Genomic DNA, 56,260 nt, shown 5'->3' on the forward strand with positions numbered 1-56,260 from the left:
CGAGACGGCGCCATTGTGCATGGTGCTTTGCGCCGCCGCGATGGGCGAGCCAGCGGATGATCGCACGGTCGCGGCCGAGCACCTGCATGCGATAGACGCCGATATTGCCTTCGTCCTCGGGCGAGGGTTCCGCCGGCGACGTCATCACCAGCGGCCAGGTGATGAGCGGGGCCGGCTCGCCCGGCCAGCAGATCTGCACGGGCAAGGCGGTCAGATCGATCTCGTCGCCTCGGAAGACCCGCTCCTGCACCGGGGCGCGGGTGCTTTCGCGGGGACGCATCGACAGGGCCGCGCGCGCCAGCGCCAGCGCCCGCCCTGCCTCGGCCAGGCCGCGTGGCGGGCGCGGCTCGCGCAACTCGGCCAGCGCCTGGCCAAGGGCCGGAAGATGACCCGGTGCGATGCCGAGCCCCCAGGCGACGCGCTCGACCGTGCCGAAGAGGTTGGTCAGGAGCGGGATCGGCGAGATCGTCCCGTCCGGCCGCACCGGGCGCTCGAACAGCAGGGCCGGCCCGTTTCCGGCGATGACGCGACGGTGGATCTCGGTGACCTCGTGCACGACGCTGACCGGTTCGGCGATGCGGTGCAACTGGCCGGCCTTGTCGAGATGGGTGGTGAAGGCGCGCAGGTCGGCGAAGCGGGGAAGATCACGTGTCAGCAAGGGAGGGCTCCAGTCGCGGCAGCATCGCCGACCCGGACCGGACCCGTCTTTGTTCCCGCGCAAGGACCCGCCGCGGCCGGCGGGCTAGACGAAGGTCCGGAGATTATCGATGGCCCAGCCCGACACGCCGCATCTCGACACGCTTCATCTCGACGTGCTTCATGCCGACACGCTTCCGACGGATGCCGTTCCGCCGACCCTGCCGGCCCTGGTGGCGCTTGCCTTGCGGCCTCTGCCGCTTGCGCCGCTGCAACCGGCGCTGGCGCTGATGCTGCGCCGGATCGGCCAGAGCCATCCCGGGCTCCATGGCCGCCTCGGCGAGCATGCGAGCAAGCGCTTCGGCATCGATCCGACCGACCTGCCCTTCGGATTCGTGCTGGAGCCGCGGCCGCAGCGCCCCTCCGTACAGGCGGTCCGGACCTTGCCGAAGCGGCTCGATGCGCGGATCAGCGGCCCGCTCTCGGCGCTGATCGGCATGGCGGAGGGCTCGCTCGACGGGGACGCGCTGTTCTTCTCGCGCATGCTCGTGGTGGAAGGCGATGTCGAGGCTGTGCTGGCGCTGCGCAACGCCATCGACGATGCGCGGCTCGATCTCGGCGCGCTGCTGTTTGGCGGGCTCGGCCCGCTCGGCGGCCTGCTGGCCGAGATGCTGCGACGGTATCGGCAACCCGCTGCCGAGCAGCCCGTGGCCAGGCCGCCCACCGGAGCCAGACCATGGAACTGATCTGCCCGGCAGGCACGCGGGCCAGCCTGGAGGCCGCCGTCGAGGCTGGTGCCGACGCGATCTATTGCGGCTTTTGCGACGAAACCAACGCTCGCAACTTCCCCGGCCTGAATTTCACGCGCGAGGATATGCGCGCCGGCATCGCCTTCGCCCATCGCCACGGGGTCAAGGTGCTGGTGGCGATCAACACCTTCGCGCGGGCCGGTGCGCTGGCGCTCTGGGAGTCCGCCATCGACGACGCTGTCGAGGCCGGGGCCGATGCGCTGATCCTCGCCGATGTCGCGACGCTCGACTATGCCGCCCGCCGCCATCCGCAGCAGCGCCTCCATGTCTCGGTCCAGGCCGGCGCCGCGAATCCCGATGCGATCCGCTTCTATGTCGAGAGCTTCGGCGCCCAGCGCGTCGTGCTGCCGCGCGTGCTCAGCGTCCCCGAGATCGCCGCGATCATGCGCGAGACGGCCTGCGAAACGGAGGTCTTCGTCTTCGGCGGGCTGTGTGTGATGGAGGAGGGCCGCTGTTCGCTGTCCTCCTATGTTACCGGCAAATCGCCGAACATGCAGGGCGTATGCTCGCCGGCGAGCCATGTCGCCTACAAGGAGCGGCGCGGCGAGATCGTCTCGACACTCGGCGGCTTCACCATCAACCGCTTCGGCAAGGACGAGCCGGCCGGTTATCCGACTTTGTGCAAGGGGCGTTTCTCGACGCCGAAAGGCTCGGGCTACATCTTCGAGGATCCAGTCAGCCTCGACGCCGCGACCATGCTGCCGGCGCTGCGCGCTGCTGGCGTCACCGCGCTCAAGATCGAAGGGCGCCAGCGCGGGCGCGCCTATATCGCGCAGGTCGTGCGCGCCTTCCGACGCACCATCGCCGCGCTCGATGCGGGGATGCCCGCCCCGGTCGCAGGGCTGACGGCCATGAGCGAGGGGCAGGCCAGCACGGTCGGCGCCTATCGCAAGACGTGGCGCTAGTCGGGACGCAGCGGCGACCGGGTTTTGGCAGCCGCCGCACACGGCCGGATGAAGGAACAGGCGATGCAACTCACCCTCGGACCCGTCCTCTATCACTGGTCGCCCGAGCGCTGGCGCGATTTCCATTACCGGATCGCCGACGAAGCGCCGGTCGAGACCGTGGTCGTCGGCGAGGCGGTCTGCTCCAAGCGCGCGCCCTTCAAGCAGGACTATCTGCCCGGCGTGGTCGAACGGCTCGAAGCCGCCGGGAAGCGGGTGGTGCATGCCTCCCTCATCCTGGTCTCGCTCGTGCGCGAGCGCCGCCAGACCCGCGAGCTCATGGCGTCTGACGAGGTCATGGTCGAGGTCAACGACCTGACCTGCCTCGCCTCGCTGGCGAACCGGCCGCACGCGATCGGCCCCTTCGTCAACGTCTACAACGAGGCGACGGCCCGTTTCCTGGCGGCGCGGGGGGCGACGCATATTTGCCTGCCACCGGAGCTGCCGCTCTCGGCCGTCGGCGCAATCGCGGCGGCGCTGCCCGACACCGCGATCGAGGTCTTCGCCTTCGGCAAGGTGCCGCTCGCGATCTCGGCGCGCTGCTATCACGCCCGGGCCCACAAGCTCAGCAAGGACAATTGCCGCTTCGTCTGTGAGCAGGATACGGACGGCATGCCGGTAAGGACGCTCGACGACGCCGACTTCCTGTCGGTGAACGGCGTCCAGACGCTGTCGCATAGCTGCGCCAGCCTGCTGCGCGACATTCCGGCGCTGCGCCAGGCGGGCGTCGCCTCGCTGCGTCTTTCGCCGCAGGATTGCGACATGGTCGCGGTCGCGCAGCTGTTTCGCGATGCGGTCGACGGGCGGCTGGACACAGCGGAGGCGGAGCGGCGTCTCGGCATGGTCTATCCCGACATTCCCTTCGCCAACGGCTTCCTGCATGCGGCTCCCGGCCATGTCCTCGTGGGGCCCGGAGCCTGATGCGCCGGCCCAGCGGGAGGACATGATGAAGGCGGAGCGCAGCGGCGGATCGCGCCATGGCGCCGACCGCGCCAATCCGGGCACGCAGGCCAGCGAGCTGATCGGCCGGCTGCGCCAGATCCTGCTGCCGGCCGGGGTCAACTGCACATGCCGCGATACGCTCGCCGGAGCGCTCGAACGCTTCGACCTGCTCGAGCGCCGGCGCGAGGCGCGGCGGCAGCTCGCCGAGGCGCGCGATCACAAGGAGCGGATCGCGGCGCTGCTGTCGTTCCTGTCCGATCTCGACACCGTGACCGAGGTCGAGAGCGATCGTACCGTCTTCGACGAGATGGCGCTTCTCTTCGAGGAAATCGGGCGCAGTGCCGAGGCGGGGGCGGCGGCGCTGCGCGAACTGTAGCGCGGATCGCAGCCCAACCGGCGGCCATCGCGATCGGCAGATGGTTGCGCTTCCGCAAATTCCCGGCGGGCATGACCGGCTAGACTTCTCCTCGTGAAGCAAGGACGCCGTCGCTGCGATGTGAGGCGCGTCCGATCGCAAGCGAGGACCACGACGATGGCGCCCATCCCGAGATTGCGAGCCTATGAGGGCCCGGCGTTCCTGTCCTACGGCTTTCGCCCGCTGTTCCTGCTCGCGGGCCTGGCGGCCGGACTCACGATCCTGATCTGGCTGCCCTTCGTCGCCGGGATGCTTTCGCTTCCGACGGCCTTCCATCCGATCGACTGGCATGTCCACGAGATGCTGCTCGGCTATCAGGCGGCGGCGATCGGCGGATTCCTGCTGACGGCGATCCCGAACTGGACGGGGCGGCTGCCGGTTCAGGGCACGCCCGTGCTCGTGCTCGCCGTCGCCTGGCTCGCGGGGCGCGTGGCCGTGGCGGCTTCCGCTTGGATCGGCTGGCAGCTCGCCATGGTGATCGACGCATCCTTCATGACGCTGCTCGCGGCGGCGGCGACGCGTGAAATCGTCGCCGGGCGCAACTGGCGCAACCTCAAGGTTGTCGTGCTGATCGGCCTGTTGCTTGCGGCCAATCTCGCCTTCCATCTCGAAGCCGCGCTCGTCGGGAGCGCCGATCATGCACGGCGCTTTGCGATTGCCGTCGTGCTCCTGCTGGTCTCGCTCGTCGCCGGTCGGATCGTGCCCAGCTTCACGCGCAACTGGCTGGCGCCGCGCGGACCGGGCCGGCTTCCGGCTCCTTTCGGCGGCTATGACAAGGCGGTTCTGGCGGCGAGCGCGCTCGCCTTGTGCCTGTGGGTCGCCCTGCCGTCGGCCGCAGCGAGCGGGACGCTCCTGCTCGTCTGCGGGCTGCTTCATGCCGTCAGGCTCGGGCGCTGGGCCGGCGAGCGCACCTGGTGCAATCCGCTGCTGGCGGTGCTCCATGTCGGCTATCTGTTCGTGCCTGTCGGCTTCCTGCTAACGGGAGCGGCGAGTTTCGGAATGGTCGCTCCGGGTGCCGGACTGCACGCCTGGACGGCGGGCGCCTTCGGCATCATGACGCTCGCGGTGATGTCGCGCGCCAGCCTCGGGCATACGGGGCGCCCGCTCGTCGCCACGCTCGCGACGCAGATCTGTTACGGGCTGGCGGTGGTTGGCACGGTTGCGCGCGTCTGCTCGGCGCTCGGCCATGGGGCGGGCATGCTGCTGGATGTCGCCGGGCTGAGCTGGTCCCTGGCCTTCCTGGGCTTCGCAATCATCTACTGGCCGGTCCTCACCGGCGAGCGGGCCGGCACCAGGTCGGGGGCTGTGCCCAGCCAAGCCTAGAGCCGCATGATTTCAGCTGGAATCACGAAGTGGTCCCGGCGGAAATCTGAATCGGTCTCTAATTCAAGAGTGCGAGCAGGATGGGTGCGAAAGCCGTGTCCCGGCCTTTCGCATCCCGCTCCGGGCACCGCTTGGCCTCAGGCGGCGCGGCTGATGCGGACGCGCCAGATCTCGGGACCTTCCGCCTGATATTCCCACTCGAACGCATCGGGGTGGCGGATATTGAACTGGTAGAGCAGCGGCCAGGGCTCGTGATTGTTGACGAGGAGGAAACCCTCGCCCGGCTGCAACTGCTCGAAGGTGCTGAAGATCAGAGGATGGCGCTGCAGCGGCGGAATCTGGCGCGTGTCGATGGTGGTCTCGGACGTGGCGGTGTCAAGCATCGGAGTCGGTTCCCCAGTTGCCGGCCCGGGCGCCTGTGGTGGCGTTCGGTCGTCGGGCCGGGCAGCCGTCCGGCTGCGGTGATCGCTATCCTCATGGAAAGCCACCGCGTCTTACGCCGGCCGGTCAGCCTGTCTTTGCGGGCGCACAAACAGATCGTCGCGATTCCCGTCGTCGCGCGGCATGCCATCCCGATCCGGGTCTTCCTCAACGGCAAGCTCTGGTGTGTCGGCTGCCCGATCGCCTGCTTTCACATGGTCGAGGATGCCTGCCGCGAGCACGGAGTCAGCACTGTGGCGGTTCTGGCGACGCTGAGAGCGGTCGCGGCGGCGGCGCAGCGAGAGCCATGCTGATGGCCTGTGCCGGCGGCGCGGCTTCAGGCTTCCGGCGACGCCGTACCCTCCGCCAGCAGCACCAGCCTGTGCGGATCGCGCAGCGTGATCCTCTGGCGCCCGCCCTCGACCATGCCGCGGGCTTCCCAGGCGCTGAGCACCCGGCTGACGGTATGGAGCGTCGCCCCCGTCATTTCCGCGACATCCTGCCGGGAGATCGGGAAGTCGATCTGGACACCGGCCTCGACCTTGCGGCCCGATTGCTGGGCCAGGCGCAGCAGTGCATGGGCGATGCGCCGTTCGACCTGCTCCGTCGACATCTCGACCACGCGCAGATGAGCATCCTGCAGCCGCTGGCCGACCGTCTGCAGCGTGTTGACCGCAAGGGCCGGATGCCGGGCGATGAGCCGGGGCCAGGCCACTGAGGGCCAAACCAGGGCGATGCTATCGACGACTGCGACCGACGTGGCCGGGTAAGTCGTCCGGCCGATGGCCATGGCGACGCCGAACAATTCCCCGGGCGAGACGAAGCGGACGACGACCTGCTGGCCGTCCGGCGTCAGTTTGTAAACGCGCAGATGACCGTGCAGCAGGACGAAGAAGGAGTGCGCGTCCTCGTCCTGCTTGAAGACGGTTGTGCCCTTCGGATAGCGGACCGACTGCGCCTCGCGCAGAAGCTCGTCCATCTGCTCCGCCTCGAGCCCGGCAAACAGCGGGAGGTCGGCAATAAGCGATCGGTCGAGGCCGGCCATCACGCGCGCCCCGCCGCAGGATCGCTGGGAAACGGCAACATCCGCTTCGACATGCTCGCATTCTCCTGTCCGGATACGCCGCGGTGGTGGCGCCACCAGAGCTGTGGTGCCACAAGGCGCGCAGCCAGGTCGAGCCTCGACGAGGACAGGGTCCGATCGGTGCCGTCGCACCCGCCGGAAAGATAGTCCAATCCAGCGGGCCGGGTTTGCCTTAGCGGCCTAGCGTTCCGAAACGCGAGCGCCGGATCGCCCCGCCCATGACATCTTCTGCCATCGTGATGCTTCACCGCGCCTCGGCTGCGTCCGTGTCCCTGTCGGCTCCAGGGCAGGGGCTGGGGCCTGCCGATCCCTTCGCCGCCGGTCGCGAGATCGCCTGGACGGGTCCCGCGGCGGCGGCCGGACGTGTCGAGTTCGCCGGCGCGGTCGCGATCGACTCATTTCCCCACACCGAGGTCATGATCGTGCTCGCCGGCGCGCTGACGCTGTCCGTCGAGGGCGCGCCCGCGATCTCCGTCCTGCCCGAGAGCGGCGTCGTCGTTGCGCGCGGCACGCGGCTGCGGATCGAGGCGGCTGCGGGCACGCGCTGGGCCTTCCACGCCGCGACAAGCGGGACGGGGCCTGCATCAGGCGTCACTCTCCTGAGCGCGGATGCCACTCTCTCGCCGTCGGCGCCGCCGCCGGCCGAGACGCTGATCGGGCTTGCCCCGCAATGCCGCAGCTTCAACGCCTTCACCGACGAGGCCTCGACTCTGCGGGCCGGTCTCTGGGATTCGACGCCCTACGCCCGCATCTCGCGTCCGCACAAGCTGAGCGAGCTGATGCATATCCTGGACGGTTCGGTGGATCTGACGTGCGCGGACGGCACCGTCTTCACCGTCGGTCGGGGCGACACCGTGCTGGTGCCGCAAGGCGCCCCCTGCGCCTGGGACAACCGTGTTCCTGTCGCCAAATTCTATGTGGTGCAGGAGGCGCTCGGCTGATGTCCGACAGCCTGATCCGGGAAGCAGCCGTCCTGCGCGACGTCGCCGCGAGCGACGCGCCGGTCTATGCGGCGCTGGCGCGCGCCGTCGGCTGGCCCCACCGCGCCGAGGATTGCGCGATGGCGATCGGGCTCGGCCACGGGCTGGTTGCGACGATCGCCGGCGAGGTCGTCGCGGCGGGGATGTGGTGGCCCTATGGCGAGAGCCACGCGACGCTGGGCATGATCATCGTCTCGCCGGATCATCAGGGCGCGGGTCTCGGCCGTCGCCTGATGCAGGGGCTGCTGGCGCAGGTGAAGGACCGCTCGGTGATGCTGAACGCGACGGCCGCGGGCCAGCCGCTCTATGAGAAGCTGGGCTTCGTGGCCTGCGGCGGGATCTGCCAGCATCATGGCGAGGTTCTGGAGGTCGCGGCGCCCCTGCTTGCGGCCGGAGCCGCGCTGCGGCTGGCGAGCGTCGCCGACATGGCCGAACTGGAGCGCCTCGACCGGGCTGCCAGCGGCCTGCCGCGCCAGGCCCTGCTGGCCTCGCTGCTGGAGCGGGGCGAATGCGCCGTGCTCGAGCGGGGTGGTCGGGCCGTCGGCTTCAGCGTGTTGCGCCGGTTCGGGCGCGGACTGCTCGTCGGGCCGGTCGTGGCAGAGAACGACGCCGATGCACGGATTTTGATGGCGCATTGGTTGCAAGGCCGGCGAGGGCAGTTCATGCGGGTCGATATCGACGCCGGCGCGCCGCTCGCTGGCTGGCTGACGTCACAGGGGCTGAAGTCGGTCAGCGACGTCGTCACCATGGTGCGCAGGAACTGGCCAACGGTGCAGGGCGCGTTGCGGCTTCATGCGCCGGCGAGCCAGGCGCTTGGTTAAACAAGGCTTCGTCGAACAAGGCTTGGCTGAAAGACAGGGATTGCGATGGCACTGCTTTATAAATCCGATCCGGCGCGCGGCGCCGAATGGGCCAAGATTCTGGCCGAGAAGGCGCCGGACCTGTCGTTCCGGATCTGGCCCGAGATCGGCGATCCTTCCGAGATCCGCTACTTCGCCGCCTGGATGCCGCCGGACGACCTGATGACGCAGTTTCCCAATCTCGAACTGCTGATGTCGGTCGGGGCAGGTGTCGATCATCTCGATCTGTCGAAGCTGCCGCCCGACTTGCCCATCGCGCGGATGGTCGAGCCCGGTATCGTTGACGGCATGGTCGAATTCGTCTCGATGGCGGTGCTCAGCCTGCATCGCGATCTGATCGACTATGTCGCGCAGCAGCGGGCCGAGGTCTGGAAGCAGATCCGCGTCCGTCCGGCCTCGACGCGGCGCGTCGGCATCCTCGGTCTCGGCATGCTGGGCGAGGCCTCCTGCAAGATGCTGGCGCATTTCGGTTTCCAGGTCGCTGGCTGGAGCCGCTCGCGCCGCGAGATCGAGGGCGTGACCTGCTTTGCGGGCACTGAGGAACTGCCGGAGTTCCTGGCGCGCACCGACATCCTGGTCTGCCTGCTGCCACTGACCGACGAGACGCGCGGCATGCTCGGCACCGAGCTCTTCGCGCAATTGCCGAAGGGGGCGAAGCTGGTCAATACGGGGCGCGGGGGCCATCTCGATCAGGATGCGTTGCTGGCTGCTCTCGATAGCGGCCAGATCTCGGCGGCGGTGCTCGACGTCACGACGCCGGAGCCGCTGACCAGGGGGCACCCGCTCTGGAGCCATCCGCGCGTGCTGGTCACGCCCCATATCGCCAGCATGACGCAGCCGGAAACGGCGGTGGAGGTGGTGCTGGAAAACCTGCGCCGTCATCACGCCGGCGAGCCGCTGCTCGGCCTCGTCGATCGCAAGCGGGGCTATTGAGGCGGGTCGATGCGGACCGGCGGCGCCAGCCGCCGGGCAAAGCATGATCTGCTGCCGGAGCAGGCCAATAGGGCAGGGGATGTCGTGGCGGGCGGCCAAGCCCGTGCCGACGACCATACGCGGCGTTCTAACCTTCGCAGCGAGGCGGAAGCGCCGTCAGCGGAGGTCGAATCGGACCATGCATGAGCCAGCGTTGCACGAACCCATATCGGAAGGCGGCGTCGCGCTGTTGCGGGAGCGTGCGAGCAACGGCATCCGGCGCGCGCTTTGCCATATCGAGCGAAACTTCACCGACGCGATCTATCTGGAGGATCTCGCGGTGCTGGCTGGCTTGAGCGTCTGCCGCTTCGTGACGGTGTTCAGGCGGCAGGTCGGGCTGACGCCGCATCGCTTCATCTGCCATCGCCGCATTGGCTATGCGAAGCGGCTGCTGCGTGACGGCGTGCCGATGGCGCTGGCTGCGTCGGAGGCCGGCTTCTTCGACCAGAGCCATTTCTCGCGCCATTTCAAGAATATCTGCGGGGTTACACCCGGCCGCTATCTGCGCGAAGGCGATCAGGCGCCGAAACGCCGTCCCGAGCCTGCGGCCTGTCTCCAGTCCGTAGCCTGACCTTCCTCATCTCACGAAGCCGACATTCTCCAGCAGGAGCCTTAACCCATGACCGTCAATTCGCTCGAAGCCCTCGACCGCTTGCACTGGGTCCACCCGGTCGCCAACTGGGCCGGCCACGAGAACCGCGGTGTGACCATCATGAAGTCGGCCAAGGGCGCCTTCATCACCGATGCCGACGGGCATGAACTGATCGACGGTTTCGCCGGCCTTTGGTGCGTCAATGTCGGCTATGGCCATGAGAGCATCGTCGAGGCGGCGGCGGCGCAGATGCGCGAGCTGCCCTATGCCACCGGCTATTTCTCCTTCGGCAGCGAGCCGACGATCCGGCTTGCCGCCAAGCTCGCCGAGATCACGCCCGGTGACCTCAACCACATCTATTTCTCGCTGGGCGGCTCGGACGCCATCGACGGCGCGCTGCGCCTGATCCAGTTCTACTACAACGTTACCGGACGGCCGACGAAGAAGGCGATCATCTCGCTGGAGCGCGGCTATCACGGGTCGAGCTCGACGGGCGCAGGCGTCACTGCCCTGCCGGCCTTCCACGCCAATTTCGACTTTCCGAGCCATGTCCAGCACTACGTCGCGGCCCCTTACGCCTATCGCAACCCGACCGGGTCCGACGATGCGGCGGTGATCGCGGCGAGCGTCGCGTCGCTGCGCGCCAAGGTCGAGGAACTCGGTGCCGACAATGTCGCCGCCTTCTTCTGCGAACCGATCGTCGGCTCCGGCGGCGTCATCGTGCCGCCGCGCGGCTGGCTCAAGGCAATGCGCGAGACGGCCGCCGAACTCGACATCCTTTTCCTGGCTGACGAGGTCATCACGGGTTTCGGCCGCACCGGGCCGATGTTCGCCTGCGAGGGGGAGGGCGTGGTGCCCGACATGATGACGATGGCCAAGGGGCTGACCTCGGGCTATGCGCCCATGGGCGCGCTCGCGATCGGCGAGAAGGTCTATCGCGGCATCAAGGACAATGCTCCCGATGGCGGGCCGGTGGGCCATGGCCAGACCTATTCCGGACATCCGGTTTCGGCCGCCGTCGCGCTGGAGGTGCTCAGGCTCTATGACGAGGGCGGTATCCTCGCCAACGGACAGCGCGTCGGAGCCTATTTCGAAAAGAAGCTTGCGACTTTAGCCGACCACCCGCTTGTCGGCGAAGTCCGGGCACGCGGCCTGCTCGCCGGTGTCGAACTCGTCGCCGACAAGGCGAGCCGCGAGAAATTCCCGCGCAGCGTGAAGCTCGCCGACCATCTCTTCGCGCGGGGCTATGCTAATGGCGTGATCTTCCGCGCTTTTGCCGACGACATCATCGGGCTTGCGCCGCCGCTATGCTGCAGCGAGAGCGAGATCGACCTGATCGTCTCGCGGCTGCGCCTGACGCTCGACGAGATGCTCGCGCTGCCTCAGGTCCAGGCCGCGCTGGCGACAGCCAAGGCGGCGTGACGGCGGCGTGATCCTTGCTTTGCCTGGAGCGGCGAACCGTCTAGGTTCCCGCTGTCGCTGCGGCATGCCGTCATGCCGGGGGCGGCAGGCGTTGGGGTGAGGCTTTCGTCGTGACACCGGGCGTGCGGCTCGACCGCATCGACATGAAAATCCTGATCGAGCTGCAGAACAACGGCAGGGTGACCAATGTCACCCTGGCCGATGCGGTCGGCCTGTCGCCGAGCCCCTGCCTGCTCAGGGTCAAGCGGCTCGAGCAGGCGGGATTCATTTCCGGCTATGGCGCGACGATCAACCTGCAGAAACTCGGGGAGACGATCACCGTCTTCACTGAGGTCACGCTTGCCGACCACACCAAGGAGTATTTCATCCGCTTCGAGACGGCGCTGCGTCGGGTCGACGAGGTGGTGGAGTGCCATATGGTCAGCGGGGGCTACGATTATCTGATCAAGTTCGTGACGCGCGGTTTGACCCATTACCAGTCGCTGATCGAGACGCTGCTCGACCGCAACATCGGCATCTCGAAATATTTCAGCTACGTCGTGATCAAGTCGCCGATCCAGAAGCCGGGCTACCCGCTGCCGGTGCTGTTCGACGTCTGAAACCATCTGGAAACGCTGCTGCGGCGGCTGTCTGACGCGACCCTCTGCGCTTCCGGTGCTCACTTCCCGATCTCTGCTACGCTCCGCTTCTCGAAAACCACGCCAGCCGACTCTTCGCAGCGCGTTTCGAGACGGTGTCCAAAGAGCCTTCAGCCCAGCGCTTGCGTTGCGAGCCCGAAGGTCCGGGCGGTGCCCAGCGCGTCGTGATGGTGGCCGCGGATCATCGGCGTGACCGAATCGAAGATCGTCATGCCGCAGGATTCGAGGAAGCCGCCGAAGCGGCCCTGCTCCTGGGCCGTATCGACGCGCAGGAAACTGCCCTGATGAACTTCGACATGCGGGGCGACCAGCGCCACCGCCATGTCGTCATCCTCGGCCACGATCGGACCGACGACATGGCCGCGCCCGAACGGGCGGCAGAGCGCGAAGCCGACGATCTCGCCATTGCGCTCGACGACGGTCCCGACCGATGACGCCAGCAGCGCCGCGATGACGCGGTCGCGGTTGGCGCCATAGGCGCTGGCGTCGAGGCGTATGAGCGCGTCAAGATCGCCTGAGATGACGGGGCGGAGCCCGGGTATCGCGGGAGCGGGCGAGGGCAGCGCCACGGTCCGTCCCTGATGCTGGAAGATCCGGCCGACCGGCTCGAAGCCGAGCGAGCGATACAGGCGATAGCCGGCTTGGGTCGCGCTGAGGCGCAGGTCGCGGTCACCGGACTGCTCGAAAATCGCGTCCATCAGTTGCCGGCCGGCCCCCTGCGCCTGCAGGCGCGGCGAGGTGATGACCATGCCCACCGTCGCGAAGCTCTCGCCGAAGGGCCACCACATTGCAGATCCGAGCGCACGGCCGATCGTGTCGCAGGCGACGAAACCCTGGCCGACGCTCATGATCAGGCGCCAGTCCTCGGGACGATGCGGCCAGCCGACGCTGATCGACAATTGGTGCATCTGGCCGAGATCGGCGTTGCCCATCGGCCGGATGTCGATTTCGTAGCCGAGCCGGCGCTTTGCCGTTCTGTAAGCCAAGGCGTCGGGCCTCATGCGGAATGATCGCAGAGTATAGGGGCGCCGGGCCCGTTCGAGAATAGCATAATTCATACAATACATGGGCTTAGGATGGTGCAAGCTGCGCGGTCGAAGCCCTTCGGCGTTTCGCTTCCGCGCTGCCCGCGTCGAAGCGAGGCCGCCGATTGTCCCGCATCAGCCGACGCCGAGGCCGCCCCAGCGATGAAGCTCGAACCCTATTGGCTGGCCTCCGCGCCGCGCTTTTCCTCCGGCTCCTCCGCGCCGGTCGCGGGCAAGGTCGATGTCGCGATCGTCGGCGGCGGCTTCACCGGATTGTCGGCCGCGCTGGCGTTGGCGAAGGCCGGAGCGAGCGTCGCCGTGCTGGAGGCCGGGCGTGTCGTCGGCGAAGCGTCCGGTCGCAATGGCGGGCATTGCAATAACGGTCTCGCGCATGATCTCGGTGGGCTGGCCGCCAGCATCGGCATCGAGCGGGCCGGCGCGCTCTACCGGGCCTTCGATGCCGGCGTCGACACGGTCGAGGCCCTGGTCGCCAGCGAAGGCATCGATTGCGATTTCACCCGCACCGGCAAGATCAAGCTTGCCGCCAAGCCCGGCCATTTCGCCAAGCTGGAGAAGAGCGCGGAGCTGCTGCAGGCGACGGTCGAGCCCGATCTGGTCGTGGTGCGGCCCGGCGATACCCGCAGCGAGATCGGCTCGGACGGCTTCCATGGCGGGCTCGTTTTTCCGCGCAGCGCCCATATGCATATGGGCCGCTTCGGCGTCGGCCTGGCCGATGCCGCGGCGCGGGCCGGTGCCGCGATCCATGAGGATGCAGCCGTGACCGGGCTGGCGCGTCTGAACGGGCAGGCGCATCGCGTCGTCACGGCACGCGGCACGCTGGAGGCCAAACAGGTGCTGCTGGCGACAGGCGCCTCGCGGCAGGGACCTTTCGCCTGGCTGCGCCGGCGGATCGTGCCGGTCGGCAGCTTCATCATCGCGACCGAGCCGCTCTCAGTGGAGCGCGCGGCCTCGATCATGCCGACGCGGCGTACCGCGACCACGACGATGAATATCGGCAACTACTTCCGGCTGACGCCTGACAACCGGCTGATCTTCGGCGGGCGGGCCCGCTTCGCGCTGTCGAGCCCGACGTCGGATGCCAGGAGCGGCGCGATCCTGCTGGCGCGGATGCTGGAGCTGTTTCCGCAATTGGCGGGCGTGGGCATCGACTACTGCTGGGGTGGGCTGGTCGACATGACCTCGGACCGCCTGCCGCGCGCCGGCGAGCGCGACGGTGTTTTCTACGCTCTGGGCTATAGCGGCCACGGCACGCAGATGTCGGTGCATATGGGGCAGATCATGGCGCGCGTGATGGGCGGCGACGTGGGGGCAAACCCCCTGGCCGGGCTCGACTGGCCGGTGGTACCCGGCCATTTCGGCCCGCCCTGGTTCCTGCCGCTCGTGGGCCTGTACTACCGCTATCAGGATTGGCGGCACTGAGGAGATACTCTCGCCGTCATTCTCGGGCGTAGCGAAGCGAAGACCCGAGAATCTCGCGACGAGAAGGCGCCGGCCCGCGCCCGAATCTGGAAGAGATGCTCGGGTCAAGCCCGAGCATGACGCGCGGTTCTCAGGTCACCGCCTTCTTCTGCCCGCTGGTCGCCAGCAGCACGAGGATGAAGGACGCCGCCGTCAGCAGGGTCGAGATCGAGGCGATGGTCGGGTCGATCTCGTCGCGGAGCGCGGTGAACATGCGCTTGGTCAGGGTCTGGTACTGCCCGCCCGAGATAAAGAGCGCAATGATCGTCTCGTCGATCGCGGAGATGAAGGCGAAGATGCCGCCAGCGAAGACACTGGCCTTGATCTGCGGCAGCGTCACGGTGAGGAAGGCGCGGAAGCGGTTCATGCCGAGGCTGCGCGCCACCATCTCCTGCGTCTTGTCGAAGCTCTGCAACCCGGCGACGACCGAAGTGATGACATAGGGCAGGCCGAGCATGACATTGGCCAGCACGAGCCCGGTCAGCGTCTGGATCAGGCCAAGCTTGGCGTAGATGAAGAAGATGCCGATCGCGATGATGATGATCGGCACGATAAGCGGCAGCATCAGCATCATGTGCAGCGAGCGCATCAGCTTCGTCTGCGAGTTGCTGATGGCATAGGCGGCAGCCGTCCCCAGCGGGGTCGCGACGATGACGGTCAGGAGGCCGATCAGCGCGCTCATCCGCGTCGCCTGCATCCAGTTGGGATTGCCGAAGAACTCGGCATACCACCGCAAAGACAGCGCCGGCGGCGGGAAGGTCAGGAAGCGCGTCGCCGAGAACGACATCGGCACGATGATCAGCAGCGGCAGGATCAGATAGATCAGCACGAGGCCGACGAAGGCGCCAAAGAGCAGGCGGGGGAGAAGCGGCTGTTTCATTTCTGGCCCAGCATCTTGTCGAGCGGGATGATCCGGCCGACAGCCAGGAAGATCGCGAGCACCGCGACCAGCAGCACGACGCCGACGGCACTCGCCGCACCCCATTGGTTGTAAAGCTCGACGTTCCGGCTCACGACCATCGAGATCATGATGGTGCGGCCGCCGCCGAGCAGTTCCGGCGTGATGTAGAAGCCGAGCGTCAGCACGAAGACCAGCGTCAGGCCGGCGACGACACCGGGCAGCGACAGCGGCAGGAACACGCGCAGGAAGGTGTGAAGCGGACCGCCGCCGAGGCTCGCGCCGGCCAGCATCAGCTCGCGCGGGATCTTCTGCATCGTCGAATAGAGCGGCAGCACCATGAAGGGCAAAAGGATGTGGACGGTCGCGATGACCGTGCCGAGCTCGTTATGGACGAGGGCCAGCGGCTCGCTGATCAGCCCGAAGCGCTCGAGCATCTGGTTGGTGACGCCGGTGCGCTGCAGCAGCACGAGCCAAGCATAGGCTCGCACCAGCACGCTGGTCCAGAACGGCAGGATGACGAAGCTCAGGATCAGCACGTCCCAGGGCCGCTTCACATGGGCGGCGGCATAGGCGACGGGGTAGCCTAGGACGAGCGTCAGCACCGTGACCATCAAGGCGATGCGGAAGGTCAGCCCGAAGCTGCGCCAGTAGATGTCCTCGCTGAAGATGCGGCGGTAGTGCTCCAGCGTGAAGCCGTTTTCATAGACCGACTGCGTCATCAGCCAGCCGACCGGGATCACCACAAGGGCGACGATGACGATCACCGCGGGCGAAGCGAGCAGGAGCATCAGCCCCTGTTCGCGGCGCCGGTAGCGGAGGGATGGGTCGATGGCGGTCATGGGGTCTCTCTCGTCATGCTCGGGCTTGAACCGAGCATCTCCTGCAAGAGGTTCTCGGGTCCGCGCGACGCGCGACCCGAGAATGACGTCATGTGTCCTGGCTCACTTCTGCGCGAAGGAGAGCCAGCGCTTCTCGGCCGCCTCGCCGGCAGCCGAGGTCCACCAGGCATAGGACATCAGGGCCTGGACCTTGGCGTTGGCCGGCGCGCTCGGCAGCTCGCCGACGCGGGCGGCCGGAATGACGCCGGTGTCATAGGCCTTGGGGTTGGCCGGGCCGTAGTCGATATGCAGGGGCAGGTTGGCCTGATGCACCGGGTCGACCGCCTCGTTGAGGAACTTGATCGCGGTCGGCAGGTTCGGAGCGCCCTTGAGAACGCAGAGCGAGGTGCTCTGCAGGATGCCCTGGTTGTAGGTGTAGGCGACCTTGGCGCCTTCCTTCGTCAGCGCGCTGATGCGGCCGTTCCAGGCCATCACCATGTCGACCTCGCCATCGTTGAGGAGCTGGGCCGACTGGGCGCCGGATGTCCACCACACGGTGATGTGCGGCTTGATCTCCTCGAGCTTCTTGAAGGCGCGGTCCACGTCGAGCGGGTAGAGCTTGTCGGCGGGCACGCCGTCAGCCATCAGCGCGGCTTCGAGCGTCGCGAGCGGGTGGTTGCGCAGCGAACGCCGGCCCGGAAATTTCTTCACGTCCCAGAAATCGGCCCAGGTCTTGGGCGCTGCCGCCGCGTCCGGGAACTTCTTCAGGCTGTAGCCCATGACGCTGGAATAGAACTCGTAGGCGACCGAATAGTCGCTGCGATACTCAGCCGGCATCGCGGCGGCGTTGGGGATCTTGCTGAAGTCGAGCTTCTCTAGAATGCCCTGCTCGCCGCCGCGCAAGCAGAAATTGGTGGCGACGTCGACGACGTCCCAGGTCGGCTTTCCGGTGGCGACCTGCGAGCGCATGATCGGCCAGGCGTCGGGCACGCTGTCCTGGTTGATGGTGATGCCGAGCTTCTTGGCGCTCGGATCGAGGATCGCGATGGTCTGCGCCTTCTGGTAGGCGCCGCCCTGCGAGACGAACATGATCTGTTCGGCCGCCTGGGCGGAGAGCGGGCTCAGCAGAGCCAGGGACAGGCCCGCGGCGGCGCAGGCGGTCCGAATGGTCAGGCGTCGTTCTGGCATGTCCTCAATCCCCTGTTGTTGGATCGGATCTTCGAAATCTACCGTCCGATCGCGTCTAGAAACTGGTACCAGCCGGCGACCATGCGGACGGCCGGCTCTCGAAGCGGGTAAAATGGAACGCGCCGCATGCGGCTGGCATCGAGCAGGCCGACATCGGGGCGCTCGCCCCGGGCGAAGGCGTCGAGGTAGCGCCCCATCAGGCTCGACATCGCGACGCCCGCGCCATTGTAGCCCATGGCCAGCATGACCCGGTCGTCGATGCGCCCGACATGGGGCACGGAGTCGAGCGTCATCGCCACGAGGCCGGACCAGCGATAGGCGAGGGGCACATCGGCGACCTGCGGGAAGATGCCGACCATCGCCTTGTGCAGTGCGCGGAACGCGGCCGGCGAATCCGTCTTGCCGAAAGCCCCGCGTCCGCCGAAGACGATGCGGTCGTCGACCATGCGGAACCAGCGCATCATGCGCTTGGTCTCCGTGTAGGTCCGCCGCGTCGGCATCACGCTGGCAGCAAGATTGGGCGAGAGCTTTTCCGTCGCGATGATGGCGCTGCGGAACGGAATGAGCGTGCTCTGATAGGCTTTTGTCGCTGGCGTCAGGTCAGAATAGCTGTTGGTGGCGATGATCGCCTGTTTCGCCCGGACGGTGCCGCCCGGCGTCTCGACCAGCACGCCATCGCCGTCCCGGCGCAGGCGAAGCGCGGGTGTCCCGGCATGGATCGGAATGCCGCGACCGGCGACGCCTTCGGCGAGGCCATGCAGGTAGTTCAGCGGGTGGATGCCGCCAGAGCCGGCATTGAGAACGCCGCCGACGAAGCCGGCCGAGCCGGTTTCGTCGCGAACGGCATGCTCGCCCAGCACGGACATGGTGGTGTCGCCCAACTCGCTGCGAAGCCATTCGGCTTCCTTGACGGCATAGGCCAGCGTCTCGTGGTTGTGGGCTGCCTTGACCTGGCCGGAGCGGGTCAGATTGGCCGCGTCGATGCCATAGGTCGCGACCAGTTCCGAGACGATATCGGTCGCCTCCAGGGCGATATCGTACATTCTTTTCGCCATCGGCTTGCCGTGGGCGGCGGCAATGGCGGGGAAGGAGATGCGGAATTTCGCGGTGATGACGCCGCCATTGCGGCCGCTCGCGCCCCAGCCGGGGCGGTTGGCCTCCAGCACGATCGACGACAGGCCGCTCTGCGCGAGATGGTGCGCGGCGGACAGGCCGGTATAGCCGGCGCCGATGATGACGACATCGGCCTGCGTGTCGCCTTGCAGCGGCGAAAGCTCGCGCAGCGGCGCAGCCGTCGCGCCCCAGAGCGAGGGCGCTGCCTCCAGAGACTGCCAGGCAGGGGCGCTGCTCAACGGTTCAAACCCCGGCCTCGACCGCGTCGGCGAGCGCCTTCAGGGTCGGGAAATGGTAGTCCGGCTTGGTGATCTGCGGCACCGCCGGCGTGCCGCCGAAGCCCTTCTGGCCCTGGCGCCGCTCGATCCAGCAGGTGGTGTAGCCAAGCGACTTGGCGACGCCGATGTCGTGATACTGGCTCTGGGCGACATGCAGGATCTCTTCCTGCTTGTAGCCATGGGCCGATTGCCGGCCGCGGTTGAAGGCGAAGAACAGCGGGTCGGGCTTGGGATGGATCGCCTCGTCGGCGGTGACACTATCGTGGAACGGGTTGCCGAGCGTGTGCGCGTAGAAGGTGAAGGTCGAACGGTCGGCATTGGTCATCGCGACCAGCCGGAAATGCTTGCGCAACCGGGCCAGCGCCGCGACCGAATCCGGGAAGGCCGGATGCTGCAGGATGGCGTACTGGAAGGAGTCGGCGGAGGCCTCGTCGGCGGGCAGACCCAGTTCCGGGGCGAGGTGGAGGTAGACCCGCTTCATCGCTTCGCTGGAGCGGTCGTAGTTGAGCTCGCGGCCCCTCAGATAAGGCGCGAAGATCTCGTCATCGGTCAACTTGGCGGCGGCGGGGCCGCCGATGCGGCGGACCGCGTTCAGGACGCCGGTCTCGAAATCGATCAGCGTGCCGACGACGTCGAATGTGAGAACCTTGAAATCGCGGAGGGCCATGATGCGAACTTCTCTTGTGGCTGCGAGTCTGATGTGTTGGGATGATGGGCCTAACCGCCCGCCTTCGACACGACGATGGTGTCCTGCGGGTGGATGCTGATCTGGACGCGCTCGCCGATCGGCGGGACGCGACGGGCGGCCTCGAAATGGCTGGGTTGGCGCAGGCTGAGCGGCGTGCCGTCGTCGAGCGCGAGGAAAACGCGCAGGCTCTCGCCCTGGAAGACGATGTCGGTGACGCGGGCCGAGAAGCGGTTGCGCTCGGGCGCGCCCGAGCCGTCCTCGATCAGGAGCTTTTCGGTCTGTACGGCCAGCACCAACTCGCCCGTGGCGGGCAGGGGCCGGGCCGTCCTGATGACCGAGCCGGCGAGCGAGACGCTGTCCTGACTGACGCGATCGACCGGCAGCAGCGTCGCCTCGCCGATGAAGCTCGCCACGAAGGCATTGGCGGGGTGATCGTGCAGGCGCTTGGGCTTGTCGATCTGGACGAGCTTGCCGTCCTTCAAAATGGCGACGCGGTCGCTCATCGTCAGCGCCTCGCGCTGGTCGTGGGTGACGTAGATGATCGTCGCGCCGAGCCGCTTGTGGAGCTGGCGCAGTTCGATCTGCATGGTCTCGCGAAGCTGCTTGTCGAGGGCCGAGAGCGGCTCGTCCATCAAGATCAGCCGCGGCTCGAAAATCATGGCGCGGGCGAGCGCGACGCGCTGGCGCTGGCCGCCGGAGAGCTGGCCGATGCCGCGCTCCTCGTACCCGGCGAGATCGACCATCGCCAGTGCGGCGCGCACCCTCTCGGCATAGCTCGATTTCGGCAGGCGCCGTGCCCGCAGCGGGAAGGCGACGTTCTCGCCGACGCTCATATGCGGGAAGAGGGCGTAGTTTTGAAAGACGATGCCGATGTCGCGCTTGTGCGGCGGGGTGAAGGTGACGTCGCGACCGCCGAACAGGATCTGGCCGGCGGAAGGCTGAACGAAGCCGCCCAGAATCCCGAGAAGCGTCGTCTTGCCGGAGCCGGAGGGGCCAAGCAGCGAGACGAATTCCTGCGGGGCGATGTCGAGCGAGACGTCGTCCAGCGCCCGCACCGATCCGTAGATCTTGCTGGCCGACCGGATCTCGACGCGTTCGCCGCCACTTTTCGCCATTGCCTGCTCCCGTTGCGATACAGCGACACCGCGCAAGCGCGTGGGCAAAGACGGTTTCCGGACCAGCCCATAAGTCGATCTTATGTAGCTGGTGCCTCGACCGATCCGCCGCCCGGCAACGCGGACCCCTTCGTGCCCGTCGCCGCAAGCTGCATTCGACAGGGGTATCAAAGGGATTTGCGGAGCCGGCGGCAATTGCCAAATAATCAGGATATGCATAACCTGATGTAATGTCAGACCTGCGCCGCATGGTGTCTTCGAGCAACGCGCTCTTCGTCTTCGAAGCGGCGGCGCGCAGCGGCAGTTTTACACGCGCTGCCGAAGAGCTGAACGTCACGCAGCCGGCGGTGAGCCGCATGCTGTCGCGCTTCGAGGGGTACCTCGGATTGCGCCTGTTCGAGCGCAACGGAAAGGGGGCCGTGCTGACGCCTGAGGGTGAAATCCTCTATCGCAGGGTCGCGGATGGCTTCCGCAGCATCGAAGCAGGCCTGCGCGAGGTCGAGCAATTGCGCGGCGGCAAGGAGACGGTGACGATCTCGGTGTCATCGGCCTTCACCACGCATTGGCTGATGCCGCGCATGGACCGTTTCCAGCAGCGCTTTCCGAGCGTCGACCTCCGCTTCCAGATGATTGCGGGGTCGTTGCGCGGGGTGGTCGAGAATGTCGATCTCGGGATGCGCTTCGTCGCGGTCGACGAGCCTGTCCCGGCCGAGGCGCTGGTGATCCGCGAAGTCATGCTGCCGGTGTGCAGCCCGGGCTATCGTTGCGAGCCGGGGGCGGCCGAGCAGGCGGCGAGCGGCAACACCGTGATCCAGCTGACCGATTCCCCGACCGACTGGGCAAGCCAGAATACGCCCTTCGCCACCGGCCGGTCTGGACCGGACAAGGCCCTAAGCTTTTCGGACTACGCCGTCGTGGTGCAGGCGGCGTTGCTCGGGCAGGGCGTTGCCTTCGGCTGGATCACCGTGATCTCGCATGCGCTGAAGTCGGGTGCACTGGTCCCGGCGGGCGGCCGTCTCACGGTCGGCGAGCGCCTCTGCGTCCTGCTGACCCCGCGCAACCGGCCGGCGCGGCCGATCGTGCGCGACATCCGCGACTGGATGGTCGCTGAACTGCTGGCGGAAATCGCCGCGATCGACAGGCTCTATCCGGCGCTCGGGCTGAAGGCTGCTGTGGCGTGAGCGAGCCCGCTCAAACGCCGATATCGATCAGCACGGTCTTGTGCCGGAGATTGGCTTCCACCGCCTGGCGGCCGAGATCCTTGCCGATGCCAGAACTCTTGTAGCCGCCGGTCGGCAGGATGAAGTCGAGCGTGCGGTTGTAGCGGTTGATCCAGACCGTGCCGGCCTTCAAGGCGCGCATCGCCCGCAGGCCGCGGCCGAGATCGGCGGTGTAGACGCCGGCCGCGAGCCCGTATTCGGGATGATCGGCCAGCGCGAGGCCCTCCGCCTCGTCGTCGAAGGCCTGGATCGTCAGTACGGGGCCGAAGACCTCCTCGCGCACGGCAGCCGTCGCGGCCGTGACGTTGGCGAGCAGCGTCGGCTGGTAGAAGGCGCCACCATACCCCTCGATGCGCCCGCCGCCCATGAGGCATTCGGCGCCCTGCCGGCTGCTCTCGGCGAGGATGCGGTCGATGCGCCGTGCCTGCAGTTCCGAGATGATCGGCGCGTAGCCGGTGTCAGCTTTCCAGGTCGGGCCGGGCTTCACGCCACCGAGCTTCGCCTTCAGCCGATCGATGAGCTCGGCCATGACTGCGCGCTGCACGATCAGGCGTGAGCCGGCAACGCAGGCCTGGCCGGCATTGGCCAGCAGCGAACCGGCGATGCAGCCGGCGGCCTTCTCCAGATCGGCATCGGCGAAGACAAGCTGCGGGCTCTTGCCGCCGAGTTCGAGCGTCACCGGCTTGATGCCGCTTTCGGCTGCTGCCTTCATCACCGCGACGCCGGTCCGGGTCGAGCCGGTGAAGGAGAACTTGGCGATGCCGGGATGGCGCGAGAGCGCGTCGCCCGTTACCGCGCCGGTACCTTGCACGACGTTGAAGATGCCGGCGGGAATGCCGGCCTCGACCGCGAGTTCCGCCAGTCGCACGGTCGAGAAGGGCGTCAGTTCCGAGGGCTTGAGCACGATGGCGTTGCCGGCGGCGAGCGCCGGGCCGACCTTCCAGGAGGCCATGCTGAGCGGGAAATTCCAGGGCGTGATCGCGCCGACGACGCCATAGGGCTCGGACACGATCAGGCCGAGATGGTCGCTGCGGGTGGCGGCGACGTCGCCGCCGAGCTTGTCAGCCCATTCCGAGAAGAAGCGGATGCCCTCCGCGACGCTGGCGACATCGCCGGTAATGGCCTGGACGATCGGCCGGGTCGAGCCCAGCGCCTCGAGCCGGCCGAGTTCGACAGCGCGCTCCTCGATCAGCTCGGCCCAGCGGCGCATGGCGCGGGCGCGTTCGCGCGGCGGGCGGCTGGCCCATCCGCTGCGCGCGACGGCCTGCGTCGCATTCGTCACGGCGCGATCGACGGTATCGGCCGTCGCGACCGGCAGCTCGGCATAGTCGACGAGATCGGAGGGGCGGGCGACCGGAATGCGGTCCCCGGCCGGCACCGTCTCGCCGCCGATGTAATGGCCGGTGGCGAAGGCGATCGAGTCCGGCGCGAAGTCGGCGGTCGTCACAGTCCGACCAGACCCGGCAACTGCGCGATGCTGGAGATCTCCGTGTAGCCGTAGAAGTCGATGCCGGGCTCATGGCCGCGATTCACGAAGACGCGTCGGCCGATCTTCATGTCATAGGCGGTCATCAGGTCGTAGCGCAGGCTCGATGAGCAGTGCATGACGTCAGCCGGCGCACAGCCGAGGCTGTCGAACATATACTCGAAAGCGCGCTGCAGCGGCTTGTAGGCCTGCGCCTCCTGCGCCGTATAGGCGGCATGGAAGGGCGCGCCGAGCTTGGCCACCGAATGCGGGATCAGGTCGGTCATCGAGTTCGAGAGCACGACCAGCGGAATCTTGCCGCCGATCGTCGCCAGGCCGCCGGGCACATCGGGATGCGGGATCCAGCTCGGAATCTCAGCATAGATTGCTGCGGCATCAGCCGGGTCGAAGGGGATGTTCCAGGCCTTGCAGCTCCGCTCGACGGCGTTGTCGATCACCTCATCGAAGGGCTTCCAAGCGCCGAGAACCTCGTCGAGGCGATAGCCACGGAAGCTTTCGAGAAAGCCCTCGAGCACGGGGCGCGCGAGCCTGTCGCCATAAACCCGGCGCGCGGCGGGCCCCATCTGGAAGTCAATCAGCGTGCCGTAGCAGTCGAAGGTGATGAATTTCGGCCGCCAGGTGGTCATGGGTCCGCTCGCTTGCTTGGAGGGCGGACGATGTGCCGCCGATGGCCTGAGCCTAGCGGTGCAGCGTGGCGGCTGGCGCGCATTTCCGGGGGGGGCCGCCCAAGATTATGCCGATCGCAGCGGCTGCCGCAGCATGGATTGCTGCCTCGCTCGCGCGGCGTCAGAACTCGCCGACCTCGCCCTGCGAACCGTCGAGCAGGCGGGCATGGCGGAAGGGGCGGGGATCGACGATCGGCGTGTCGCCGGTGGCGAGGTCCGCCGCGAGATGGCCGGCGCCAGGGCCGAGCCCGAAGCCGTGGCCGCTGAGGCCCGCCGCCAGGACGAGCCCCTTCAGCCCCACCGTCGGCGAAATCACCGGCACGGCATCTGGAGTGGAATCGATATAGCTGCCCCAGCTTTCGCGCACCGCGACGCTTCGCAGCGCCGGCACCAATGCGTGGGCACGTTCGAGCAGGGTCGCGAGCGCCTTGCGGCTTGGCGCCGGATCGAGCACGCGGATGCGCTCGAACGGGGTTTCCTTGTCCAGGCTCCAGCGGCCGAGTGCCTCGGGGCCGTTGAAGAAGGAGGCGCCGATGCCGAGTTCGACCGCCTTCAGCCGCTTCAGGAACATAGGCATGAACTGGCGGGCATAGCGGATGCCCTGCGGGGTCAGTTCGAGCGTGCCCTTGCCGCTGATCGCGATGGTGTAGCTGCCGTCGAGGCGGCGGGTCAGCGCGATTTCGGGCGTATAGAAGGCGTCGAGCCAGGCGGGCGCGATCTCGGTACGCAGGCTGGTGGCGCGGATGCTGGCCTGCGGGAAGACGATGCCGTGATGGCGGCAGAAGCCTGACGCCCAGGCGCCGCCCGACAGGATGACCGAGCCGGTGCGGATCATGCCCTTTTCCGTCACCACGCCGGTGACAGCGCCGTTGGTGACGTCGAGGCCGCGCGCCGCGCAGCCTTGATGAACGGTCGCGCCGAGCTTCCGCGCGCCCAGCGCCAGGACGGGCGCGGCCAGCGCCGGCTCGGCCTTGCCGTCCGTCACCGAATGCACGCCGCCGAGCCAGTTGCGCCCGGTGCCGGCGGTCATCGCGGAGGTTTCCTTGCCGGTGAGCATGCGCGTCTCGACGCCGAACTGCCTTGCGGTTTCGCGCCAGCGCTCCCATTGCGTGATTTGCGCAGCGTCGTTGCTGGCATAGACCAGCCCGCAGCGGCGAAAGCCCAGATCCTCGCCGATCTCCGTGGCAAGGCTGTCCCACATTTCCATCGAGCGGATCGCGAGCGGCAATTCGCGCGCGTCGCGGTTCTGCTGGCGGCACCAGCCCCAGTTTCGGCTCGACTGTTCGCCGCCGACGACGCCCTTCTCGACGAGGGCGACCGAGCGGCCGCGTTTGGCCAGAAAATAAGCTGCGGCCGCGCCGACGATGCCGCCGCCGATGACGACGACATCGGCTTCGGCCGGCAGTCGCGCATCGCTGTCGATGCGCTTGATGGTCGGGCTCATATCGGTCTCCGGCAGCTTCGAGCCCGATTCTCTAGCGGGCCCGGGCGATGCTGCCTTGGATCATTTTCGCATCATCGGGCCAAAGCGGCCTCGATGCAGGCCGCGATCGCGAACAGCGCCTTGTCGCCGCTGGTCTCGCCCATCAGCATCAAACCGACCGGAGCCGCGCCGGGCGCGTTGCACGGCAGGCTGATCGAGCAGCGGTCGAGGAAATTGCCCGTGCTCGGATTGCGCAACAGCAGCGCGTTCAGCCGGAAATATTCGGCATCCTCGGCGAGTTCGGCAATGCGGGGGGCCACGATCGGGCAGGTCGGCATGAGCAGGGCGTCATACGGGGCGGTCAGCGCGTCCATGGCCGCGATGATGCGCCGACGCGCCGCGCTCAGCGCGACATAGTCGGCGGCGGTCATGTCGGCGCCCGGCTCGATGCGGCTGCGCACGCGCGGATCGTAGAGATCGCCCTTCCGCGCCAGCAGGTCACGGTGCCAGTCGAAGGATTCCGGGCCGGTGAAGCCACCCCGGCTCATGGCGGGCCCGATGTCGAGCAGGGGCTGGAACGAGACTTCGACGATCAGCGCGCCTTGCGCCTTCAACGTCGCGACCGCACGCTCGAAGGTGGCGGTGACGGTCGCGTCCATGCCGTCGCGCATGATCTCGCGCGGGATGGCGAGCCTGAGGCCGGCGAGCGGGCGCGACACCGGCAAGACGGGCTCCTCGCCGGCCAGAATCGCATCGACGATGGCACAGCAGGAGACGCTGGCGCCGAGTGGCCCGAGCGAATCGAGGCTGGCCGAGAGCGGCACGACGCCGCCCAGCGGCACGCGGCTGGCCGTCGGCTTGTAGCCGACGATCCCGCAGAGCGCCGCCGGGATGCGGCAGGAACCGCCAGTGTCGCTGCCGAGCGCGACCACCGCCATGCCGTCTGCGACCGCGACGGCAGAGCCGGAGGACGAGCCGCCGGGGATGCGGGCTGAGGAGCGGTCCCAAGGGCTGAGCGGCGTGCCGTAATGCGGGTTGGCGCCGATGCCGGAATAGGCGAATTCGGTCATGTTGGTGCGGCCTACGGGCACGAAGCCGGCGGCCAGCATGCGCGCGATCGTGGGCGCATGGGCCTGCGCCGGAGTAGCATCGGCAAGGGCGCGCGAGCCCGCCATGCTGCGTTCTCCGGCGACGTCGTAGAGATCCTTCACCGCGATGGGGATGCCGGCATAGGGGGAGGCCGCGCGGCCGGCCCGGCGCAGGGCGTCCTGGGCATCGGCCGAAGCGCGGGCGGCTTCGCCCGAGACCGAGATGAAGGCGCGAGCCCCTTCACCGGCGGGGTCGGCGATCTTCGCCAGGCATTCCTCGACCAGGCTGCGCGAGGTCACCGCTCCCGTCGCGAGGTCCTCGGCGCAGCCTTGCACGGTTCGCAGCATGATCGTCTCTCCGCTTTCGTTCAGGCCTCCGGCTTATCGCCACGGCCGACCGAAATCCATGCGTGCCTGCGCATGGGGATCGGTGTCGTCCGTCGCCTCACATCAGGCCGGGTTCGCCGAGGTCGGTGCCGTCGACCAAGCGGCTGTAGCGGAAGGGGTGAGGATCGACGATCGGCGCGTCGCCCGCGACAAGGTCGGCCGCGAGCCGGCCGGCGGCCGGGCCGATGCCGAAGCCATGGCCCGAGAAGCCGGCGGAGACGTAGAGGCCGGGCAGCTTGTCGATGTCGGAGATCACCGGCACCCAGTCCGGGGTGAAGTCGATCAGGCCGCCATATTTGTGCACGATCTTCACATCGGCGAGCTGCGGATAGATCTCGCCGATGCGCTTCATTGCGAAGCTGATCAGCTTCTCCTGCGGCGGCGGATCATAGGTGCGCATGCGCTCGAAGGGCGAGATGCTGTCGTTGCTCCAGCGCATCAGGGCCTCGGGGCCGGCGAAGAAGGTCTTGTCGGCGCGGATGGTCAGCAGCCTGTGGCGCTTCTTGAAGGTGCGCCAGAACGGCTTCGCATACATCATGCCCTGCGGGCTGAGGCGGAGCAGGCCGCGCCCGCTGATGCCGATCGTATAGCCGCCGTCGAGGCGCCGCCGAAAGGTGACGTCGGGCGTCGAGATGCCGCCGACCGTGATCTCGGGCGCTGGCGCGGTGAAGAATGATGTCGACTGCACACCAGCCAGCGGCATGTCGATGCCGTGATGGCGGCAGAACATCGAGGTCCAGACGCCGCCGGCAACGAGCACCGCGCTCGTCCTGATCGTGCCTTTCTCGGTGACGACTGCCGAAACCCGCCCCGCCGAGGTTTCGAGCCCGCGTGCCGCGCAATCCTGATGGATCGTCACGCCGAGCCTGCGGGCCGCCTCGGCAAAGGCAGGGACCGCCAGCGCCGGCTCCGCCTTGCCGTCCGTCGGCGAATGCACGCCGCCGATCCAGTTCTCGGTCGAGCCCGGCGACATCGCCTTGGCCTCGGCGGCCGAGAGCACGCGGCTGTGCATCTGCATCTCGCGCGCCTTGTCGATCCAGTTCGACCAGGCATCGAGGTCCGCCTGCTTGGTCGTGACATAGACCAGGCCGGTGCGGCGGAAGCCGGTGTCGGCGCCCAACTCCTCGTTGAGCCCGTTCCACATCTCGACAGCGCGCTGGGCAAGCGGCAATTCGCGCAGATCACGGTTCTGCTGGCGGCACCAGCCCCAGTTCCGGCTCGATTGCTCGCCCGCGACATAGCCCTTTTCGACCACGGCCACGGAATGGCCCTTCTTGGCGAGATGGTAGGCGGCGGTGATGCCGGCGACGCCGCCACCGATGACGACGACATCGGCGGATTGCGGCAGCGTCTCGTCGCTGCGGATACGGGTGACCGGGGGCGACATCGGGTTTCAGAATCCTTCGGTAGGGGCTGGCGACGGGACCCCGATACCATCGCATCCCGACAGAAGCCTATGCCAAAGGCGCGGGTTGAATCGGCATATTCTATGCACCTGCCGCAGACGATCGGTGTTCGATACCGCCAGCGCCGCCTAGCCTGAGAGGAAGGCCGATAATCGGCCAACCGCGATCACCTGCCGCAGAAGCAGGCTCATCGCTCATAACGAGGGGTTTCCGATGACCAAGCACTCTGACGGCAAGTCTTGCGGCAAGTCTCGCGGCAATTCGACACTCGCGCTCCCGATGCCTGCCATCCATCGCCGCGACATGCTCGCGCTCGGTGCCGGCGGCCTGCTCGCGGCTTCGGGTTTCGGCGGCGCCCGTGCCCAGACCAAGGCGGCCCCGCCGCCCCCCGCCAAGCCCACCGGCCAGGTCGTGGTCGGCCTGTCGCAGGAGCCGACCGCCTTCAATCCGCTGATGCCCGGCATCGAGGTCGACGAGACCGTCTGGATGCAGATCTTCAACACGATGTGGCTGGCGCAGCCCGACGGCTCGCTCGTGCCTGACCTCGCCGTCGAAATTCCCAGCGAGGCCAATGGCGGCATCTCCGAGGGCGGCCTCGCCTGGAAGGTGAAGCTGCGCGAGGGCGTGACCTGGCATGATGGCGCCCCCTTCACCGCCGAGGACGTCAAATACACGCTCGAGTTGATCAATGCGCCGGGCTTCAAGGCGCGCACGCGCGTCGGCCACTCGCTCGTCAAGGACATCAAGGTCACGGGCCCGCTGGAAATCTCCTGGCGGATGGAGAAGGCCTACGCACCCTATCTCGCGCTGCTCTCCAACACCTTCATCGTGCCCAAGCACCTGCTCGAGAAGGCGGCCGATCCGAACACCGCGCCCTATAACGCCGCTCCGGTCGGCACAGGCCCGTTCAAATGGGGCACGCGCACGCCGGGCGACAACATCCAGCTCGTCGCGAACGAAAAGTATCACGGCAAGGGCCCCTATCTGGAGCGCGCCGTCCTGAAATACGTGCCCGACCAGACCGCGCTCTACGCCCAGTTCCGGACCGGGCAGGTGGACCTGATCATCGGCACCGGCATCCCGGCGAATTTCTATGCCGAGGCGGTCAAGCTGCCGGGGCGCAAAGTCATGAAGATCCCGAGCGCTTCGCTCGAAATCCTTATGCCGAACCTCGAGAACCCCGTGCTGAAGGACAAGGCCGTCCGCAAGGCGCTCTACGCTTCGATCAACAAGCAGGCGATCATCGACATCATCTATTACGGCCTGCACACCCCGACCGAATCCTTCGCGCCGCAGGAATCCTGGGCCTACAACCCCAACCTGCCGAAGCAGAGCTACGATCTCGCTCTCGCCAACAAGATCCTCGACGATGCCGGCTGGAAGCGTTCGGGCTCGGGCACGCGCATGAAGGACGGGGTGCCGCTGACCTTCGCCGTCTCGACCACGACAGGCGCGGCGCTGCGCGAGCAGGCCCAGCAGCTGATGATGCAGGACTGGCAGCAGATCGGCGTCAAGATGACGATCAACAATATGCCGGCCGCGGTGATCTGGGGCGACTTCTACACCCGCTCGAAATTCGACTCGCTGCTCGTCGGCACCGCCTTCCGCACCGTGATTGATCCCGATCCGGCGCATCGCTTCGGTTCGGACGCGATCCCGGCGAAGAACGGCAACGGCGCCAACCAGATGCAGTGGCAGAACGCCGAGGCTGACGCGCTGATGAAGGATGGCCAGACCACTTTCGACCAGGCGAAGCGCAAGGCGATCTACGTCAAGCTCCAGGAACTTGTCCGGGAGGAGCTGCCGATCCTGCCGATCTACCAGTACGCTCCGGTCGAGGGCTACAAGGAGGGGCTGATTGGCTTCGAGCCCAACGTCAATGCTCGCCAGAATACCTGGAACATGGGCGTCTGGTACTGGGCGCGCTGAGCCGATGACGCGCTCCGTCCGGGTGACCGCGCCTAAGCCTCGTCTCGAAACGAGCTCGTATCCGACATGAGCTCCTTTCTCCTGCAAAGGCTGATGCAGGCCTTGCTGCTGCTGCTCATCGTTTCGATGATCGGCTTCGCAATCCTTCATCTGGCGCCCGGCGGGCCGATGTCGCAATTCGCGGCCGGCGGCGACATGACCCAGGCCGATCTCGACCGCATCGCGGAACAGCTCGGCCTGAACCGGCCGCTGCCCGTCCAGTATGCCGAATGGCTCTGGCGAATGCTGAGCGGCGACTGGGGCAATTCCTATCGCGACCAGCAGCCGGTTCTGCACATCATCGCCGGCCATCTCGGGCCGACGCTGGAACTGATGCTGACCTCGACGCTGCTCGCCATGCTGCTCGGCGCCTGGATCGGCATCATCGGGGCGGTGAACCGCTATTCGCTGTTCGACGGGATCGCGACGATCGGCACCATGATCGCGCTCTCGATCCCGACCTTCTGGTTCGGGCTCGTGGTGATCTATGTCTTTTCAGTCGGGCTCGGCTGGCTGCCTTCGGGCAACCGCTTCACCATCGGTGACGGTTCCTTCCTGAACCGGCTGCACCATCTGATCGGGCCCTGCATCGTGCTGGCGTTGGTCTCGACAGCGGTCTGGAGCCGCTACATGCGCTCCTCGATGCTCGACGTGATCAACCAGGATTTCGTCCGCACCGCCCGCGCCAAGGGCGTGCCGGAGCGGCGCATTCTGATGACGCATGTGCTGCGCAACGCGCTCCTGCCGATGATCACCATCACCGGGCTGCATGTGCCCTCGCTGCTCTCGGGGGCGCTCGTCACCGAGACGGTGTTCACTTGGCCCGGCATGGGCCGGCTTTTCCTCGATTCGATCAGCTATCGCGACTACCCCGTCGTGATGGGCATCCTGATGTTCACCGCCGTGATGGTGCTGCTCGGCAGCCTGCTTGCGGACCTGCTCTATGGCGTCGCCGACCCACGCATCGCCAGGAGTGGCCGATGAGCCTCGATCCGACCGTCGACGCCGTGCCGGTTCGCGAGGATGGCTTCTGGAACGGGCGCGCGATGCGCCGTTTCCGGCGGCACAAGCTCGCGGTCTTCGGTGCGATCGTGATCGTGCTGATGACGCTGGCCTGTGCCATCGGGCCGCTGCTTCTGCCCTATAGCGACACCTTCATCGACATCCGCCAGCGCTTCGCGCCCCCCTTCGGTGGACCCCATGTCCTTGGCACGGACCCGCTTGGGCGCGACATCCTTGCGCGGCTTTTGATGGCCGGCCGGATTTCGCTCTCGGTCGGCTTCTGCGCGATGGTGCTGTCGATGGGCATCGGCATCATGGTCGGGCTCGCAGCCGGCTTCTACGAGGGCGTGATCGGGGCGGCGCTGATGCGCTTCGTCGATGCGATGCTGTGCTTTCCCTCGATCTTCCTCCTGCTGGCGATCTCGGCGCTGATCTCGCCCTCGGTGCCCTCGATCGTGATGCTGATCGCGATGACCTCCTGGATGGAGGTGGCCCGTGTCGTTGAGGCGCAGATTCGCTCGCTCAGGACGCGCGAGTTCGCGCAGGCCGCCGTCGCAATGGGGTCGAGCAACCTGCGCATCATGATGCGCGAGCTTTTGCCCAACGCGATCGCGCCCATCGTGGTCGCAGCCACGCTCAATGTCGCTCATGCGATCCTGGCCGAAAGCTACATCTCCTTCCTCGGTTACGGCATCCAGCCGCCGACGCCGAGCTGGGGCAACATGCTGGAGAACGCGCAAAGTTATCTCACCAGCGCACCCTGGCTCGCGATCATCCCAGGCGCGGCGATCACGCTGGCGGTGACGAGCTTCAACTTCGTCGGCGACGGGCTGCGCGATGCGCTCGACCCGCGCATGGACCTGCCGTGACCGAGCCTGCCGTGACGGGTTCCGTTTCGGCGCTCTGGCGCTATCCGGTCAGCTCGATGGGTGGCGAGCGGCTGGGGCGGGCGCCGATCACGGGCGCCGGCTTGGAAGGCGACCGGATCTGGGGCCTGCTCGATGCGGACAATGAGCGCATCGCCTCGCCCGGGCGCGAGAAGCACTTCATCCAGGTCCCGAGGGGCCATGCCCGGTTCACCGGCGACGGCGTCGCAATTTCGGCGGACGGCTTACATTGGGCTCGGCCGGACGACGCGGCTGCGCTGGCGGCGCTGTCGAATCTCTTCGGCTTCATGCCGGTGCTGAAACCCTTCGTGCCGTTCGGCGGCGAGGGCTTCCGGCCGCGTTACGAGCATGCGCCGATCCATCTCATCACCACGGCGGGGATGCGCAGTCTGGAACGCGACATGCCGGGCAGCGTCATCGACGAACGCCGCTTTCGCCCCAATATCGTCGTCGACTGGCCCGACGGGCCGGAGGCGATGCCGGAGCAGGGCTGGATCGGCCGTGAGATCCGGATCGGCGAGGTGGTGCTGCGAGGCCGAGAACCCTGCGGCCGCTGCGGCTTCATCACGCTCGAGCAGGACGGCCTGCCGCTCGACGTCGAATTACTGCGGACGGTGGTGAAGCGCTACGGGCGCCATTTCGGCATCTATTGCGACGTGCTGTCGGCCGGCGAGATCAGGTCAGGCGACGCGGTCGGCGTCGCCGGCTGAACGGCTCTACTCCGCCGCCTGCAAGATCTCCGGGACCTGCGGATAGTCGCGCCGGACCGCTGCGAAGGCGGTTGGGACATCGCCTTCGTTGGCTGTGTCGCGGATCGCGGCGAAGACCTTGGTCTTGACGAAAAAGCGCCAATGGACCGGCAGAGCCGCGAGCAGACGCGTCAGCGCGTCGTAGTTGCGCACATGCCAGACGCTCTCAAAGGCGTCGCGCTCGGGACCGAAATGAAAATGCGTGTCATGAGCGCGCGCCTTCAGCGCGGCCCTGCGCGCCTGGGTCGCGACTTCGTTGACGGCGCCCTCGCGGATGACGACACCATAAAGCGAGGCCGCCTTCTCTACGCCGACATAGCCGCGCTCGACATCGAGCAGCACGCGCTCCGGCTCGCGATCAAGTGGCGAATCGCGGCCGCCGCCGCCCGGCGAATGGATGTGGATGATGTCGCCGGGCTCGGCGATGGCGATGTCGATGTTGCCCAGCACCCGTTCGTTGGCGGCGCCCGGATTGATGATGAAGTTCGAGGTCTCGGCCGAAAGCCCGCCAAGCGTGCCCCAGGGCCGGAAATGCGAGCGGTCCCGGTTGCGCACTGTGATGCGCGAGTTCGGCGCGAAGACCTTGAACTCCATCACGGTGGCGAGCCCGCCGCGCCAGCGCCCGGCGCCACCGGAGTCCGGCAGGAGCCCGTAGCGCACGAACTGGATCGGCACCTCGGTCTCGGTGATTTCGATCGGTGTATTCTTGAGGTAGGCCGCATCGGCGCCGGAGCCGTTGGGGCCGTCGCGATGCGGCATGCCGCCGCCGCCGCCGACCACAGGGTTGATCGCTGCGATGACGCTGCGATGGGTGCGCTCGTCGGTCGTCATCACATTGACGATCGAGCTGGAGCCGGCAGGCGCTGCGGGCATGCGCTCGGGGATCGCGAGGCTGAAGGCTCCGAAGATCAGGCTGCGCAGCCTTGCGCAGGTCAGGCTGCGCATCCCGACTGCGGCCGGGAAGGACGGGTTCAGCACCGTGCCTTCCGGCGCGATGCAGGTGAAAGGCCGGGTCAGGCCGGAGTTCAGCAGAAGCTGGGGGTTCAGCGTGTAGAGGACATAATAGACGCCGACGAGCAGCAGCGTGTGGCGCGGGTCGGAGCCGGTCGGCACGTTGAGCGAGGAACCGAGCTGCGGGTCGGAGCCGGTGAAATCGAGGATCGCCTCGTCGCCCTTGATCGTCAGCGTCAGCTTGAGGCGGCAGGGATTGCCGTCGACCCCGTCTTCGTCGGCATAGTCGGCGAAGACGTATTCGCCGTCGGGCATCGAGCGCAGGATCTCGCGGGCCTGATGCTCAGCATAGTCCATCAGGCCGTCGAGGCCGTCCATGAAGCCCTTGGCGCCGAACTTTTTGACCATCGCCAGAATCTTGCGTTCGCCGGTGTTGAGCGCGCCGGCCAGCGCCTTGAGGTCGCCCATGTTGAGATGAGGCTTGCGGACGTTCATCGACATGATCGCCAGCACCTTCTCGTCGAAGGCGCCGTCGCGCATCAGTGTCATCGGCGGGAAGCGGATGCCCTCCTGATGGATCTCGGTCAGCGAGCGCGACAGGCTGGCGGGCACGGCGCCGCCCATGTCGGTGTTGTGGACGTGGCCGCCGACGAAGCAGACGATCTCGCCCTCGTGGAAGATTGGCTTCCACAGATGCGTGTCGGGCGCGTGGGTCGCGAGATAACCGCTATAGGGGTCGTTGGTGAAGGCGATGTCGCCCGGCCTATACTCCTCGACGAGGTCGATGGCGCGATTGTAGTTCATGCCTGGATACCAGGTCGCGCCCAGATCCATCGGCACAGCGACGACACGGCCGGTCCTGTCCATCACCATCACAGTGAAGTCCTCGGTCTCCTTGACGAAGGTCGAGTGCGCCGTGCGGTAGAGCGTGTAGGCCATGCTCTCGGCCGCGGCCCGGCAATGGTTCGCCAGAACCTGCAATGTGACCTTGCCGACCATGCTCAGGCCTCCGAACGCAGGATGAGGTGAAGGTTGAGCCAGGCATCGACCTCGGCCCCAAACCCTTCCGGGATGCAGACGGTGGTGTCCTGTTGGGCGACCACGGCAGGGCCTTCGAAGCGATGACCGTTGCGCAGGGCGTCGCGGTGATAGAGCGCGACCTCGCGCTTCGCTCCGTCGAGCCAGACCTCGATCATCCGCTCTGGCGTCGCCGTGGCTGTCACCGCTTCGGCTGCGGGCGCGAGGTCCGGGCGCGGGGTGGCACCGCTGACGACGAGGCGCAAGTTTACGATCTGGACTTCGGCGGCGACGTCATTGAAGTCGTAGATCGCCAGATGCTGGCGGTGGAACGCCTCGGTGATGGTGGAAAGGTCGCCATCCACCAGCCAGCCTTCGGACAGCGGCACCTCGATCTCGAAGGACTGGCCGTGATAGCGCATGTCGGCAGTCAGGGTCTCTACCACAGGCCCAGCGAAGCGCTGATCGTCCCTGATCCAGGCCAGCCCGTCCGTCTTCAGCCGCGCCAGCGCGTTGCGCAGGACGGGTAGGGACTCCGGCACGGCAGCGGCGAAGACGGTCTGGATGAAGTCGCCCTTCACATTGGCGATCAAACCGCCGAGCGCGCTGACCACGCCGGGGCGGTGCGGCACCAGCACGCGCGGGATGCCGAGTTCGCGCGCCAGGAAGCAGCCGAGCATCGGGCCGGCGCCGCCGAAGGGCATCAGGGTGAAATCGCGCAGGTCGACGCCATAGCGCGCGACCAGCTTGTTGACCTCGACGAACATCTCGGAGACCGCGACCGCGATAATCGCCTCGGCGGTGGCCTGCGGGGCGAGGTCGAGTCTGGCTGCGAGTTCGCCGATCACGGCGTCGGCGCGGGCGCGGTCCATGCCGATCTGGTTGTAGGCCAGCGGCGTATGGCCGAGGAAGCCGCTGGCCGCCATTGCGTCGGTGACGGTGGCGCGCGTGCCGCCGCGTCCGTAGCAGGCGGGTCCCGGCGTGGAGCCCGCGCTTTCCGGGCCGACCTTGAGCACGCCGAAAGCATCGGCCCATGCAATCGAGCCGCCGCCGCTGCCGATCGAGGTCACCGAGACCGAGGGCAGGAAGAGCGGGAAGTCGCCGACGACCTCGCCGGTGCCGAATTGCGGCTGGCCGTCAATGATCAAGGCGAGATCGGCGCTGGTGCCGCCGATATCGAGCGTCAGGATGTTGCCGACGCCAGCCTGTTCCGCCAGCCAGGCGGCGCCGATGACGCCGGAGGCCGTGCCCGAAAGCAGCATGTTGACGCAGGCGCGCTTGCCCGTCTGCGCGTTCATCACGCCGCCATTCGACTTGGTCAGCATCGGCCCGGCCGGGACGCCGCGCGAGGCCAGCGCGCCTTCCAGAGCGGTCAGGTAACCTGCGACGCGGGGATGGACGTAGCCGTTCAGGATGGCGGTGGTGGTGCGCTCATATTCGCGGATGACCGGCCACACCTCGCTGGTGGTGAAGACGAAGAGCTCCGGTGCCATCTCCGCGATCAGGGCCCTGGCCTGCGCCTCATGCGTGCCGTTGCGGTAGGCATGCAGGAAGGAAACGATGACACCGTCTACGCCCTTGCCGCGGATGGCCTCGACGATGGCCGCCAATCCCTCGATGTCGAGCGGTTCGGCGATCTCGCCGCTGGAGAGTTGCCGCTGCCGCACGCCATAGATGCGGTCGCGCGGAATAAGCTGCTCGGGTCTGGCGCAAAACAGCGAATACATCTCGGGCATGCGCAGGCGCGCCAGCTCGATGACGTCCTCGAAGCCGGCCGTGGTGATCAGCGCGAGCCGGCTGCCCTTGCGCTGGATGATCGTGTTGATGCCGACAGTGGTGCCGTGGACGAAGGAGGCGACCTCCTCCGGCGCGACGCCGTGGCGCTCATGCAGCAGGCCCAGCCCGTCGAGCAGTTCCTTGCCCGGCTCGTCCGGCGTGGTCAGGACTTTGATGGTCTCGAAGCGGTTGGTCCCGGTCTCCAGGGCGCAGAAGTCGATGAAGGTGCCGCCGATGTCGACGCCGATACGCCAGCTCATGATCCGCCTGTGTGCGAGAGGTCGGTGCAGTGTCGGGGTTAGAGGCGGCTGGCGTCAAAGAGCAAAGCTCCCGGATCGCATAAGCCTCGCTTATGGATTTGGCGTAACGGGCTGGTCGAGGCCGAGCTGCCGACAGGCCGTGCGCAGATGGGCGCGCAGCAGATCGTGGCTGCGCGAGAGTGGCCGGCGCGTGCTGGTCAGCAGGCAGAGCGGCAGCGAGACCTCCGGCAGGAAGGGCCGCGTCACCAGCCCCGGGAAGCTGTGCCAGGGCAGCAGGCCATCGACCACGGCGACGCCGAGCCCCTGCTGGACAAAGGCGAGCGCGATGATCGAGACGTCGATTTCCATCTCGGGCTGGAAAGCGATGCCTTCGCGCCCAAGCGCTGCGCGCAGCAACTGGCCGGGAAGGGAGGTGGCGCGGTAGGAGATCAGCGTCTCGCCCTCGAGGTCGGCAGCTGCGATCGCATCCTGCCCGGCCAGGCGATGGTTGGCGGGCAGTACGCAGACGATGCGCGTGCGGCCGATGATCTCGGTATCGATGCCGGGCACCGGCTCATCGGTCATGGCGATGCCGAGACCGGCCTGGCCGTCATCCAGCATGCTCATGACGATCTCGGCCGGCACGACATAGGACAGGATGCGCATGTCCGGATGGGCGGCGCGAAAATGGCGCAGGGCCTCGGGCACGAGGGAGAGCGATGGGGGCGCCGAGGCGGCGAGGCGCACGATGCCGGCCTTGCCGTGGCGCAGATCGCCGGCCCGGCGCCGCAGCGCCTCGAGATCGCCGAACAGACGCTCGACCTCGGGATAAAGGTCCTCGGCCTCCGGCGTCGGGATCAGCCGACCCTTGACCCGCAGGAACAGCTTGAAGCCCAGTTCGTCCTCGGTGTGCAGCAGGATCTGGCTGAGCGCCGGCTGCGACACGTTCAGCGCCTCGGCGGCGCTGGTCAGCGTGCCGCAGCGCATCACCATCCTGAAGACTTCGATCTGCCTCGCGCGCATCGCTTTTCCGTGTCGGCCCGCGATGGCCGCGCGCATGGCGCAACTCGACAGCCGGATTCGCGCCGATGCAAGGGGTGAGGTTTTGGGCGTGCTCGTTTGCGCCTTAAGAATGCGTTACGCATCCTGCGCGGGCGGTTTCGGCTGTGATTGTTTTATAATCACTTTTTGTGCGCATGCATACATGTTGCATGCGTATTTTTCAGCATCCGGCTCGGGCGGGCTGAAAATATCGAGCTGAAACAACACCATAGAGTTGGCATGCTCCCTGCTAGCGAACAGCGTCACGCCGTGGTGGCGCCGGGAGCATGCGATGCATCGCTGCGAGGTTTTCGAGCTACTTTCGCCCGCGCGGGTCGTGACGAAGACGGACTGGCCGCGCCGCGCGCGCCTGGCCGGCGGCACGCCGCATGCATGAAAGGCGGACAGATCATATCCGCCTGCCCGCCGGATCAGCCGGTGCCCGCCTCCCTTCCACCCTGCGAAAACAAGGACAGACTCCGATGATCACGCGCCGCACAGCCATCGCCGCAGGCCTCGCTGCTCCCTTCGTGGCGAAGGGCAGCGCACAGGCGCAGGCGCCGAGCCGCAACGAGACGCTGCTCCTCGTGCAGGAATATGGCCCCAACAGCCTCGACATGCAGGGCATCGGCTCGTCGCAGCCGGTGAACGGCGTGGCGCTGAATTGCTATGACCGGCTGCTGCGCTTCAAGCCGGTGCCGATCCCCGGTGGCGGCGGCAATATGGTCTCGATGGGCGAACTCGAGGGCGAACTGGCAGAGAGCTGGCAGGTCGCGTCAGACGGGATGAGCTGCACCTTCAAGTTGCGCGACGCCAAGTTCCATTCGGGTCGCCAGGTCACCGCCAAGGACGTCAAGTGGTCCCTCGACCGGGCCTGCACGATCGGCGGCTTCGCGACGACGCAGATGAATGCCGGCTCCCTGGAGAAGGCCGAGCAGTTCGTCGTCGTCGACGACAAGACCTTCCGCGTCGATTTCGTCCGCAAGGACAAGATGACCCTGCCGAACCTCGCGGTCACGATCCCCTTCGTGTTCGATTCCGAACTCGCGATGGCGAATGCCGCCGGCGACCCTCACGCCAAGGAATACCTCAAGAACAACATCGCCGGCTCGGGCGCCTTCAAGGTCGAGAGCTGGAAGCCAGGTGTCGAGACGATCTATGTCCGCAACGATGACTGGAAATGCGGAAAGCTGCCGCAACTGCGCCGCGTCATCGCGCGCGATATCGCCTCGCCCTCGACCCGCCGCGCTTTGATCGAGCGCGGAGATGCCGACGTGTCGTACGGGCTGCCGCCGAAGGACTTCAAGGACCTGCTCGACGCCGGCAAGATCAATGTCGTCGGCGTGCCGATCCCGAACGGTGTCTGGGGCTGCTATCTCAACACGCAGGTCGGTCCCTTCAAGGATGTCCGGCTGCGCCAGGCCGTGGCCTGGGCGATGCCCTACGACAAGATTTTGCAGGCCTCGCTGTTCGGGCGCGGCGTCTCGATGTCGGGCGGGCCGGCGACCCCCAAAGTCGCCTGGCCGCAGCCCTTCCCCTACACCTCCGATATCGCCAAGGCGAAGGCCCTGGTCGATGCGGCGGGCGGCCCCTTCTCGACGACGCTGTATTTCGACGCCGGCAACGCGACCGTTGCCGAGCCGATGGCGGTGCTGATGAAGGAAGCGCTGGCCGCGATCGGGATCACCGTCGAGATCAACAAGGTGCCGGGCGCCAACTTCCGCACCGAGATCGCCAAGAAGACCAACCCGATGGTGCTCAACCGCTTCGCTGGCTGGCTCGACTATCCGGATTACTACCTGTTCTGGACGATGCACGGCAACAACTCGATCTTCAACATCGCCGCCTATCAGAACCCGGCGCTGGACAAGCTCGTCGACGCCGCCCGCTTCGCGCCCGACAAGGCCTCCTACGATGCCAACGTCATCGACTTCATCAAGTTGGTGAACAACGAGGTGCCGATGGTGCCGATCAACCAGCCGACCCATGACGTGGCGCTGCAGAAGTCGATCGGCGGCTACCAGTTCCAGCCCTGCCGCGAGCCGGATTTCCGCTACCTGACGAAGGGATGAGGGCATTCACGGACGCGTGGGCGCGAAGCGCTCGCGCGTCATGCTCGGGCTCGACCCGAGCATCTCCTGACAGAGTTTCTCGGGTCTGCGCGGAGTTTATCCCGGGGCAGGCCATAGGCCAGCCCCGGGGGCTTCACCCGAGAATGACGATGCGGTTCCGGAACCTGCTGGAGACATTCACGCCATGCTTCGCCTGATCGGCCAGCGGCTGATGACGACGATCCCTTCGGTGATCGGCGTCATCATCGTCACCTTCCTGCTGACGCGGGTGCTGCCGGGCGACACGGCAGCCTATTTTGCCGGGCCGGCGGCGTCGCCGCAGGCGATCATCGAGATCCGCAGCAAGCTCGGTCTCGACCAGCCCCTGCCGGTGCAGTTCGTCTCCTATGTCACCGCGCTGGTGAAGGGCGATCTCGGCCAGTCGCTGACGACAGGCCAGCGCGTCACGGCCGATCTCGCCGCGCGCCTGCCGGCCTCGGCCGAGCTTACACTGGCGGGCTTGCTGCTCGCGATGGCGGTGGCGCTGCCGCTCGGCGTGGTCGCCGCCGTCAAGCAGGGCTCCTGGGTCGACCATCTCTGCCGGGTGGTGGCGACGGCCGGCGTCTCGCTGCCGGTGTTCTTCACCGGGCTGCTCTTGGTCTACGTCTTCTATTTCAAGCTCGGCTGGTCGCCGGCCCCGCTCGGCCGGCTCGACGTCTTCGCCTCGGAGCCGGCGCGCGTCACCGGGCTCTATCTGGTCGATTCCCTGCTGGCGCGCGACGGCGAGACCTTCCGGGCAGCCTTCGCGCAGTTGATCCTGCCCGCGGTGACGCTGGCGATCTTCTCGCTGGCGCCGATCACGCGCATGACGCGCGCCTCGATGCTGGCCGTGCTCGGCGCCGATTTCGTGCGCACCGCGCGGGCGAGCGGCCTGTCCAACCGCAAGGTCATCGGCACCTACGCCTTCCGCAACGCCATGCTGCCGGTCGTGACCACGCTCGGCATGGTGTTCTCCTTCCTGCTCGGCGCCAATGTTCTGGTCGAGAAGGTCTTCGCCTGGCCGGGCGTCGGCTCCTATGCGGTCGAGGCGTTGATCGCCTCCGACTATGCGCCGATCCAGGGTTTCGTGCTGACCATGGCGGTCATGTATGTCGCGCTCAATCTGATGATCGACGTGCTCTACGGCGTCATCGATCCGCGCGTCAGGCTGGAGGGCTGAGGGTCATGAACGACATGTCCAAAGTTGATCCAGCAGCGCCCGCGCTGCGTTTCGAGGCGCCGCCCTCCACCAGCATCTGGGCCCATGCCCGTCATATCGTCGCCGAGAACCCGGTCACAGGGCTCGCCTTCGGGCTGTTCGCGCTGATCGTGCTGGCGGCGGTGTTCGGTCCTTCGCTCGTCCCCTACGATCCGCTGGCGAGCAACACCAACTCCGCCCTGCAGGGCCCGAGCGCGAGCCACTGGTTCGGTACCGACCAGCTCGGGCGCGATATCTTCAGCCGGGTGATCGTCGCGACGCGGCTCGATTTCGCCATCGCGATCTGCTCGGTCGCGCTCGTCTTCGCGATGGGCGGGCTCGCCGGCGTGATGGCCGGCTTCTATGGCGGCTGGGTCGACAAACTGGTCGGGCGCATCGCCGACACCATCATGGCCTTCCCCCTCTTCGTGCTGGCGATGGGCATCGTGGCGGCGCTGGGCAACAGCGTCACCAACATCGTCATCGCGACCGCGATCATCAATTTTCCGCTCTACGCCCGCGTCGCGCGGGCCGAGGCGAATATCCGGCGCGAGGCCGGCTTCGTGCAGGCAGCCAGGCTTTCGGGCAACTCCGACTGGCGGCTGCTGCTGGCCCAGATCGTGCCGAACATCATGCCGATCATGGCCGTGCAGATGTCGCTGACCATGGGCTACGCCATCCTGAATGCCGCGGGGCTTTCGTTCATCGGGCTCGGCGTGCGCCCGCCGACGCCCGAATGGGGCATCATGGTCGCGGAGGGGGCGAGCTTCATCGTCTCCGGGGAATGGTGGATCGCCTTCTTCCCCGGTCTCGCTCTGATGACCGCGGTGTTCTGCTTCAACCTGCTCGGCGACGGCGTGCGCGACCTCGTCGATCCGCAGCGGAGGAATTGAGCATGGCGAGCGCTGTCATTCCGGGGCGCGGCGAAGCCGCGAACCCGGAACCCACGGGCAGGGGCGAGACCTGCCACATCGTGAGTTTTTACCCAGTCGTGGGTTCCGGGTTCTCGCTGCGCGAGCCCCGGAATGACAAAGGGAGCGCCTCATGATCCCCGCACCGCTCCTCGACATCAAGAACCTCACGGTCGAATTCGCCACGCGCCGCGGCACGGTGCAGGCGGTGAAGGCGATCGACATCAGCGTTGCCAAGGGCGAGACCGTCGCGATCGTTGGCGAATCCGGCTCCGGCAAGTCGGTGACGTCCTATGCCGTGGTGCGCATCCTCGACCGTGCCGGCAGGGTGGCCGAGGGCGCGATTTCTTTCTCCGGCATGGATCTCGTCACAGCGCCCGAATCCCAGATGCGCGACCTGCGCGGGCGCGAGATCTCGATGATCTTCCAGAACCCGCGCGCGGCGCTGAACCCGATCCGCAAGGTCGGCAAGCAGATCGAGGACGTGCTGCTCGAGCATGTTCAGGCAACGCGTGCGACGGCGCGGGAGAAGGCGATCGAGGCGCTCTCCAAGGTGAAGATCGCCCGTCCCGAGGAACGCTACGACGCCTACCCTTTCGAACTCTCGGGCGGCATGTGCCAGCGCGTCGTGATCGCGCTCGCGCTCGCCTGCCAGCCGCAACTCCTGATCGCCGATGAACCGACCACCGGCCTCGACGTCACCACGCAGAAGGCGGTGATGGATTTGATCGTCGAGCTGACCCGCGCGCGCGGCATGTCGACGATCCTGATCACCCATGATCTCGGCCTCGCTGCCGCCTATTGCGACAAGGTCGTGGTGATGGAGAAGGGCGTCGTGGTCGAGACCGCCGCAGCCAGCGAGATCTTCCGCAATCCGCAGCACCCGTACACCCGCAAGCTGATGCAGGCGACGCCGCGTCTCGGCATGTCGCTGGCTGATCTGCTGCCGGATGCGCCAAAGGCAGCCGAGTCTAAGGCGCCTGCGGCCGAACCAAAGGCGCCTGTCGCCGCGCCGGTCGCGGGGGGCGAGCCGCTGATGCGGGTCGAGAACCTGCTGAAAGAGTATCCCCGTCCCGACACGGGCTCGCTGTTCGCCAAGCTGATGGGCAAGGCCGAGGCGCCGAAATCGGCCTTCCGGGCGGTCGACGGCATCAGCTTCACCGTGGCGAAGGGCGAGACGCTCGGGCTCGTCGGCGAATCCGGCTGCGGCAAGTCGACGACCTCGATGATGATCACAAGGCTGATCGACCCGAGCGGCGGCAGGATCGTCTTCGACGGCACCGACATCGGCGCGATCCCGGCCAAGCAGTTCGCGGCCTCGCCGCATCGCCGGCGCATCCAGATGGTCTTCCAGGACCCGACCGACAGCCTCAATCCGCGCTTCACAGCCGAGCGGGCGATTGCCGATCCGATCATGCGGATGGGCGCGATCAAGGGGCGTGACGCGCTGCGGGCGCGCTGCGAGGATCTGGCGCGGCTGGTCGGTTTGCCTGTCGAGTTGATCGACCGCTTCCCGCACCAGCTTTCGGGTGGGCAGAAGGCGCGGGTCGGCATCGCGCGCGCCATCGCGCTCGACCCCGATCTCGTTATCCTCGATGAGCCGACGGCCGCGCTCGACGTCTCGGTGCAGGCTGTCGTGCTGAACCTGCTGGAAGAGCTGAAAGGCCGGCTCGGGATGAGCTACCTCTTCGTCTCGCACGACCTCAACGTGGTCAGGCTGCTCTGCGACCGGGTCATTGTGATGAAGACGGGGGCCATCGTCGAGCAGGGGACCGCCGAGGAGGTTCTGGGCAATCCGCAGGCGGAGTATACCAAGGAATTGCTGACGGCGATTCCGCATCCGCCGCTGTGATATCCCTCAGCCCTCATCCTGAGGAGCGCTCCGCAGAAGCGCGTCTCGAAGGATGGTTCAGGACGCTCCGGACGCATCTGGAGCATCCTTCGAGACGCTGCTGTGCAGCTCCTCAGGATGAGGACTGCCGAATGAACGACATTTGAGGTGCCTGCCGATGAAGATCAACGACCCCGCCGTTATCGCCGAAGTCGAGGCCGCCTTCATGGCCTATGAGAAGGCCCTCAACGAGAACGACGTCGCGATGCTGGATGCGTCGTTCAAGGATGCGCCGGAGACGATCCGCTACGGCATGGGCGAGAACCTCTACGGCTTTGGCGAGATCGCGGCTTTCCGCTCGGCGCGTTCGCCGGCCGGCCTGCTGCGGACGATCGAGCGCACCGTCATCACCACCTATGGCGATGCGATGGCGACGGCCAACACGCTGTTCCGGCGCGAGAGCATGGCCGGCAAGGTCGGCCGCCAGAGCCAGACCTGGGTGAAGTTTCCGGAAGGCTGGCGCGTGGTCTCCGCCCATGTCAGTGCGATTGCCGAATGAGTGCAGGCAGCCGATGATGCTGCGCCCGATGATCTTGTCCGCAATGATCTTGCCCCCAATGATTTTGCCGCCGTCGTCTGCGAGTCGGGCGGCGGCACATCCTCCCGCCTGAGATCCAGCCTTCATGCTGCGCCATGCCACTGCCAGGACATCCAAGCCGGTTGCGGCACCGCTGACGCGGACCGAGACGCTGCGCCTGCAGATCGCCGACGAGATCGTCTCCGGTGTGCTCGAACCCGGGACGCCGCTCGACGAACAGGAGCTTGCGGCGCGGTTCGGTGTGTCGCGGACCCCGGTGCGCGAGGCCATCCGCCAGCTCTCCGCCTCCGGGCTCGTCAGCGTGCGGCCGCATCGCGGCGCCGTCGTCGCGCTGCCGACGCCGGCCCAGCTCAACGACATGTTCGAGGCGATGGCCGAGCTGGAGGCGCTCTGCGCCGGGCTCGCCGCCCGCAACATGACTGTGCCCGAGCGGCGCGGACTCGAGGCCTTGCACAACGATCTCCGGCTGCTCGTGCATGAGGGCGATCCGGCGAGCTATCACGAGAAGAACGAGGCCTTTCACGGCGCGATCTATGCCGGTTCGCATAACGGCTACCTGGCCGAACTGACCCTGATGACGCGGATCCGCGTTGCGCCTTTCCGCCGGGCCCAGTTCCGCGCGACGGGCCGTCTCGGCGGCTCCTATCAGGAGCACGACCTGATCGTGCAGGCGATCCTGCGCGGCGATCATCAGGGCGCCGTCGAGGCGATGCGCGCCCATATCGGCATCGTCCGTGATGCGTTCCGAAGCTATGCCGAGACGCGGTGAGGAGCTTGATCAAACGCTCTCAGAGCGGCGGCAGATTGTCGAACGGATTGAGCCAGGCGATCCCGAGAGGGCGGAAATGCCGCTCATTCGCAGTCAGCAGGGTCAGGCCATGCGTGGCTGCGGTCGCGGCGATGGCGACATCGGCAAAGCCCATGCCGAAGCCGCGTGCCTGGTCGAGCATTGGGCCGGCACGACGCGCAACGGCCTGATCGAAAGGCAGTAATCGCTCGCCGTAGAGGTGTTCCACGGTTTCCAGCCAAAGGCGTAGCCTGCCAGCCTTTGCTGTTGCGCCAATGCGGAAGGCGGCTGCAATCCCCTTCTCGATTTCGGCCAGCGTAATTGTTGAAAGGAAGAGGCGCTCGCTGGCTCTCGGCAGCCAATCGTTCAGGTCGTGCCGCATCTGCGCCTTCGTCGGCGCTGAGGCGGAAAGAACGTCGGTGTCGAGCAGATATCTCAAAGATCGATATCGCGGATCGGGATGCGGTCCCGCTCGGGAATGTCACCCGGCTCCGCCGGAAAAGCTGCCAGCAATTCGCCGAAACTCGGCACGTGGGACAGCCGTTCGTAGTCCGCGAAGGACAGGACGACCGCCTCCTTGCGGCCGTGCCGTGTGATCAATGCGGGCTCGCCCGCGACGGCCCTGTCGATCAGCGCGGACAGCGAGGCTTTTGCCTCGCGCAACTGAACTTCCTTCACAGCGGCCTCCTGTCGTGACTACAGGTGACTATATATGCCCGTCGACGGGCGGTGCCAAGCCTCCGATGGTCTTCCTCACGCCGCCGCCTGTGCCGCGATGAACGCCCGCCAGCCGCCATGCTGCGTGACGTCGCGGGCGCCTTCGGTTGCGATCGTCTCGCAAAGGAAGCCCTTGACCCTGGTGCCGTCGGCGAGCGCCAGCGTCCCGATGCCGAGCGGGGAGGGGATGCCGGCGACGAAGCGCCCGAAGCCTTCCGGCGGCAGCGACCAGACCTCGAGTGCGATCGTTGCGCCGCCATCCGCCACCCGGATCAGCCCAGGACGAGCCGGCGGGCCACCGGGCAGGGCGAAGAGGCGATAATCCGGCGTCGTCGTGGTGGCGCGCAGGAAGGTGGCGCCGAGGCGGGTCAATTCGCCGTTCAGCGGCATGCCGGAGAGATGCGCTCCGACAACGGCGATCTCGATCGCGTCAGGCGCGGACCTCGTCGGCAAGGGGGCGGCGGGAGGCGGGTAGGGTTGCCCGGTCGCGCCGAGCGACAGGCCCGCCGCGACGTGCAGCGCCCGGCCGAGACCGGCGAGTACTGCATCATGGCCTGACGGAGCGATCAGCGTGATGCCGGCCGCGGTTCCATCGGCCGTCAGGCTGACCGGCACGGCAAGCGCACACATGTCGAGCAAATTGACGAAATTGGTGTAGCGACCGAGCAGCGAGTTCATCCCGATCGGGTTGGCGGCCATTTCGGCCAGCGTCACGGGGCGCGGTGCGGTCGGCACCATCAGCGCGTCGATGCCCTTCAGTGCCGCCCTGGCGGCAAGTGCCAATTCGGCGACGCGGTAGCGCGCCGCGAAGGTCTCAGCTGCGTCGGGCAGGGGTTTGCCGGCGACGATCTGGCGGATCACCGGCAGGATCGCGTCCGGGTCCTTCGCCAGGAGATCGCGGATCGCCAGATAGCGCTCGGCCACCCAGGGGCCGTCATAGAGCAGGCGCGCGGTCTCGTAGAGCGGCGCCATGTCGAGCGGGATGATATCGGCGCCCAGCGCCTGCGCGCGTTCGACCGCGAGCGCGAAGCTCGCCGCCGCACCCGCGTCGCCGGCGAAATCGAGATCGTCCGGGCGAGGCACGGCGATCCGGGTTCGTGGCGGCACGGCGCCCGGCTGGCCGAGCGGGACGGCACGCGAGAAGGGGTCGGCGGCATCGGGGCCGGCGATCACGTCTAGCACCGTCCAGGCATCCTCGACCGTCAGCGCGAAGACCGAGACGCAATCGAGCGTGCGGCATGCCGGGACGACGCCCGTCGTTGGCACGAGGCCGAGGCTCGGCTTGAGGCCAATGATATTCTGCAGGCCCGCAGGGACGCGACCAGAGCCCGCTGTATCGGTTCCGAGCGAAACCGGCACGATGCCGGCCGCGACCGCACTCGCCGAGCCGGAGCTCGATCCGCCGGGGACGAGGTCGGCGCGCAGCGCGTTCAGAGGCACGCCATAGGGCGAGCGCGTTCCGTTCAGCCCGGTGGCGAACTGGTCGAGATTGGTCTTGCCGATGATGATCGCACCCGCCGCGCGCAGCCGCGCGATGACACCGGCATCGCGCTGGGGCGCATAGGCGAAGGCCGGGCAGGCGGCCGTGGTGGCCAGGCCGGCGACATCGATGTTGTCCTTCACGGCGACGGGAATGCCCCAGAGCTTGCGGCCGAGCGAGCCCTCTGCCTGCAGCGCCTCAGCCTCGGCCAGCACCTCGGCCTCGGGCCGCAAGGCGATGAAGACCGCCGCGTCGCCATGTTCGCGGTGGCGGGCATAGCAGGCCGCGATCGTCTGCGGGATCGTGGTGCTGCCGTCCAGATGGTCGGCGAGGAGGCTGGTCAGTGTCGGCACAATGCCCTCTCAATCAGCAAGCCCATCGAATGGGCAGGTTTCTTCATCATGCATACAAAGATTATGCAATCGGTCGTGAATCGTTGCTCGCAACAAGGCGCACGGCCCTGCGGTGCCTTGAAACTGAGATTTTGATTCCGCGCGATTCCATCGCAATCCCAAGGTTCTGGCGGTCGTTGCTGAGACGCTGATTCCGCGATGCTTGCGTGACTCGGTCTCAGGCACAGCCCTTGCAAAGCCTGTTCCGTTCGTCCGCGATCGGGGGCGCCAAGCCATGAGCTGCTTCGAGATTCCAGCCCAGCCCTTTCCGCTCAGCGTGGATTTCGCGCGCACCGCGCTCGTCATCATCGACATGCAGCGCGACTTCCTCGAGCCCGGCGGCTTCGGCGCGGCGCTCGGCAACGACGTCTCGCGCCTGGTCGCGGCGGTCGAACCCTGCCGTGCGATTCTGGCCGGCGCGCGAGCCACAGGCATGCTGGTGATCCACACCCGCGAAGGCCATCGTCCCGACCTTTCGGACGCACCGCCTGCCAAGGTCCTGCGCGGGCCGGCCGACAAGCGCATCGGCGCCTGCGGGCCGATGGGACGCATCCTGATCCGGGGCGAGGCGGGGCACGACATCATCCCGGCCCTCGCGCCGCTGCCTGACGAGCCGGTGATCGACAAGCCTGGCAAGGGCGCTTTCTACCAGACCGATCTCGACCTGATGCTGCGCAATCGCGGCATCGAAACGCTGATGGTGACGGGCGTCACCACCGAGGTGTGCGTCCACACGACGGTGCGCGAGGCCAACGACCGGGGCTATCGCTGCCTCGTGCTGGGCGATGCCTGCGCTTCCTATTTCCCGGAATTCCACGAGGTCGGGCTGCGGATGATCGCGGCGCAGGGCGGAATCTTCGGCTGGGTTTCGACGACGGGAGATGTGCTTGCGGCGCTGGGACAAGCGCAGCTGGCGGCATGAAGGCTGAGAGAACGGAACAGGAGGGGGATATGGCTGCGACCGCAACGGCGACGACCTCACCGAAACTCTGGACGCCGGGCGACTGGAACGCCCTGTTCGGTTTCGGCACCAACATTCTGGTCAACCTCCTGGTGCTGACCGGGTTGCTGCAATTCGTGCTGAAGATGCCCTCCGAGATCGTGTTTGGGCGCATCCTGCCGGCGCTCGGGCTGATGATGTTCCTGTCGACCGGGTATTATGCCTATCTCGCCTGGAAGCTCGCCAAGGAGACCGGGCGCGACGATGTCTGCGCGCTGCCGTCTGGCATCAGCGTGCCCCACATGTTCGTCGTCACCTTCGTCATCATGCTGCCGATCGCGAGCATGACGGGCGACCCGATCAAGGGCTGGGAGGCCGGCCTCGTCTGGGTGTTCTTCCAGAGCTTCATCCTGATGCTCGGCGGCTTCATCGCGCCCTATATCCGCAAGATCACACCGCGTGCGGCCCTGCTCGGTACGCTGGCTGGCGTCTCGATCGCCTTCATCTCGATGCGGCCGGCGCTGGAGATCTTCCTGACTCCGGCGATCGGACTGGTCTGCCTCGCCATCATCCTGGTGAGCTGGTTCGGCGGAATTCGCTATCCGCGCGGCGTCCCGGCAGGGCTCGTCGCCATCGCCTTCGGCATGGTCATCGCCTGGGGCTCGGCGCTGCTCGGGCTCGATGTCGGAGGCCTGAGCCTCGCCAAGCTCGGGGCCGCCTTCTCGACCTTCGGCTTCTCGCTGCCGCTGCCGGCGGTCGATCACGTCTTCTCGGGCTTCAGCTATCTGGGCATCATCCTCGTCACGGCGATTCCCTTCGGCATCTACGATCTCGTCGAGGCAATGGACAATGTCGAAAGCGCGGAGGCCGCAGGCGACCACTATCCGACGACGCGGGTGCTCACCGCCGACGGCGTCGTTTCGCTGATCGGCTGCTTGATGGGCAACCCCTTCATCAACGCGGTCTATATCGGCCACCCCGGCTGGAAGGCGATGGGCGGGCGCATCGGCTATTCGGCCGCGACGGGCCTGATCGTGATCGTCTTGTGCTGGTTCGGCATCATCGCGCTGCTGCTGGCGCTGATTCCGATCGTCGCGATCTCGCCGATCCTGCTCTATATCGGCATGCTGATCGGGGCGCAGGCGTTCCAGACGACGCCGGCCAGCCATGCACCGGCGATCGTGCTGGCGATCACGCCGCATCTCGCCGCCTGGGCCAAGGTGCTGATCGACGGGGCGCTCGGTGCCGCCGGGACCAATGCGGCGGCCGTCGGCATCGACAAGATGGCCAATATGGGCGTGCTCTATCACGGGCTCGAACTGATGGGTGGCGGCGCGATCCTGTCCGGGCTGGTGCTCGGGGCCATCGCCGTCTTCGTGATCGAGAAGCAATTCATGCAGGCGGCGGCCTTTGCCGCGGCCGGTGCCGTGCTCACCTATTTCGGGCTGATGCATGGCGAGGCGATCGGTATCGGCAAGGGGCTGGGCGTGACGCCCTCTATCAGCCTCGCCTATGCGATGGTCGCGGGCTTCCTCTACTACTGCGCCAAGGCGCTGGCCGGCGAGACGGGCACCAAGACGATGACCACCGAGCCGCATGGCAATCTGGAGCCGGCCGAATGAGCAGGACCGATCCGGCTGGCGGCTTCGATGCCGCGCGCCATCTCGATGCAATGGCGCCAGCGCTCGGCTTGACGATCACGGACACGCAGCGGCCGGCGGTGCTGCAGTTCCTTGCCATCGCGCATGGCATGTCCGAGGTGGTCCGGGCCGCGCCACTCGATCCGGCCTCGCTCGAACTCGCGCCGGTCTTCCGGCCAGGCGTCGTGCGTGGAGAGGCTTCGTGAGTTTCGACGTCTTTACGCCGGCCCACCGGATCGCGGCGCAGGTCAGGGATGGAGAGATTTCGGCCGAGGCGGTTGCCGAGGCCTTTCTCGCCCGTATCGACAACGTCAATCCCGTCGTCAATGCCTTCACGGATGTGACGGGGGAGCGCGCGCTGGAGCAGGCGCGCGGGATCGACAAGGCGCGCGCGGCCGGCCAGGCGCTCGGCCCGCTCGCCGGCGTGCCCTTCGCGGCCAAGAACCTGTTCGACATCGCCGGGCTGCCGACGAAGGCGGGTTCGAAGATCAATCGCGAGCGCGCACCGGCGCTGCGCGATGCGGTGCTGGTCGAGCGCCTGAACGCTGCGGGCGCGGTCCTGCTCGGCGGCCTCAACATGGGCGAATACGCCTATGATTTCACCGGTGAGAACGCTCATGACGGGCCCTGCCGCAATCCGCACGATCCGGCCCGGATGGCTGGCGGCTCCTCCTCCGGCTCGGGCTCGGCCACGGCGGCAGGTCTGGCGCCGCTGTCGCTGGGTTCCGATACCAATGGCTCGATCCGGGTGCCGAGCTCGCTTTGCGGCGTGTTCGGGCTGAAACCGACCTATGGCCGGTTGCCGCGCACGCGCAGTTTTCCCTTCTGCGACTCGCTCGACCATCTCGGCCCGTTCGCACGCGACGTCACCGATCTGGCGATGGCCTATGAGCTGATGCAGGGGGCGGACCCCGACGATCCGGCTTGCGCGCAAAGGCCGGTCGAGGCCGTGCTGCCGTCGCTCGGGAGCGGCGTCGGTGGTCTGCGCATCGCGGTGGCGGGTGGGCATTTCTCGACCGACGGTATGCCCGAGGCGGCGTCCGCGGTCGCCGCCGTTGCGAAGGAGCTTGGCGCAACGCGGACGATCGACCTGGCAGGGGCCGGCATCGCGCGGGCTGCCGCCTTCCTGATCACGAACAGCGAAAGCTCGACCTTCCATCTCGACCGGCTGCGCGAGCGGGCCGACGATTTCGACCCGGAGACGCGCGACCGCTTCCTCGCCGGGGCGATGCTGCCGGCGGCTTGGTATGTCCAGGCGCAGCGGGCGCGGCACTGGTTCCATGACGCGATGATGCGGGTCTTCGCGGATGTCGATCTGATCGTCGCGCCTGCGACGCCGTGCCCGGCGCCGCTGGTCGGCCAGAAGATGCTGGTATTGCGCGGCGAAAGCGTGCCGCTGCGGCCCAATCTCGGGTTGTTCACCCAGCCGATCTCGGCGATCGGGCTGCCCGTGGCGGCGGTGCCGGTGTTCGGCGCGGGGCTGCCGATCGGCGTGCAGATCATCGCGGCGCCCTGGCGCGAGGATCTCTGCCTGCGCGCGGCCTTCGCGCTCCAGCAAGCCGGCGTCTGCGAGGCGAAGGCGCCGGGGCTCGCCTGAGGCCGTTCACCGAACACGACATTCCGTCATGCTCGCCATAGGGCCGAGCATGACGGTTCCGGCTCTGCCCAGGGGCTTCCAGAGCTATGCCCCGCCAATGAGGATGCCTGCCGCCAGAACGAGCCCGCCGCCCAGCACGATCTGGAAGGCGGCGCGCAGGAAGGGCGTTTCCATATAGCGGTTCTGGATCCAGACGATGGCCCAGAGCTCGACGAAGACGACCATCAGCGCCACCGTCGTGGCCGTCCAGAAATGCGGGATCAGATAGGGCAGGGCGTGGCCGAGCCCGCCCAGGGCCGTCATCACGCCCGAGGCCAGTCCGCGCTTCCACGGGGCGCCACGGCCCGACAGTTTGCCGTCGTCATGGGCGGCCTCGGTGAAGCCCATCGAGATGCCGGCACCGACCGAGGCCGAAAGGCCGATCAGGAAGGTGGTGCGCGGGTCCTGCGTGGCGAAGGCCGTGGCGAAGATCGGGGCGAGCGTCGAGACCGAGCCGTCCATCAGGCCGGCCAGACCCGGCTGGACCCAGGTGAGGACGAACTGGCGCTTCGCGGCGAGGTCCTCCTCGGTCCGAGCCTCGCCGTCGAGATGCTCGGCGGTCAACTCCCGCGCCTTCACCTCGTGCCCGGCCTCGGCTGCGGCGAGTTCGCCCAGCAGCGTGCGGGTGTCGAGATCGGTCGAGCGGCCGGCCGCCGCGACATAGAAGTCGCGCGCCTGGCGCTCCATGTCCTCGGCTTCCTCGCGCATCCGGTCGAGGCCGAGATTCTCGACCAGCCAGACCGGTTTGCGGGCGTAGAAGTCGGCGACGTGCTCGCGTCGGATCGGCAGGACGACATCGCCGAAACGTTGCCGGTAGAGCGCGAGCAGGCGCTGACGGTGACCGTCCTCCTCCTGCGCCATGCCGTCGAAGATCGCAGCGGAGGCGGGATAGGCGGTCCGCAGCGTCTGCGCATAGGTTGCGTAGATGCGGCCGTCCTCCTCCTCGGAGGCAATCGCGAGAGCAAGGATTTCCTTCTCGGACAGGTCGTCGAAGCGACGCTTGCCGCCGAAGCCGGGCAGGGAGAAGCGGGAGAGCATGAGGCGATCTCTAATTTAGAATAATTCTAAATTAGAGATCGCCTGCGGTTGGCGCAAGGGCGTCGTGGCCTTGCGCCAACAGTTTTTGGCTCGGCGCTGGACCTTACGGTTGGCGCTTCCGCACGGCCGTGCCCTCAGATCGTCAGCTTGCCAGCCTTGGCGGCGGCGTAGCGCTCATTGACCTTCGCCCAGTTGACCACGTTCCACCAGTTCTTGAGGTAGTCAGCGCGGCGGTTCTGGTATTTGAGATAATAGGCGTGCTCCCAGACGTCGTTGCCGATCAGGACCATGTGTTTGTCCATCAGCGGGCTGTCCTGGTTGGGCTTGCCGAGCAGGGCCAGCTTGCCGGCCTTGTCGACGGTGACGAAGACCCAGCCCGAGCCGAAGACGCGCAGGCCCGCCGCCTCGAAATCGCTCTTGAACTTGTCGAAGCCGCCGAGGTCCCTGGTGATCGCGGCCGCGACGTCGCCGGTCGGCGCGCCGCCGGTGCCCGGGCCCATGATCTCCCAGAACATGCTGTGATTGGCATGGCCGCCGCCGGCATTGCGGACCGCGACGCGTACGGCTTCCGGCAGCTGCCCGATCTCGGCCAGCAGCTCGTTGAGCGGCTTGGCGGCGAGGACGCCGTGGTCCTTGGCGGCGGCGTTCATGCCCGCGACATAGGCGGCATGGTGTCGGCTGTAGTGGATATCCATCGTGGTCGCGTCGATATGCGGCTCCAGCGCGGCTGCCTCATAGGCCCGCTTCGGCAGCGAGAACGGCCCTGCCGGGGCGGCCGGCGCCGCAGCCTGGGCCCAGACCTTCGGCGCGGCTGCGACCGCGATGGTGGCCGCACCCCATCCAAGCAGGGAGCGGCGGGAGAGCGAATGCGCGGTAATCATCGGGATCCTCCAGTGGCGGGGCGGAATCTTGTTCGGCCTTGCCGCAAGGTTATGCGTTAGCCGCATCCGCGGATGCAATCAGTATACGGTTTCGGCGGGGGCGGAGTTCCCCGCCGGTCCGATCGGCGGGAGCGGGCTGCTTCGCCGCGCATTGCGCCGGGCGCGACGATCACCCGCCTCACACCGCCGTCTTTCCCAGCAAATACCCTCGAAAGTTGCATTAACACTCGATTTACCGCGTTTTGCTAGCGTCAGGCTCGAATTATCGAGGCCCGAAAAGGACCCGCCGATCATGCATGCGCTCGCGTTGAAGGCCTCAGAGCCGGCCAATGAGGACATGCCGACCGCCGTCTCCGCCGAGCGCGCCGTGCGCGAGATCTCCGAACGCTTCGGCAAGCTCGGGGTGGAGATCACCGACATTTCCGGCCGCATCGGTGACGTGACCCGTCAACTCGAGGGGCAGACCGACGGCCTTCACCGGATCGTCACCGCCGTCGAGCAGGTCTCGCGTGCCAATCGCTCGATCCAGCAGGCGGCCGAGGGAGCGCAGACGACGGCCTCTGTCGTCAGGAACGGGCTCGAACGCGTCACCGGGGCGGTCAAGCTCGGCCTGAACGCGGCGCAGTCGGACATCGAGGCGCTGTCGCTGGGGGCGCAGTCGATCTCGGAGGCGCTCTCCCAGGCGGTCGTCGACGCCCACAAGGTCAGGGCCTCGAGCGATGCGATCCAGGCCATCGCGCGCGAGATCCAGCTCCTGTCGATCAATGCGGGTGTCGAGGCGGCGCGCAGCGGCGCCGCCGGGCGCGGCTTTGCGGTGATCGCCGCGGCGGTCAAGCACCTGGCCGAGCAGACGCGCGAGGCGACCGTGCTCAGTGCCCGGCAGCTCGATGCGCTGGTCAAATCCGTCGACCTGCTCGCAACCAGAAGCGACGAGAACGCCTCGACGGCGCGCCGGGCCAGCGAGGAGAGCCAGTCGATCTCGCAGCAGCTCGGCGAGCTCGACAGCTTCGGCCGCTCGGTCGTCGGCCTGATCGGCGACATCGACGCGATCTCAAACCCGACGCGCGAGAGCGCCATCGCCTTCGCCAAGGTGGGCGAGGACCTGAAGGTGCTGGTCGATGGCGTCGACCAGTCGAGCGAGAACCTCGAGCGGGCGGCCCAGCGCAGCGACGCGCTCGTTGCGATCAGCGAGGGCATCCTCGGTGCGATCGCCGCCTCCGGCGTGCGCACTGCGCAATCGGAGCTGATCGCGACCGCCATGGAGACGGCCGCCACGATCGGCGCGATGTTCGAGCAGGCGCTGGATCGCGGCGAGCTGACGCTGCCCGATCTGTACGACGAGGCCTACCAGCCGATCGCCGGCAGCGATCCGGTGCAGTACATGACGCGCTTCGTGGGGCTGTGCGACCGCATGCTGCCGCCAATCCAAGAGGCGCTTCTGGCATCCAACCGCCGCATCGTGTTCTGCGCGGCGATCGACCGCAACGGCTTCCTGCCGACGCACAACCGCAAATACGCGCAGCCGCAAGGTTCCGACCCGGTCTGGAACAATGCGAATTGCCGCAACCGGCGCATCTTCAACGACCGCACCGGGCTGGCGGCGGCACGCAACCGAAAGCCGTTCCTGCTGCAGACCTACCGTCGCGACATGGGCGGCGGCCAGTTTCTGGTGATGGAGGATCTGTCGGCGCCGATCATGGTCAGGGGCCGGCACTGGGGCGGCTTCCGCTTCGGCCTCAGCGTCTAACCAAAAGCATTCACGTCGTGTTTCCAGGTTGAGTCAGTGGTCGAGCCCGCGTCATGCATATAGCGCCGTCATTTCCCAACCTGTCGGTGCTGCTGATCGACCCGAGTCAGCACTACCGGCGCATCGTCCGCACGATGCTCTATCAGGCGCAATTGCACCGCATCTTCGAGGCCTCGGACCTCGCCTCCGCCGCGACGATGTTCATCCAGAAGCAGCCGAACATCGTGATCCTGGACTGGGACCTGCCGGACAATGGCAGCACGAAGTGCCTGGCCGCGATCCGCTCGTTCAAGACCTCGCCCTTCGCCAAGGCGCCGGTCCTCGTCATGATGGAGCGCGCCGACCGCCGCTCGGTCGTGCAGGCGGCGAAGCTCGGCGCGCATGAGATCATCACCAAGCCGATCTCGCCCAACAATCTCTGGCTGCA

Annotated in this window: 53 protein-coding genes (2 of these 53 cut by a window edge); 30 read left to right on the forward strand and 23 right to left on the reverse strand. The window is 67.2% G+C overall.

The features are described from left to right. Positions 1–658: the 5' end (the start) of a UbiD family decarboxylase gene (locus C8D03_RS18095; protein ID WP_108048316.1), read on the reverse strand. It extends 863 nt beyond the left edge of the window; 658 of the gene's 1,521 nt are visible here — the first part of the coding sequence; it begins with the start codon at positions 656–658; the stop codon falls past the left edge of the window. A gap of 109 nt (positions 659–767) precedes the next feature. Between C8D03_RS18095 and ubiT the strand changes: the two genes are divergently transcribed. The 5 genes from ubiT to C8D03_RS18120 all read left to right on the forward strand — a co-directional run bounded on the left by ubiT (position 768) and on the right by C8D03_RS18120 (position 5,069). Continuing rightward, entirely contained in the window at positions 768–1,382 is a 615-nt protein-coding gene (ubiT, locus tag C8D03_RS18100; RefSeq protein ID WP_108048318.1) for a ubiquinone anaerobic biosynthesis accessory factor UbiT, read from the forward strand. Continuing rightward, positions 1,373–2,350 carry a ubiquinone anaerobic biosynthesis protein UbiU gene (gene ubiU / locus C8D03_RS18105; RefSeq protein ID WP_108048320.1) on the forward strand — a complete coding sequence of 326 codons (978 nt, stop codon included), beginning with the start codon at positions 1,373–1,375 and terminating at the stop codon, positions 2,348–2,350. The genes ubiT and ubiU overlap by 10 nt, the downstream gene beginning before the upstream one ends. A gap of 63 nt (positions 2,351–2,413) precedes the next feature. Then, positions 2,414–3,310 carry a ubiquinone anaerobic biosynthesis protein UbiV gene (gene ubiV, locus C8D03_RS18110; RefSeq protein ID WP_108051811.1) on the forward strand — a complete coding sequence of 299 codons (897 nt, stop codon included), beginning with the start codon at positions 2,414–2,416 and terminating at the stop codon, positions 3,308–3,310. A gap of 25 nt (positions 3,311–3,335) precedes the next feature. Next, positions 3,336–3,707 carry a hypothetical protein gene (locus C8D03_RS18115; protein ID WP_146170224.1) on the forward strand — a complete coding sequence of 124 codons (372 nt, stop codon included), beginning with the start codon at positions 3,336–3,338 and terminating at the stop codon, positions 3,705–3,707. A 156-nt stretch (positions 3,708–3,863) separates the two neighbouring features. Next, complete coding sequence (locus C8D03_RS18120; RefSeq protein WP_108048324.1) at positions 3,864–5,069, forward strand: NnrS family protein; 1,206 nt, start codon at positions 3,864–3,866, stop codon at positions 5,067–5,069. A 137-nt stretch (positions 5,070–5,206) separates the two neighbouring features. On the opposite strand, the gene C8D03_RS18125 is transcribed toward C8D03_RS18120, so the two are convergent. Continuing rightward, positions 5,207–5,452, reverse strand: a complete 246-nt coding sequence (locus C8D03_RS18125; protein WP_108048326.1) for a DUF2249 domain-containing protein — start codon at positions 5,450–5,452, stop codon at positions 5,207–5,209. A gap of 93 nt (positions 5,453–5,545) precedes the next feature. Between C8D03_RS18125 and C8D03_RS18130 the strand changes: the two genes are divergently transcribed. After that, positions 5,546–5,803 carry a hydrid cluster protein-associated redox disulfide domain protein gene (locus C8D03_RS18130; RefSeq protein ID WP_248308520.1) on the forward strand — a complete coding sequence of 86 codons (258 nt, stop codon included), beginning with the start codon at positions 5,546–5,548 and terminating at the stop codon, positions 5,801–5,803. A 23-nt stretch (positions 5,804–5,826) separates the two neighbouring features. Here the strand turns inward: C8D03_RS18130 and C8D03_RS18135 are convergent, their stop codons facing one another. After that, complete coding sequence (locus C8D03_RS18135) at positions 5,827–6,534, reverse strand: Crp/Fnr family transcriptional regulator (protein ID WP_108048328.1); 708 nt, start codon at positions 6,532–6,534, stop codon at positions 5,827–5,829. Positions 6,535–6,791: 257 nt separating this feature from the next. Between C8D03_RS18135 and C8D03_RS18140 the strand changes: the two genes are divergently transcribed. From C8D03_RS18140 to C8D03_RS18165, 6 genes are all read left to right on the forward strand, one after another. Next, positions 6,792–7,514: a cupin domain-containing protein gene (locus tag C8D03_RS18140; RefSeq protein ID WP_146170225.1), complete on the forward strand. Its 723-nt coding sequence runs from the start codon at positions 6,792–6,794 to the stop codon at positions 7,512–7,514. Then, positions 7,514–8,374 (forward strand): GNAT family N-acetyltransferase, encoded by an 861-nt coding sequence (locus C8D03_RS18145; protein ID WP_108048332.1) that lies wholly within the window; start codon positions 7,514–7,516, stop codon positions 8,372–8,374. Before C8D03_RS18140 ends, C8D03_RS18145 begins: the two co-directional genes overlap by 1 nt. A gap of 45 nt (positions 8,375–8,419) precedes the next feature. Continuing rightward, the gene (locus tag C8D03_RS18150; RefSeq protein WP_108048334.1) at positions 8,420–9,346 is read left to right on the forward strand and encodes a 2-hydroxyacid dehydrogenase; all 927 of its coding nucleotides are present in this window, start codon (positions 8,420–8,422) and stop codon (positions 9,344–9,346) included. Between the two features lie 193 nt (positions 9,347–9,539). Continuing rightward, positions 9,540–9,956: a helix-turn-helix transcriptional regulator gene (locus C8D03_RS18155; RefSeq protein ID WP_210203943.1), complete on the forward strand. Its 417-nt coding sequence runs from the start codon at positions 9,540–9,542 to the stop codon at positions 9,954–9,956. Positions 9,957–10,004: 48 nt separating this feature from the next. Further along, complete coding sequence (locus C8D03_RS18160; protein ID WP_108048338.1) at positions 10,005–11,399, forward strand: aminotransferase class III-fold pyridoxal phosphate-dependent enzyme; 1,395 nt, start codon at positions 10,005–10,007, stop codon at positions 11,397–11,399. Between the two features lie 122 nt (positions 11,400–11,521). Next, the gene (locus tag C8D03_RS18165; protein WP_210203995.1) at positions 11,522–11,998 is read left to right on the forward strand and encodes an Lrp/AsnC family transcriptional regulator; all 477 of its coding nucleotides are present in this window, start codon (positions 11,522–11,524) and stop codon (positions 11,996–11,998) included. 149 nt (positions 11,999–12,147) lie between these two features. Here C8D03_RS18165 and C8D03_RS18170 read toward each other — a convergent pair whose 3' ends face one another. Then, positions 12,148–13,023 carry a GNAT family N-acetyltransferase gene (locus C8D03_RS18170; RefSeq protein ID WP_181301079.1) on the reverse strand — a complete coding sequence of 292 codons (876 nt, stop codon included), beginning with the start codon at positions 13,021–13,023 and terminating at the stop codon, positions 12,148–12,150. 201 nt (positions 13,024–13,224) lie between these two features. Between C8D03_RS18170 and C8D03_RS18175 the strand changes: the two genes are divergently transcribed. Beyond that, on the forward strand, positions 13,225–14,502 hold the full coding sequence (locus C8D03_RS18175) for an NAD(P)/FAD-dependent oxidoreductase (RefSeq protein WP_108048344.1): 1,278 nt from the start codon (positions 13,225–13,227) through the stop codon (positions 14,500–14,502). Positions 14,503–14,632: 130 nt separating this feature from the next. On the opposite strand, the gene C8D03_RS18180 is transcribed toward C8D03_RS18175, so the two are convergent. The 6 genes from C8D03_RS18180 to C8D03_RS18205 form a co-directional block, all read right to left on the reverse strand. Then, positions 14,633–15,421: an ABC transporter permease gene (locus C8D03_RS18180; protein WP_108048346.1), complete on the reverse strand. Its 789-nt coding sequence runs from the start codon at positions 15,419–15,421 to the stop codon at positions 14,633–14,635. Further along, a complete protein-coding gene (locus C8D03_RS18185; RefSeq protein WP_248308521.1) occupies positions 15,418–16,281 on the reverse strand; it encodes an ABC transporter permease in 864 nt (287 codons plus the stop codon). Before C8D03_RS18185 ends, C8D03_RS18180 begins: the two co-directional genes overlap by 4 nt. Positions 16,282–16,383: 102 nt before the next feature. Then, complete coding sequence (locus tag C8D03_RS18190) at positions 16,384–17,448, reverse strand: ABC transporter substrate-binding protein (RefSeq protein ID WP_108048348.1); 1,065 nt, start codon at positions 17,446–17,448, stop codon at positions 16,384–16,386. A gap of 38 nt (positions 17,449–17,486) precedes the next feature. Further along, complete coding sequence (locus C8D03_RS18195) at positions 17,487–18,800, reverse strand: NAD(P)/FAD-dependent oxidoreductase (protein ID WP_108048350.1); 1,314 nt, start codon at positions 18,798–18,800, stop codon at positions 17,487–17,489. Between the two features lie 4 nt (positions 18,801–18,804). Next, complete coding sequence (locus tag C8D03_RS18200; RefSeq protein WP_108048352.1) at positions 18,805–19,506, reverse strand: HAD-IA family hydrolase; 702 nt, start codon at positions 19,504–19,506, stop codon at positions 18,805–18,807. 50 nt (positions 19,507–19,556) lie between these two features. After that, positions 19,557–20,642, reverse strand: coding sequence for an ABC transporter ATP-binding protein (locus C8D03_RS18205; protein ID WP_108048354.1), 1,086 nt, complete (start codon positions 20,640–20,642; stop codon positions 19,557–19,559). A gap of 230 nt (positions 20,643–20,872) precedes the next feature. Here C8D03_RS18205 and C8D03_RS18210 point away from each other — a divergent pair, with 230 nt between their 5' ends. Continuing rightward, positions 20,873–21,823, forward strand: a complete 951-nt coding sequence (locus C8D03_RS18210; RefSeq protein ID WP_108048356.1) for a LysR family transcriptional regulator — start codon at positions 20,873–20,875, stop codon at positions 21,821–21,823. 10 nt (positions 21,824–21,833) lie between these two features. On the opposite strand, the gene C8D03_RS18215 is transcribed toward C8D03_RS18210, so the two are convergent. From C8D03_RS18215 to C8D03_RS18235, 5 genes are all read right to left on the reverse strand, one after another. Beyond that, positions 21,834–23,309: an aldehyde dehydrogenase family protein gene (locus tag C8D03_RS18215; protein WP_108048358.1), complete on the reverse strand. Its 1,476-nt coding sequence runs from the start codon at positions 23,307–23,309 to the stop codon at positions 21,834–21,836. Next, the gene (locus C8D03_RS18220) at positions 23,306–23,974 is read right to left on the reverse strand and encodes a haloacid dehalogenase type II (protein ID WP_108048360.1); all 669 of its coding nucleotides are present in this window, start codon (positions 23,972–23,974) and stop codon (positions 23,306–23,308) included. The genes C8D03_RS18215 and C8D03_RS18220 overlap by 4 nt, the downstream gene beginning before the upstream one ends. Before the next feature lie 160 nt (positions 23,975–24,134). Then, positions 24,135–25,457, reverse strand: a complete 1,323-nt coding sequence (locus tag C8D03_RS18225; protein ID WP_108048362.1) for an NAD(P)/FAD-dependent oxidoreductase — start codon at positions 25,455–25,457, stop codon at positions 24,135–24,137. A 71-nt stretch (positions 25,458–25,528) separates the two neighbouring features. Next, positions 25,529–26,872, reverse strand: coding sequence for an amidase (locus C8D03_RS18230; RefSeq protein WP_108048364.1), 1,344 nt, complete (start codon positions 26,870–26,872; stop codon positions 25,529–25,531). Positions 26,873–26,969: 97 nt separating this feature from the next. After that, the gene (locus tag C8D03_RS18235; protein WP_108048366.1) at positions 26,970–28,298 is read right to left on the reverse strand and encodes an NAD(P)/FAD-dependent oxidoreductase; all 1,329 of its coding nucleotides are present in this window, start codon (positions 28,296–28,298) and stop codon (positions 26,970–26,972) included. 298 nt (positions 28,299–28,596) lie between these two features. Between C8D03_RS18235 and C8D03_RS18240 the strand changes: the two genes are divergently transcribed. From C8D03_RS18240 to C8D03_RS18255, 4 genes are all read left to right on the forward strand, one after another. Further along, positions 28,597–30,246, forward strand: coding sequence for a peptide ABC transporter substrate-binding protein (locus C8D03_RS18240; protein WP_108051814.1), 1,650 nt, complete (start codon positions 28,597–28,599; stop codon positions 30,244–30,246). 66 nt (positions 30,247–30,312) lie between these two features. Beyond that, positions 30,313–31,269, forward strand: a complete 957-nt coding sequence (locus C8D03_RS18245) for an ABC transporter permease (protein WP_108048369.1) — start codon at positions 30,313–30,315, stop codon at positions 31,267–31,269. Further along, positions 31,266–32,156 (forward strand): ABC transporter permease, encoded by an 891-nt coding sequence (locus C8D03_RS18250; protein WP_108048371.1) that lies wholly within the window; start codon positions 31,266–31,268, stop codon positions 32,154–32,156. Before C8D03_RS18245 ends, C8D03_RS18250 begins: the two co-directional genes overlap by 4 nt. Continuing rightward, positions 32,153–32,884, forward strand: a complete 732-nt coding sequence (locus C8D03_RS18255) for an MOSC domain-containing protein (RefSeq protein ID WP_108048373.1) — start codon at positions 32,153–32,155, stop codon at positions 32,882–32,884. The genes C8D03_RS18250 and C8D03_RS18255 overlap by 4 nt, the downstream gene beginning before the upstream one ends. 6 nt (positions 32,885–32,890) lie before the next feature. On the opposite strand, the gene C8D03_RS18260 is transcribed toward C8D03_RS18255, so the two are convergent. From C8D03_RS18260 to C8D03_RS18270, 3 genes are all read right to left on the reverse strand, one after another. Then, a complete protein-coding gene (locus C8D03_RS18260; protein ID WP_108048375.1) occupies positions 32,891–34,873 on the reverse strand; it encodes a hydantoinase B/oxoprolinase family protein in 1,983 nt (660 codons plus the stop codon). A 2-nt stretch (positions 34,874–34,875) separates the two neighbouring features. Then, positions 34,876–36,927, reverse strand: coding sequence for a hydantoinase/oxoprolinase family protein (locus tag C8D03_RS18265; protein WP_108048377.1), 2,052 nt, complete (start codon positions 36,925–36,927; stop codon positions 34,876–34,878). Positions 36,928–37,017: 90 nt separating this feature from the next. Continuing rightward, positions 37,018–37,929 carry a LysR family transcriptional regulator gene (locus C8D03_RS18270; protein WP_108048380.1) on the reverse strand — a complete coding sequence of 304 codons (912 nt, stop codon included), beginning with the start codon at positions 37,927–37,929 and terminating at the stop codon, positions 37,018–37,020. 500 nt (positions 37,930–38,429) lie between these two features. On the opposite strand from C8D03_RS18270, the gene C8D03_RS18275 reads away from it, so the two are divergent. From C8D03_RS18275 to C8D03_RS18300, 6 genes are all read left to right on the forward strand, one after another. Then, a complete protein-coding gene (locus C8D03_RS18275; protein WP_108048382.1) occupies positions 38,430–40,019 on the forward strand; it encodes an ABC transporter substrate-binding protein in 1,590 nt (529 codons plus the stop codon). Positions 40,020–40,203: 184 nt separating this feature from the next. Further along, positions 40,204–41,217 (forward strand): ABC transporter permease, encoded by a 1,014-nt coding sequence (locus C8D03_RS18280; RefSeq protein ID WP_108048384.1) that lies wholly within the window; start codon positions 40,204–40,206, stop codon positions 41,215–41,217. A gap of 14 nt (positions 41,218–41,231) precedes the next feature. After that, the gene (locus tag C8D03_RS18285; RefSeq protein ID WP_108051815.1) at positions 41,232–42,128 is read left to right on the forward strand and encodes an ABC transporter permease; all 897 of its coding nucleotides are present in this window, start codon (positions 41,232–41,234) and stop codon (positions 42,126–42,128) included. A gap of 151 nt (positions 42,129–42,279) precedes the next feature. After that, positions 42,280–43,998 (forward strand): dipeptide ABC transporter ATP-binding protein, encoded by a 1,719-nt coding sequence (locus C8D03_RS18290; protein WP_108048386.1) that lies wholly within the window; start codon positions 42,280–42,282, stop codon positions 43,996–43,998. A gap of 157 nt (positions 43,999–44,155) precedes the next feature. Further along, positions 44,156–44,536: an oxalurate catabolism protein HpxZ gene (gene hpxZ / locus C8D03_RS18295; RefSeq protein WP_108048388.1), complete on the forward strand. Its 381-nt coding sequence runs from the start codon at positions 44,156–44,158 to the stop codon at positions 44,534–44,536. 124 nt (positions 44,537–44,660) lie between these two features. Then, positions 44,661–45,344 (forward strand): GntR family transcriptional regulator, encoded by a 684-nt coding sequence (locus C8D03_RS18300; RefSeq protein ID WP_108048390.1) that lies wholly within the window; start codon positions 44,661–44,663, stop codon positions 45,342–45,344. 19 nt (positions 45,345–45,363) lie between these two features. Here the strand turns inward: C8D03_RS18300 and C8D03_RS18305 are convergent, their stop codons facing one another. The 3 genes from C8D03_RS18305 to atzF all read right to left on the reverse strand — a co-directional run bounded on the left by C8D03_RS18305 (position 45,364) and on the right by atzF (position 47,915). Next, on the reverse strand, positions 45,364–45,801 hold the full coding sequence (locus tag C8D03_RS18305) for a PIN domain-containing protein (RefSeq protein ID WP_108048392.1): 438 nt from the start codon (positions 45,799–45,801) through the stop codon (positions 45,364–45,366). Further along, positions 45,798–46,040 carry a type II toxin-antitoxin system Phd/YefM family antitoxin gene (locus C8D03_RS18310; RefSeq protein WP_108048394.1) on the reverse strand — a complete coding sequence of 81 codons (243 nt, stop codon included), beginning with the start codon at positions 46,038–46,040 and terminating at the stop codon, positions 45,798–45,800. The genes C8D03_RS18305 and C8D03_RS18310 overlap by 4 nt, the downstream gene beginning before the upstream one ends. 75 nt (positions 46,041–46,115) lie before the next feature. Continuing rightward, the gene (gene atzF, locus C8D03_RS18315; RefSeq protein ID WP_108048396.1) at positions 46,116–47,915 is read right to left on the reverse strand and encodes an allophanate hydrolase; all 1,800 of its coding nucleotides are present in this window, start codon (positions 47,913–47,915) and stop codon (positions 46,116–46,118) included. A 271-nt stretch (positions 47,916–48,186) separates the two neighbouring features. On the opposite strand from atzF, the gene C8D03_RS18320 reads away from it, so the two are divergent. The 4 genes from C8D03_RS18320 to C8D03_RS18335 are packed head-to-tail and all read left to right on the forward strand — an operon-like array spanning position 48,187 to position 52,128. Next, a complete protein-coding gene (locus C8D03_RS18320; protein ID WP_108048398.1) occupies positions 48,187–48,873 on the forward strand; it encodes a cysteine hydrolase family protein in 687 nt (228 codons plus the stop codon). Positions 48,874–48,902: 29 nt separating this feature from the next. Further along, positions 48,903–50,513 carry a regulator gene (locus C8D03_RS18325; protein WP_248308523.1) on the forward strand — a complete coding sequence of 537 codons (1,611 nt, stop codon included), beginning with the start codon at positions 48,903–48,905 and terminating at the stop codon, positions 50,511–50,513. After that, a complete protein-coding gene (locus C8D03_RS18330; protein WP_108048400.1) occupies positions 50,510–50,737 on the forward strand; it encodes a DUF4089 domain-containing protein in 228 nt (75 codons plus the stop codon). The genes C8D03_RS18325 and C8D03_RS18330 overlap by 4 nt, the downstream gene beginning before the upstream one ends. Further along, positions 50,734–52,128 (forward strand): AtzE family amidohydrolase, encoded by a 1,395-nt coding sequence (locus C8D03_RS18335; RefSeq protein WP_108048402.1) that lies wholly within the window; start codon positions 50,734–50,736, stop codon positions 52,126–52,128. The genes C8D03_RS18330 and C8D03_RS18335 overlap by 4 nt, the downstream gene beginning before the upstream one ends. A gap of 84 nt (positions 52,129–52,212) precedes the next feature. On the opposite strand, the gene mbfA is transcribed toward C8D03_RS18335, so the two are convergent. Both mbfA and C8D03_RS18345 read right to left on the reverse strand, forming a co-directional pair. Continuing rightward, entirely contained in the window at positions 52,213–53,205 is a 993-nt protein-coding gene (mbfA, locus tag C8D03_RS18340) for an iron exporter MbfA (protein ID WP_108048404.1), read from the reverse strand. A 134-nt stretch (positions 53,206–53,339) separates the two neighbouring features. After that, a complete protein-coding gene (locus tag C8D03_RS18345) occupies positions 53,340–54,086 on the reverse strand; it encodes a superoxide dismutase (RefSeq protein ID WP_108051816.1) in 747 nt (248 codons plus the stop codon). 292 nt (positions 54,087–54,378) lie between these two features. Between C8D03_RS18345 and C8D03_RS18350 the strand changes: the two genes are divergently transcribed. Both C8D03_RS18350 and C8D03_RS18355 read left to right on the forward strand, forming a co-directional pair. Next, on the forward strand, positions 54,379–55,833 hold the full coding sequence (locus C8D03_RS18350) for a methyl-accepting chemotaxis protein (RefSeq protein WP_181301081.1): 1,455 nt from the start codon (positions 54,379–54,381) through the stop codon (positions 55,831–55,833). Positions 55,834–55,886: 53 nt separating this feature from the next. Continuing rightward, positions 55,887–56,260: the 5' portion of a response regulator gene (locus C8D03_RS18355; RefSeq protein WP_108048409.1), read on the forward strand. It continues 94 nt past the right edge of the window; 374 of the gene's 468 nt are visible here — the first part of the coding sequence; the start codon lies at positions 55,887–55,889; its stop codon lies off the right edge, out of view.

This window comes from Bosea sp. 124 (genome assembly GCF_003046175.1).
In the GTDB taxonomy this organism is placed as follows: domain Bacteria; phylum Pseudomonadota; class Alphaproteobacteria; order Rhizobiales; family Beijerinckiaceae; genus Allobosea.

Bases quoted from the DNA above. Each gene is read 5' to 3' on its own strand.
- ubiT (WP_108048318.1), top strand. From the start codon at position 768: ATGGCCCAGCCCGACACGCCGCATCTCGACACGCTTCATCTCGACGTG.
- ubiU (WP_108048320.1), top strand. From the start codon at position 1,373: ATGGAACTGATCTGCCCGGCAGGCACGCGGGCCAGCCTGGAGGCCGCC.
- ubiV (WP_108051811.1), top strand. From the start codon at position 2,414: ATGCAACTCACCCTCGGACCCGTCCTCTATCACTGGTCGCCCGAGCGC.
- C8D03_RS18115 (WP_146170224.1), top strand. From the start codon at position 3,336: ATGAAGGCGGAGCGCAGCGGCGGATCGCGCCATGGCGCCGACCGCGCC.
- C8D03_RS18120 (WP_108048324.1), top strand. From the start codon at position 3,864: ATGGCGCCCATCCCGAGATTGCGAGCCTATGAGGGCCCGGCGTTCCTG.
- C8D03_RS18125 (WP_108048326.1), bottom strand. From the start codon at position 5,452: ATGCTTGACACCGCCACGTCCGAGACCACCATCGACACGCGCCAGATT.
- C8D03_RS18130 (WP_248308520.1), top strand. From the start codon at position 5,546: ATGGAAAGCCACCGCGTCTTACGCCGGCCGGTCAGCCTGTCTTTGCGG.
- C8D03_RS18135 (WP_108048328.1), bottom strand. From the start codon at position 6,534: ATGGCCGGCCTCGACCGATCGCTTATTGCCGACCTCCCGCTGTTTGCC.
- C8D03_RS18140 (WP_146170225.1), top strand. From the start codon at position 6,792: ATGACATCTTCTGCCATCGTGATGCTTCACCGCGCCTCGGCTGCGTCC.
- C8D03_RS18145 (WP_108048332.1), top strand. From the start codon at position 7,514: ATGTCCGACAGCCTGATCCGGGAAGCAGCCGTCCTGCGCGACGTCGCC.
- C8D03_RS18150 (WP_108048334.1), top strand. From the start codon at position 8,420: ATGGCACTGCTTTATAAATCCGATCCGGCGCGCGGCGCCGAATGGGCC.
- C8D03_RS18160 (WP_108048338.1), top strand. From the start codon at position 10,005: ATGACCGTCAATTCGCTCGAAGCCCTCGACCGCTTGCACTGGGTCCAC.
- C8D03_RS18175 (WP_108048344.1), top strand. From the start codon at position 13,225: ATGAAGCTCGAACCCTATTGGCTGGCCTCCGCGCCGCGCTTTTCCTCC.
- C8D03_RS18180 (WP_108048346.1), bottom strand. From the start codon at position 15,421: ATGAAACAGCCGCTTCTCCCCCGCCTGCTCTTTGGCGCCTTCGTCGGC.
- C8D03_RS18185 (WP_248308521.1), bottom strand. From the start codon at position 16,281: ATGACCGCCATCGACCCATCCCTCCGCTACCGGCGCCGCGAACAGGGG.
- C8D03_RS18190 (WP_108048348.1), bottom strand. From the start codon at position 17,448: ATGCCAGAACGACGCCTGACCATTCGGACCGCCTGCGCCGCCGCGGGC.
- C8D03_RS18200 (WP_108048352.1), bottom strand. From the start codon at position 19,506: ATGGCCCTCCGCGATTTCAAGGTTCTCACATTCGACGTCGTCGGCACG.
- C8D03_RS18205 (WP_108048354.1), bottom strand. From the start codon at position 20,642: ATGGCGAAAAGTGGCGGCGAACGCGTCGAGATCCGGTCGGCCAGCAAG.
- C8D03_RS18210 (WP_108048356.1), top strand. From the start codon at position 20,873: ATGTCAGACCTGCGCCGCATGGTGTCTTCGAGCAACGCGCTCTTCGTC.
- C8D03_RS18220 (WP_108048360.1), bottom strand. From the start codon at position 23,974: ATGACCACCTGGCGGCCGAAATTCATCACCTTCGACTGCTACGGCACG.
- C8D03_RS18225 (WP_108048362.1), bottom strand. From the start codon at position 25,457: ATGAGCCCGACCATCAAGCGCATCGACAGCGATGCGCGACTGCCGGCC.
- C8D03_RS18230 (WP_108048364.1), bottom strand. From the start codon at position 26,872: ATGCTGCGAACCGTGCAAGGCTGCGCCGAGGACCTCGCGACGGGAGCG.
- C8D03_RS18235 (WP_108048366.1), bottom strand. From the start codon at position 28,298: ATGTCGCCCCCGGTCACCCGTATCCGCAGCGACGAGACGCTGCCGCAA.
- C8D03_RS18240 (WP_108051814.1), top strand. From the start codon at position 28,597: ATGCCTGCCATCCATCGCCGCGACATGCTCGCGCTCGGTGCCGGCGGC.
- C8D03_RS18245 (WP_108048369.1), top strand. From the start codon at position 30,313: ATGAGCTCCTTTCTCCTGCAAAGGCTGATGCAGGCCTTGCTGCTGCTG.
- C8D03_RS18250 (WP_108048371.1), top strand. From the start codon at position 31,266: ATGAGCCTCGATCCGACCGTCGACGCCGTGCCGGTTCGCGAGGATGGC.
- C8D03_RS18260 (WP_108048375.1), bottom strand. From the start codon at position 34,873: ATGGTCGGCAAGGTCACATTGCAGGTTCTGGCGAACCATTGCCGGGCC.
- C8D03_RS18265 (WP_108048377.1), bottom strand. From the start codon at position 36,927: ATGAGCTGGCGTATCGGCGTCGACATCGGCGGCACCTTCATCGACTTC.
- C8D03_RS18270 (WP_108048380.1), bottom strand. From the start codon at position 37,929: ATGCGCGCGAGGCAGATCGAAGTCTTCAGGATGGTGATGCGCTGCGGC.
- C8D03_RS18275 (WP_108048382.1), top strand. From the start codon at position 38,430: ATGATCACGCGCCGCACAGCCATCGCCGCAGGCCTCGCTGCTCCCTTC.
- C8D03_RS18280 (WP_108048384.1), top strand. From the start codon at position 40,204: ATGCTTCGCCTGATCGGCCAGCGGCTGATGACGACGATCCCTTCGGTG.
- C8D03_RS18285 (WP_108051815.1), top strand. From the start codon at position 41,232: ATGTCCAAAGTTGATCCAGCAGCGCCCGCGCTGCGTTTCGAGGCGCCG.
- C8D03_RS18290 (WP_108048386.1), top strand. From the start codon at position 42,280: ATGATCCCCGCACCGCTCCTCGACATCAAGAACCTCACGGTCGAATTC.
- hpxZ (WP_108048388.1), top strand. From the start codon at position 44,156: ATGAAGATCAACGACCCCGCCGTTATCGCCGAAGTCGAGGCCGCCTTC.
- C8D03_RS18300 (WP_108048390.1), top strand. From the start codon at position 44,661: ATGCTGCGCCATGCCACTGCCAGGACATCCAAGCCGGTTGCGGCACCG.
- C8D03_RS18320 (WP_108048398.1), top strand. From the start codon at position 48,187: ATGAGCTGCTTCGAGATTCCAGCCCAGCCCTTTCCGCTCAGCGTGGAT.
- C8D03_RS18325 (WP_248308523.1), top strand. From the start codon at position 48,903: ATGGCTGCGACCGCAACGGCGACGACCTCACCGAAACTCTGGACGCCG.
- C8D03_RS18330 (WP_108048400.1), top strand. From the start codon at position 50,510: ATGAGCAGGACCGATCCGGCTGGCGGCTTCGATGCCGCGCGCCATCTC.
- mbfA (WP_108048404.1), bottom strand. From the start codon at position 53,205: ATGCTCTCCCGCTTCTCCCTGCCCGGCTTCGGCGGCAAGCGTCGCTTC.
- C8D03_RS18345 (WP_108051816.1), bottom strand. From the start codon at position 54,086: ATGATTACCGCGCATTCGCTCTCCCGCCGCTCCCTGCTTGGATGGGGT.
- C8D03_RS18350 (WP_181301081.1), top strand. From the start codon at position 54,379: ATGCATGCGCTCGCGTTGAAGGCCTCAGAGCCGGCCAATGAGGACATG.